53 protein-coding genes and 2 rRNA genes (2 of these 55 only partly in view) are annotated in these 57,671 nt (G+C 38.2%); 39 read left to right on the forward strand and 16 right to left on the reverse strand.

The genetic code is table 11. The annotated features are described in order from the left end of the window. Positions 1-1,620, forward strand: a 23S ribosomal RNA gene (locus tag MHI04_RS00620); it begins 1,308 nt to the left of the window's first position. A gap of 185 nt (positions 1,621-1,805) precedes the next feature. Then, positions 1,806-1,921: ribosomal RNA gene (rrf, locus tag MHI04_RS00625) — 5S ribosomal RNA — on the forward strand. A 238-nt stretch (positions 1,922-2,159) separates the two neighbouring features. On the opposite strand, the gene MHI04_RS00630 is transcribed toward rrf, so the two are convergent. Beyond that, a complete protein-coding gene (locus tag MHI04_RS00630; protein ID WP_342535245.1) occupies positions 2,160-2,831 on the reverse strand; it encodes a LytTR family DNA-binding domain-containing protein in 672 nt (223 codons plus the stop codon). Positions 2,832-3,045: 214 nt separating this feature from the next. On the opposite strand from MHI04_RS00630, the gene aceA reads away from it, so the two are divergent. Together aceA and aceB are read left to right on the forward strand one after the other, a co-directional pair. Next, positions 3,046-4,329, forward strand: a complete 1,284-nt coding sequence (gene aceA, locus MHI04_RS00635; RefSeq protein WP_036122155.1) for an isocitrate lyase — start codon at positions 3,046-3,048, stop codon at positions 4,327-4,329. Positions 4,330-4,441: 112 nt separating this feature from the next. Beyond that, the gene (gene aceB / locus MHI04_RS00640) at positions 4,442-6,040 is read left to right on the forward strand and encodes a malate synthase A (RefSeq protein ID WP_271912042.1); all 1,599 of its coding nucleotides are present in this window, start codon (positions 4,442-4,444) and stop codon (positions 6,038-6,040) included. A 240-nt stretch (positions 6,041-6,280) separates the two neighbouring features. Here the strand turns inward: aceB and MHI04_RS00645 are convergent, their stop codons facing one another. Next, positions 6,281-6,946, reverse strand: a complete 666-nt coding sequence (locus MHI04_RS00645) for an O-methyltransferase (protein WP_340812392.1) — start codon at positions 6,944-6,946, stop codon at positions 6,281-6,283. 129 nt (positions 6,947-7,075) lie between these two features. Between MHI04_RS00645 and MHI04_RS00650 the strand changes: the two genes are divergently transcribed. The 6 genes from MHI04_RS00650 to MHI04_RS00675 all read left to right on the forward strand — a co-directional run bounded on the left by MHI04_RS00650 (position 7,076) and on the right by MHI04_RS00675 (position 12,133). Beyond that, positions 7,076-7,969 (forward strand): LysR family transcriptional regulator, encoded by an 894-nt coding sequence (locus MHI04_RS00650; protein WP_036126611.1) that lies wholly within the window; start codon positions 7,076-7,078, stop codon positions 7,967-7,969. A 73-nt stretch (positions 7,970-8,042) separates the two neighbouring features. After that, positions 8,043-8,438, forward strand: a complete 396-nt coding sequence (locus MHI04_RS00655; RefSeq protein WP_036126599.1) for a GntR family transcriptional regulator — start codon at positions 8,043-8,045, stop codon at positions 8,436-8,438. A 4-nt stretch (positions 8,439-8,442) separates the two neighbouring features. After that, on the forward strand, positions 8,443-9,540 hold the full coding sequence (locus MHI04_RS00660) for a DUF5808 domain-containing protein (RefSeq protein ID WP_058843781.1): 1,098 nt from the start codon (positions 8,443-8,445) through the stop codon (positions 9,538-9,540). A gap of 73 nt (positions 9,541-9,613) precedes the next feature. Then, positions 9,614-10,285: a response regulator transcription factor gene (locus tag MHI04_RS00665; protein ID WP_089933926.1), complete on the forward strand. Its 672-nt coding sequence runs from the start codon at positions 9,614-9,616 to the stop codon at positions 10,283-10,285. Further along, positions 10,282-11,655, forward strand: a complete 1,374-nt coding sequence (locus MHI04_RS00670; protein WP_340812393.1) for a HAMP domain-containing sensor histidine kinase — start codon at positions 10,282-10,284, stop codon at positions 11,653-11,655. Before MHI04_RS00665 ends, MHI04_RS00670 begins: the two co-directional genes overlap by 4 nt. 73 nt (positions 11,656-11,728) lie before the next feature. Beyond that, positions 11,729-12,133, forward strand: a complete 405-nt coding sequence (locus tag MHI04_RS00675; protein ID WP_058843779.1) for a hypothetical protein — start codon at positions 11,729-11,731, stop codon at positions 12,131-12,133. A 176-nt stretch (positions 12,134-12,309) separates the two neighbouring features. Here the strand turns inward: MHI04_RS00675 and MHI04_RS00680 are convergent, their stop codons facing one another. Beyond that, on the reverse strand, positions 12,310-14,226 hold the full coding sequence (locus MHI04_RS00680) for a tetratricopeptide repeat protein (RefSeq protein ID WP_342535246.1): 1,917 nt from the start codon (positions 14,224-14,226) through the stop codon (positions 12,310-12,312). 239 nt (positions 14,227-14,465) lie between these two features. On the opposite strand from MHI04_RS00680, the gene MHI04_RS00685 reads away from it, so the two are divergent. The 4 genes from MHI04_RS00685 (at position 14,466) to MHI04_RS00700 (ending at position 18,306) form a co-directional block, all read left to right on the forward strand. Beyond that, positions 14,466-15,173 carry a glycosyltransferase family 2 protein gene (locus MHI04_RS00685; RefSeq protein ID WP_058843778.1) on the forward strand — a complete coding sequence of 236 codons (708 nt, stop codon included), beginning with the start codon at positions 14,466-14,468 and terminating at the stop codon, positions 15,171-15,173. 85 nt (positions 15,174-15,258) lie between these two features. Continuing rightward, positions 15,259-15,519: a metal-sensitive transcriptional regulator gene (locus MHI04_RS00690; protein WP_036125888.1), complete on the forward strand. Its 261-nt coding sequence runs from the start codon at positions 15,259-15,261 to the stop codon at positions 15,517-15,519. Positions 15,520-15,774: 255 nt separating this feature from the next. Then, positions 15,775-16,911: a transglutaminase domain-containing protein gene (locus tag MHI04_RS00695; RefSeq protein WP_342535248.1), complete on the forward strand. Its 1,137-nt coding sequence runs from the start codon at positions 15,775-15,777 to the stop codon at positions 16,909-16,911. A gap of 90 nt (positions 16,912-17,001) precedes the next feature. Beyond that, positions 17,002-18,306, forward strand: a complete 1,305-nt coding sequence (locus MHI04_RS00700; RefSeq protein ID WP_342535249.1) for a transglutaminase domain-containing protein — start codon at positions 17,002-17,004, stop codon at positions 18,304-18,306. A gap of 460 nt (positions 18,307-18,766) precedes the next feature. On the opposite strand, the gene MHI04_RS00705 is transcribed toward MHI04_RS00700, so the two are convergent. From MHI04_RS00705 to MHI04_RS00735, 7 genes are all read right to left on the reverse strand, one after another. Continuing rightward, on the reverse strand, positions 18,767-19,714 hold the full coding sequence (locus MHI04_RS00705; protein WP_058843775.1) for a BadF/BadG/BcrA/BcrD ATPase family protein: 948 nt from the start codon (positions 19,712-19,714) through the stop codon (positions 18,767-18,769). Next, positions 19,711-21,225, reverse strand: a complete 1,515-nt coding sequence (argH, locus tag MHI04_RS00710; protein WP_058843774.1) for an argininosuccinate lyase — start codon at positions 21,223-21,225, stop codon at positions 19,711-19,713. The genes MHI04_RS00705 and argH overlap by 4 nt, the downstream gene beginning before the upstream one ends. Positions 21,226-21,252: 27 nt before the next feature. Continuing rightward, positions 21,253-22,974, reverse strand: coding sequence for an iron ABC transporter permease (locus MHI04_RS00715; RefSeq protein ID WP_342535251.1), 1,722 nt, complete (start codon positions 22,972-22,974; stop codon positions 21,253-21,255). Positions 22,975-22,986: 12 nt separating this feature from the next. After that, positions 22,987-24,057 (reverse strand): ABC transporter ATP-binding protein, encoded by a 1,071-nt coding sequence (locus MHI04_RS00720; RefSeq protein ID WP_036124956.1) that lies wholly within the window; start codon positions 24,055-24,057, stop codon positions 22,987-22,989. 83 nt (positions 24,058-24,140) lie between these two features. Continuing rightward, positions 24,141-25,247: an extracellular solute-binding protein gene (locus MHI04_RS00725; RefSeq protein WP_036124955.1), complete on the reverse strand. Its 1,107-nt coding sequence runs from the start codon at positions 25,245-25,247 to the stop codon at positions 24,141-24,143. A 199-nt stretch (positions 25,248-25,446) separates the two neighbouring features. Next, the gene (locus MHI04_RS00730) at positions 25,447-26,361 is read right to left on the reverse strand and encodes a DMT family transporter (protein ID WP_036124953.1); all 915 of its coding nucleotides are present in this window, start codon (positions 26,359-26,361) and stop codon (positions 25,447-25,449) included. An 18-nt stretch (positions 26,362-26,379) separates the two neighbouring features. Next, the gene (locus tag MHI04_RS00735; RefSeq protein ID WP_036124951.1) at positions 26,380-26,943 is read right to left on the reverse strand and encodes a GNAT family N-acetyltransferase; all 564 of its coding nucleotides are present in this window, start codon (positions 26,941-26,943) and stop codon (positions 26,380-26,382) included. A gap of 338 nt (positions 26,944-27,281) precedes the next feature. Here MHI04_RS00735 and MHI04_RS00740 point away from each other — a divergent pair, with 338 nt between their 5' ends. The 6 genes from MHI04_RS00740 (at position 27,282) to MHI04_RS00765 (ending at position 32,195) form a co-directional block, all read left to right on the forward strand. Next, complete coding sequence (locus tag MHI04_RS00740) at positions 27,282-28,229, forward strand: carbohydrate kinase (protein WP_036124949.1); 948 nt, start codon at positions 27,282-27,284, stop codon at positions 28,227-28,229. Between the two features lie 20 nt (positions 28,230-28,249). Continuing rightward, on the forward strand, positions 28,250-28,681 hold the full coding sequence (locus MHI04_RS00745) for a dual specificity protein phosphatase family protein (protein WP_342535253.1): 432 nt from the start codon (positions 28,250-28,252) through the stop codon (positions 28,679-28,681). A 111-nt stretch (positions 28,682-28,792) separates the two neighbouring features. Continuing rightward, positions 28,793-28,996 carry a PLD nuclease N-terminal domain-containing protein gene (locus MHI04_RS00750; protein WP_004233126.1) on the forward strand — a complete coding sequence of 68 codons (204 nt, stop codon included), beginning with the start codon at positions 28,793-28,795 and terminating at the stop codon, positions 28,994-28,996. Beyond that, positions 28,993-29,877: an ABC transporter ATP-binding protein gene (locus MHI04_RS00755; RefSeq protein ID WP_036125076.1), complete on the forward strand. Its 885-nt coding sequence runs from the start codon at positions 28,993-28,995 to the stop codon at positions 29,875-29,877. The genes MHI04_RS00750 and MHI04_RS00755 overlap by 4 nt, the downstream gene beginning before the upstream one ends. Further along, complete coding sequence (locus MHI04_RS00760; RefSeq protein WP_330493871.1) at positions 29,874-30,656, forward strand: ABC transporter permease subunit; 783 nt, start codon at positions 29,874-29,876, stop codon at positions 30,654-30,656. The genes MHI04_RS00755 and MHI04_RS00760 overlap by 4 nt, the downstream gene beginning before the upstream one ends. Before the next feature lie 834 nt (positions 30,657-31,490). Beyond that, positions 31,491-32,195, forward strand: coding sequence for a CBS domain-containing protein (locus tag MHI04_RS00765; RefSeq protein WP_036125082.1), 705 nt, complete (start codon positions 31,491-31,493; stop codon positions 32,193-32,195). Between the two features lie 20 nt (positions 32,196-32,215). On the opposite strand, the gene MHI04_RS00770 is transcribed toward MHI04_RS00765, so the two are convergent. Continuing rightward, a complete protein-coding gene (locus tag MHI04_RS00770; RefSeq protein ID WP_080717103.1) occupies positions 32,216-32,935 on the reverse strand; it encodes a DUF421 domain-containing protein in 720 nt (239 codons plus the stop codon). Between the two features lie 102 nt (positions 32,936-33,037). Here MHI04_RS00770 and MHI04_RS00775 point away from each other — a divergent pair, with 102 nt between their 5' ends. Then, complete coding sequence (locus MHI04_RS00775; RefSeq protein ID WP_036125084.1) at positions 33,038-34,243, forward strand: MFS transporter; 1,206 nt, start codon at positions 33,038-33,040, stop codon at positions 34,241-34,243. Between the two features lie 33 nt (positions 34,244-34,276). On the opposite strand, the gene MHI04_RS00780 is transcribed toward MHI04_RS00775, so the two are convergent. Then, on the reverse strand, positions 34,277-34,963 hold the full coding sequence (locus MHI04_RS00780) for a histidine kinase (RefSeq protein ID WP_036125087.1): 687 nt from the start codon (positions 34,961-34,963) through the stop codon (positions 34,277-34,279). 567 nt (positions 34,964-35,530) lie between these two features. Between MHI04_RS00780 and MHI04_RS00785 the strand changes: the two genes are divergently transcribed. The 10 genes from MHI04_RS00785 to MHI04_RS00830 all read left to right on the forward strand — a co-directional run bounded on the left by MHI04_RS00785 (position 35,531) and on the right by MHI04_RS00830 (position 43,928). Beyond that, complete coding sequence (locus MHI04_RS00785; RefSeq protein ID WP_342535255.1) at positions 35,531-37,942, forward strand: Na+/H+ antiporter subunit A; 2,412 nt, start codon at positions 35,531-35,533, stop codon at positions 37,940-37,942. Then, the gene (locus MHI04_RS00790; RefSeq protein ID WP_036125091.1) at positions 37,932-38,354 is read left to right on the forward strand and encodes a Na(+)/H(+) antiporter subunit B; all 423 of its coding nucleotides are present in this window, start codon (positions 37,932-37,934) and stop codon (positions 38,352-38,354) included. The genes MHI04_RS00785 and MHI04_RS00790 overlap by 11 nt, the downstream gene beginning before the upstream one ends. Positions 38,355-38,357: 3 nt before the next feature. Continuing rightward, positions 38,358-38,696, forward strand: coding sequence for a Na(+)/H(+) antiporter subunit C (locus MHI04_RS00795; RefSeq protein WP_036125094.1), 339 nt, complete (start codon positions 38,358-38,360; stop codon positions 38,694-38,696). Beyond that, the gene (locus MHI04_RS00800; protein WP_342535257.1) at positions 38,689-40,194 is read left to right on the forward strand and encodes a Na+/H+ antiporter subunit D; all 1,506 of its coding nucleotides are present in this window, start codon (positions 38,689-38,691) and stop codon (positions 40,192-40,194) included. The genes MHI04_RS00795 and MHI04_RS00800 overlap by 8 nt, the downstream gene beginning before the upstream one ends. After that, the gene (locus MHI04_RS00805) at positions 40,194-40,676 is read left to right on the forward strand and encodes a Na+/H+ antiporter subunit E (protein ID WP_036125100.1); all 483 of its coding nucleotides are present in this window, start codon (positions 40,194-40,196) and stop codon (positions 40,674-40,676) included. The genes MHI04_RS00800 and MHI04_RS00805 overlap by 1 nt, the downstream gene beginning before the upstream one ends. Then, positions 40,676-40,960, forward strand: coding sequence for a Na(+)/H(+) antiporter subunit F1 (locus MHI04_RS00810; RefSeq protein ID WP_036125101.1), 285 nt, complete (start codon positions 40,676-40,678; stop codon positions 40,958-40,960). The genes MHI04_RS00805 and MHI04_RS00810 overlap by 1 nt, the downstream gene beginning before the upstream one ends. After that, positions 40,938-41,297 (forward strand): Na+/H+ antiporter subunit G, encoded by a 360-nt coding sequence (locus MHI04_RS00815; RefSeq protein ID WP_036125106.1) that lies wholly within the window; start codon positions 40,938-40,940, stop codon positions 41,295-41,297. Before MHI04_RS00810 ends, MHI04_RS00815 begins: the two co-directional genes overlap by 23 nt. A gap of 316 nt (positions 41,298-41,613) precedes the next feature. Further along, positions 41,614-42,408 (forward strand): transporter substrate-binding domain-containing protein, encoded by a 795-nt coding sequence (locus tag MHI04_RS00820; RefSeq protein ID WP_036125757.1) that lies wholly within the window; start codon positions 41,614-41,616, stop codon positions 42,406-42,408. Positions 42,409-42,553: 145 nt separating this feature from the next. Next, complete coding sequence (locus MHI04_RS00825) at positions 42,554-43,213, forward strand: amino acid ABC transporter permease (protein WP_036125759.1); 660 nt, start codon at positions 42,554-42,556, stop codon at positions 43,211-43,213. Further along, the gene (locus MHI04_RS00830) at positions 43,206-43,928 is read left to right on the forward strand and encodes an amino acid ABC transporter ATP-binding protein (RefSeq protein WP_036125761.1); all 723 of its coding nucleotides are present in this window, start codon (positions 43,206-43,208) and stop codon (positions 43,926-43,928) included. Before MHI04_RS00825 ends, MHI04_RS00830 begins: the two co-directional genes overlap by 8 nt. 50 nt (positions 43,929-43,978) lie before the next feature. Here the strand turns inward: MHI04_RS00830 and MHI04_RS00835 are convergent, their stop codons facing one another. Beyond that, positions 43,979-45,022: a saccharopine dehydrogenase NADP-binding domain-containing protein gene (locus tag MHI04_RS00835; RefSeq protein ID WP_342535259.1), complete on the reverse strand. Its 1,044-nt coding sequence runs from the start codon at positions 45,020-45,022 to the stop codon at positions 43,979-43,981. Then, the gene (locus tag MHI04_RS00840) at positions 45,019-45,723 is read right to left on the reverse strand and encodes a class I SAM-dependent methyltransferase (RefSeq protein WP_101966954.1); all 705 of its coding nucleotides are present in this window, start codon (positions 45,721-45,723) and stop codon (positions 45,019-45,021) included. Before MHI04_RS00840 ends, MHI04_RS00835 begins: the two co-directional genes overlap by 4 nt. Positions 45,724-45,822: 99 nt before the next feature. On the opposite strand from MHI04_RS00840, the gene MHI04_RS00845 reads away from it, so the two are divergent. From MHI04_RS00845 to MHI04_RS00880, 8 genes are all read left to right on the forward strand, one after another. After that, positions 45,823-46,875 carry a LuxR C-terminal-related transcriptional regulator gene (locus MHI04_RS00845; RefSeq protein ID WP_342535260.1) on the forward strand — a complete coding sequence of 351 codons (1,053 nt, stop codon included), beginning with the start codon at positions 45,823-45,825 and terminating at the stop codon, positions 46,873-46,875. 274 nt (positions 46,876-47,149) lie between these two features. Beyond that, a complete protein-coding gene (locus tag MHI04_RS00850) occupies positions 47,150-48,286 on the forward strand; it encodes a hypothetical protein (protein ID WP_342535261.1) in 1,137 nt (378 codons plus the stop codon). Between the two features lies 1 nt (position 48,287). Further along, positions 48,288-48,683 (forward strand): hypothetical protein, encoded by a 396-nt coding sequence (locus MHI04_RS00855; protein ID WP_058843763.1) that lies wholly within the window; start codon positions 48,288-48,290, stop codon positions 48,681-48,683. 20 nt (positions 48,684-48,703) lie between these two features. Beyond that, a complete protein-coding gene (locus MHI04_RS00860) occupies positions 48,704-49,165 on the forward strand; it encodes a GNAT family N-acetyltransferase (protein ID WP_342535262.1) in 462 nt (153 codons plus the stop codon). A gap of 133 nt (positions 49,166-49,298) precedes the next feature. After that, on the forward strand, positions 49,299-49,811 hold the full coding sequence (locus MHI04_RS00865; protein ID WP_089933955.1) for a tail fiber protein: 513 nt from the start codon (positions 49,299-49,301) through the stop codon (positions 49,809-49,811). Between the two features lie 15 nt (positions 49,812-49,826). After that, positions 49,827-50,327, forward strand: coding sequence for a tail fiber protein (locus MHI04_RS00870; RefSeq protein WP_089933958.1), 501 nt, complete (start codon positions 49,827-49,829; stop codon positions 50,325-50,327). Positions 50,328-50,341: 14 nt separating this feature from the next. Next, positions 50,342-50,866 (forward strand): tail fiber protein, encoded by a 525-nt coding sequence (locus MHI04_RS00875; protein WP_058843759.1) that lies wholly within the window; start codon positions 50,342-50,344, stop codon positions 50,864-50,866. Between the two features lie 15 nt (positions 50,867-50,881). Next, positions 50,882-55,468: a cadherin domain-containing protein gene (locus tag MHI04_RS00880; RefSeq protein WP_342535263.1), complete on the forward strand. Its 4,587-nt coding sequence runs from the start codon at positions 50,882-50,884 to the stop codon at positions 55,466-55,468. A 45-nt stretch (positions 55,469-55,513) separates the two neighbouring features. Here the strand turns inward: MHI04_RS00880 and MHI04_RS00885 are convergent, their stop codons facing one another. Then, positions 55,514-56,209 carry a response regulator transcription factor gene (locus tag MHI04_RS00885; RefSeq protein WP_058843758.1) on the reverse strand — a complete coding sequence of 232 codons (696 nt, stop codon included), beginning with the start codon at positions 56,207-56,209 and terminating at the stop codon, positions 55,514-55,516. A gap of 4 nt (positions 56,210-56,213) precedes the next feature. Continuing rightward, positions 56,214-57,671, reverse strand: the final stretch of a protein-coding gene (locus tag MHI04_RS00890; protein ID WP_342535264.1) for an ATP-binding protein. It continues 1,569 nt past the right edge of the window; only the last 1,458 of its 3,027 coding nucleotides appear in the window; the start codon falls outside the window, past its right edge — the gene reads right to left on this strand; its stop codon occupies positions 56,214-56,216.

Consider the following 57,671-nt stretch of genomic DNA (forward strand, 5'->3'; position numbering starts at 1 on the left):
AGTAGCGAAAGACGGGTGAGAATCCCGTCCACCGTATGACTAAGGTTTCCTGAGGAAGGCTCGTCCGCTCAGGGTTAGTCGGGACCTAAGCCGAGGCCGATAGGCGTAGGCGATGGACAACAGGTTGATATTCCTGTACCACCTCCTCACCGTTTGAGAAATGGGGGGACGCAGTAGGATAGGGTAAGCGCGCTGTTGGTTATGCGCGTCCAAGCAGTAAGGCGTGTGTGTAGGCAAATCCGCACACTGTAACGTTGAGCTGTGATGGCGAGTCCGTATGGACGAAGTTCCTGATTTCACACTGCCAAGAAAAGCCTCTATCGAGGTGAGAGGTGCCCGTACCGCAAACCGACACAGGTAGTCGAGGAGAGAATCCTAAGGTGTGCGAGAGAACTCTCGTTAAGGAACTCGGCAAAATGACCCCGTAACTTCGGGAGAAGGGGTGCTCTTGAGCGTGCAAGCGCATGAGAGCCGCAGTGAATAGGCCCAGGCGACTGTTTAGCAAAAACACAGGTCTCTGCAAAACCGTAAGGTGACGTATAGGGGCTGACGCCTGCCCGGTGCTGGAAGGTTAAGAGGAGTGGTTAGCGCAAGCGAAGCTGCGAATTGAAGCCCCAGTAAACGGCGGCCGTAACTATAACGGTCCTAAGGTAGCGAAATTCCTTGTCGGGTAAGTTCCGACCCGCACGAAAGGCGTAACGATCTGGGCACTGTCTCAACGAGAGACTCGGTGAAATTATAGTACCTGTGAAGATGCAGGTTACCCGCGACAGGACGGAAAGACCCCGTGGAGCTTTACTGTAGCCTGATATTGAATTTTGGTACAACTTGTACAGGATAGGTAGGAGCCAGAGATCTCGGAGCGCCAGCTTCGAAGGAGGCGTCGGTGGGATACTACCCTGGTTGTATTGAAATTCTAACCCATGCCCCTTAGCGGGGCAGGAGACAGTGTCAGGCGGACAGTTTGACTGGGGCGGTCGCCTCCTAAAAGGTAACGGAGGCGCCCAAAGGTTCCCTCAGAATGGTTGGAAATCATTCGTAGAGTGTAAAGGCACAAGGGAGCTTGACTGCGAGACCTACAAGTCGAGCAGGGTCGAAAGACGGGCTTAGTGATCCGGTGGTTCCGCATGGAAGGGCCATCGCTCAACGGATAAAAGCTACCCCGGGGATAACAGGCTTATCTCCCCCAAGAGTCCACATCGACGGGGAGGTTTGGCACCTCGATGTCGGCTCATCGCATCCTGGGGCTGTAGTCGGTCCCAAGGGTTGGGCTGTTCGCCCATTAAAGCGGTACGCGAGCTGGGTTCAGAACGTCGTGAGACAGTTCGGTCCCTATCCGTCGTGGGCGTAGGAAATTTGAGAGGAGCTGTCCTTAGTACGAGAGGACCGGGATGGACACACCGCTGGTGTACCAGTTGTCTTGCCAAAGGCATCGCTGGGTAGCTATGTGTGGACGGGATAAGTGCTGAAAGCATCTAAGCATGAAGCCCCCCTCAAGATGAGATTTCCCATTACGCAAGTAAGTAAGATCCCTCAAAGACGATGAGGTAGATAGGTTCGAGGTGGAAGTGTGGTGACACATGGAGCTGACGAATACTAATCGATCGAGGACTTAACCAAAACGTTTGAACCATTCAATGCACGTTTATCCAGTTTTGAAAGAATAATTTCTTTTATGAAGGGTTTCAAGATACGAGTAGTTCGAGGAAGCAATGGAGAGAGTAAAGGAGCGTACTCAAGTACGTGACTGACTGAACGACAGAAGCTGACGAAGAAATGCGATGTATATTGAAAGCCGACCATAGTCTAGTGATGATGGCAAAGAGGTCACACCCGTTCCCATACCGAACACGGAAGTTAAGCTCTTTAGCGCCGATGGTAGTTGGGGGCTTCCCCCTGTGAGAGTAGGACGTCGCTAGGCAATTGTGAAAGACCAGAGAATAATTTCTCTGGTCTTTTTTGGTTCTTCTAGTTAGATTTTTCAAGCTCATTAGAAAAATTCTTCTTCAAAATCTGTGACATCCGCTTGATGATTTAGCTTGATTCATCGCATGTGAACATCTGCTAAAAATAGCAACAAAATAAGCAATGATTATCCCCTATAGAGGAGTGATTCTTTGCTTTCGTTACAAAAATAATTGAAAAGACAGTCTTCGCACTTAAAATTCAAGAGCACTTCGAAGATTATTGATATAGGATTGACTTACTGGCAATTCACTTCCATCGGTTAATGTAATAATAAAATTTGATGTTAGATCTCGGGCCATTTTTTTTATGAAATGTATATTTACAATATAGGATCTATGAATACGAATAAAGTATGATGGCAACCTTAATTGCAGCTCTTTTAGTGTAATCCCCGTTTTAAACTGTTCTTTATCTACATAAAACCAAGTTTTTTTCTGCAGACTTTCTATATGAGATATTTTACTTATTGCTACTGGATTCCACTCCTCCTCTTGTTTCCCCGTTAAAAATTGGAATGGCTCTGCTTTTTTCATAGTGAATGTGGATGGTAAGATAACAACTAATGCAGCTGGCTTATCTTGAATGGATATGGGATAGCCAATGCCATAATAGGGCGTATTGAATAAAGAATTATCTAATATGGCATCTGTTTTTTTGTGAGTGCGTAACACTTGCTCTGCAATACTCCCAGGCATTACTTGTTGACCTATCTTTAACTGAATATCTTGATGACCTGGGTGAAAATAAATATAAGAATGTTCAACAGCAATTGCAATGGATGAATTCGCAGGAACCCAGTCCTGCAACATTAAAATATACTGTTGTGAAATATCATTTCCAAAAGATTTTAACTCATTGTTCATTGTGAATATCCCCCTTGTTTGTAAACAGTCTTCCAAATTTTATCGCTCAAAAAAGTAGTTTCATCCCAAAAAAATGGTCTTTTATCCAAAAATAATGAAAATTCAAACACTCTGTTATATATTAATTTACAACAAATAAACCTGTTATGGAACAGTTAATTAAAAGTTTTTTAACAGAGTATATTGTACACAAAGGGGAAGGTGGAATTTCAATATGTCAACTCGTCAAGAAAGAATCGAAGCTTTAGAAAAACAATGGGCTGAAAACCCACGCTGGGCTGGTATTGAACGCACATATTCAGCTGAAGAGGTTGTTAAATTACAGGGCACTGTGATAATTGAACAAACATTGGCGCAAAAAGGTGCTACTCGACTTTGGAATTCGTTACGTGAAGAACCATTTATTAATGCATTGGGGGCATTAACAGGTAATCAGGCGGTACAACAAGTAAAGGCTGGATTAAAGGCTATCTATCTATCAGGCTGGCAAGTGGCTGCGGATGCAAATCTTTCTGGTCAAATGTATCCTGACCAATCGTTATATCCTGCTAACTCTGTACCAGCAGTAGTAAAAAGAATCAACCAAGCACTTCAACGTGCCGATCAAATTGATCATGCTGAAGGACGTGTCGATCAATTTGACTGGTTTGCACCAATCGTAGCAGATGCTGAAGCAGGTTTTGGTGGTCCTCTAAACGTATTTGAGCTTGTAAAAGGCATGATTGAAGCTGGTGCAGCTGGTGTGCACTTAGAAGATCAATTAGCTTCAGAAAAGAAATGTGGACATCTAGGCGGTAAAGTTTTACTGCCAACGCAAAACGCTGTTCGTAACTTAGTGGCTGCTCGTTTAGCAACAGACGTTATGGGCGTAGATACAATTTTAATTGCGCGTACAGATGCCGATGCTGCGGATATGGTTACTTCAGATATTGATCCACGTGATGCGGAGTTCATAACTGGTGAACGTACACCTGAAGGTTTCTTCCGTACAAAAGCAGGTATTAAACAAGCAATTGCTCGTGGTTTAGCTTACGCACCATATGCAGACTTAATTTGGTGTGAAACTTCTAAACCATCACTAGAAGAAGCTCGTGAATTTGCTGAGGCCATTCATGCAGAGTTCCCTGGTAAAATGCTTGCATACAACTGTTCACCATCATTCAACTGGAAAGCAAACCTTTCAGAAGAGGAAATTGCAGAGTATCAACGTGAGCTTGGTAAGCTAGGTTATAAATTCCAGTTTGTAACATTAGCAGGTTTCCATGCACTAAACCACTCTATGTTTGAGCTTGCACACGATTATAAAGATAATGGTATGGCTGCATATTCTAAGCTGCAACAAGCTGAGTTTGCTTCAGAATCAAAAGGCTATACAGCTACACGCCACCAACGTGAGGTAGGTACTGGATACTTTGATGAAATTTCTCAAGTTATCTCTGGAGGTACTTCTTCTACAACGGCAATGGCAGGTTCAACTGAAACTGAACAGTTTGTATAAGTCTTGATTGAATTACGTGTTTTCCTAAATTCATAATCATAGAGTAGTCTCCTCCGCTCCTCCTAAGGCGGAGGATGACGAAACTAAAATAGCAAAGGTGGGTAAACAACTAATGGAACAGGCAACGACAGGTAAGCTTAAAATTGTTGGAGAACAAAACGAGCAAACGAAGGAAGTTTTAACACCTGAAGCTCTTGAGTTTGTTCTTGCCTTGCATAAAAATTTTGATGCTCGTCGTAAGGAGCTGTTGAACGCTCGCCAGGAAAGACAAAATCGTCTTGATACAGGAGAGAAACTGGATTTCTTACCAGAGACTAAAGGTATTCGTGAAGGTGATTGGACAATTGCACCACTTCCAAAGGACTTGCAAGATCGCCGTGTCGAGATTACAGGTCCTGTTGATCGAAAAATGGTGATTAATGCTTTAAACTCTGGTGCAAAAATGTTTATGGCTTGCTTTGAGGATGCATCCTCTCCAACGTGGGAAAATATGATTGGTGGTCAAATTAATATGCGTGATGCTATTAATAAGACGATTGAGTTTACGCAAGCCTCCAATGGTAAAACGTATACATTAAATACTGAAACAGCAGTGCTGTTAGTTCGACCGCGAGGCTTACATCTGCTTGAGAAGCATGTGCTTGTTGATGGAGAGCCGATCTCAGGGAGTTTCTTTGATTTTGGGTTATATCTATTCCATAATGCGAAAAATGCACTAGCACAAGGTACTGGGCCATACTTCTATTTACCGAAGCTTGAAAGTCATTTAGAGGCTCGTCTATGGAATGATATCTTTGTGTTTGCCCAAGATTATATTGGCATCCCACAAGGGACTATAAAAGCTACTGTTTTGATTGAAACGATTTTAGCAGCGTTTGAGATGGATGAAATTTTATATGAGCTACGTGAACATTCAGCTGGTCTGAATTGTGGCCGTTGGGATTATATTTTCAGTTATATTAAACGTCTTCGCAATCAAGCTGACGTTATTTTACCAGATCGTGGCCAAGTAACGATGACTGTACCTTTCATGAAGGCTTATACGTCTTTATGTATACAGACATGTCATAAGCGAAATGCACCAGCAATGGGCGGTATGGCTGCACAAATTCCTGTTAAAAATGATGATGAGGCGAATGCGGTGGCATTTGCAAAGGTTGCAGAAGATAAACGTCGTGAGGCAACAGAGGGACATGATGGTACTTGGGTAGCACATCCAGGTATGGTGGCAACTGCAATGGAGCAATTTGATGCTATTATGACAACTCCTAACCAAATTCATAAAAAACGCGAAGATGTACATGTAAAGGCAGAAGATTTAGTAGCTGTACCAGAAGGGACAATTACGCTTGAAGGTCTTCGTATTAACTGCAGTGTTGGTGTACAGTATATTGCTTCATGGCTTCGTGGTAACGGTGCTGCACCTATAAATAACTTGATGGAGGATGCTGCAACAGCAGAAATCTCTCGAACACAAGTATGGCAATGGATTCGTCATCCTAAAGGTATTTTAGATGATGGACGTGGCATTACGTTAGCGTTTGTCTTAGAGATATTGGAAGAAGAGCTTGTGAAAATTAAAGAGGCTGTTGGGGAACAAGCCTATAACAGTGGTCGCTATGAAGAAGCTGCTGAACTGTTTAAATCTTTAATTGAGCAAGATGAGTTCGCGGAATTCTTGACACTTCCAGGGTATGAAAAATTAGCATAAGATAAAATCTACTATTAACATATTCAACTTTCCTAATTCTACTAACATAACGTGACGGGGTCTGTTCCCCCGTTAAATGAAAGAGATAAGCATGATCGAATTAAAAGGGGTCTAAATAAAAGTTAAGAGGTTTTAAGGGGGAAAAGATGTCTTATTAGCTTAGATGGGGAGCTGTAGGGCATCTTTTTTGAAATAAATCCGCGTAGCTGCTGCAGCAGTTTACGCGGATTTTTTTCCGTCTTAGTTTACAATGGCTAGTACGAAGCCGTCATACCCCTTCACACCAACTGTTTGTATAGCTGTTGCTTCAATTCTAGGTTCCTCTTTTAGTAAATCTATAAATTGCTGTACGCCTCTGACACGTTCATCTTCACTAATTTCATCAGTTACCGCACCATTACGAACTACATTATCCGCGATGATGATGGCGCCTGGATGAGCTAGTTTTAACGCCCACCTCAAGTAAGCGGGGTTATTAGGCTTATCGGCATCAATAAAAATAAAGTCAAATAAATGGCCTGCTTTTTTCAAGTTTGGTAATGAATCTAAGGCGTTTCCTAAAATGATCTCAACCTGTTCCTTATAGCCAGACCTCTCTATATTTTGCTGAGCAACTAAGGCAAACTCTTCATTAATTTCTAAAGTCACTACTTTCCCTTCTTTAGGAAGAGCCTGCGCTAAGCAAATACTGCTATAGCCACCAAGTGTGCCAATTTCTAAAATAGTTGCTGCTCCTTTTATTTTAGCTAGTAAATATAATAGTTTCCCTTGAGTAGGGGATACATCTATCTCTGGAATACCTGCTTCTTTATTAGCCTGTAGTACAGCATCAAGGTGTTCGTTTTCTGGTAGAAGCTTATCCATAAAATAGTCATCTACATTTTTCCAAACATTTAACTCTGTCATGATACAGTCCTCATTTCCCTATATTTTAAAGTGCAAGCTTGCCAATAAAGTGTATGATAGAATAAATCATAATAAAAATATATTATTATTATTTATACATAACTTTATATTATGAATAGGGGTGAAATCATCAACAGTCATAGCTTAAAATTATTTTATCAGGTTGCTACTACAGGTAGCTTCACTAAAGCTGCAGAGATCTTGTGTATTAGCCAACCTGCCGTTTCAAGTCAAATGAAGCGATTTGAACATGAACTAGGAGTCCAATTATTTAAGCAACAAGGGCGTGGTGTAGTACTAACAGAAGTTGGTGAAGCTCTAGCAGAGAAAGCTCAAAATTTTATTGCTCTTGAACAGCATATTGAAACATTTATCGAAAATTACCGTTTGGCGAAAGCAGGGAATTTACATATTGTGGCTACCTATCTGCCTGCCAATTTTTTAATTCCAAAATGGGCAGCTACTTTCAAGGCTGCAAATGAACAGGTGGATTTAATGATTACAACAACCAATACGAAGGACGCTTTTGAACAACTAATAAACTATAAGGCGGATATTGCGATATATGGTGGAGGAATGTCTGAAAGGCCGAAAGAAATCGAGTGGGATGAATTATATGAGGATGAGTTATGGTTTGTTGTGTCTCCAAATCATCGCTTTGCACATCAATCCATTACATTGGTTGAAATGTTTCAGGAGCCTTTTATTATGAGGGAAGAAGGGAGCTCGATGAGAGAGCATCTGTTTTCGTTATGTCAAACATACCAAGTGAAACCACCGAAAATTGCCCTCCAATTTAATGGCATCAATGAAACAATTCGCTCGGTCATGGCAGGCTATGGTGCAAACTTTATTTCTTCCCTTGCAGTTCGAGAGTATGTAGAGAGTGGCCAATTGGCAAGGGTTTATGTAAAGGATATACATGCTATTAAACATAAAATCGCTATTTGTACGAGAAATAACGAGAAACAAAATATGCTTGTGCAAAAATTTATTGAAACAATTAGAAATTCCCCAATTTAATAAGCTTGTATCTCATGCATTATTGCAGTAAATTTGTTATACTAGTTATATAACAAATTTGGAGCTGATAAACATGTTTATTCAAATAGAGCCACAATCAGACGTACCGATCTATGAGCAGGTGACACGTCAAATTATTGAAGGTATTGCAAGAGGCGAAATGAAACCAGGCGATACCCTACCATCTGTGCGAGGGTTAGCTGCTGATTTAGGTGTGAATATGCATACTGTTAATAAGAGCTATCATGAATTAGAAGCGAAAGGAATTATTGTTATTCGACCGAAATCAGGAGCTATTATTAGTTCAACTGAGGAGAGAGCTTTGTCACCTGAGCAGCTACGACAAATCGAAAAGAATTTAAAGCCTGTTGTAGCAGAAGGAATGGTGCTCGGCGCAACAGTAGAACAAATTGAGCACATGATGAAAAAGGTATTCGCTGATTTGCAAATTCCAGCAGAGGGAGTGTAGCAAGATGCTACTGGGTGTTTTTACAACAATCTACATCATGACATTAGCTATGCAAATGGTGGTTCCTTATATTGTAAGAGAGACTATTGTTTTTGGGGTTACTGTACCTGATCAGCATATTAAGCATCTCGCATTAGCTAAGCTGAAAAAACAGTATGTTCAATTGGTAGGAGGCTCAGGCATAGTATTTCTAATCATTATGTTGATGTGCTACAATCGTCTAGCTTCTTCTGAATCCACTCAAAGTATCGTTTTACTAAGCTGTTTGTTTAGTATGCTTACCGTAAGTATGGTGCTGTACTGGATAAATCATCACAAGGTATCAACGTTGAAAAGGCAGGAGCAGTGGGGCGTAAATATTAAACAAGTACGAGCGGTTGATTTAACTGCTCGAAGCCGTGATGCAATGATTCCTTGGACATTTTTTGCTGTACCTATAGGGATAGCGGTGTTTTTAATCATTTACACATTGCTCCATTACGACCTAATGCCAAATGATATAGCCGTACATTGGGGACCAAGTGGAGAAGCAGATGCTTGGAGAAACAAGACTTATTTTACGGCTATTTCGCTGCCGCTTGTTATGCTAATGATGCAATGTATGATGTGGGGAATTACCGATTCTATTAAACGTTCTGCTATTAAATTAGCTGTAAACCGCAAAGCTGAATCGTTGGAAGATCAGCTAAAGACTCGAAAATACATGAGTTGGCAAATATTGCTGATGAGCTATGCCTTAACCATTCTATTAACGGTTTTACAACTAAGCAATATTTATCCTTCCATGATTGTTGGCTATAAGCTATTACCAGTATTTATTTTATTTCTAGCTGTTGTGTTAGGTTCACTATTTATTTATATTTTGAAAAAGCGTAAACATAGAGTGCGTTATGAAGATAATGTTGATTCACAGGTAATGGATGTAGATGAAGATCGTTATTGGAAAGGCGGCTTAATTTATATGAATCGACAGGACCCTTCCGTTTTTGTAGAGAAACGTTTTGGAGTAGGTTGGACCATGAACCTTGCAAATCCAAGAGGTTATATTGTTATTGGTTTGCCTTTTCTTTTATTACTGTTGATTTCCATATTCTCGTTATAAAATAATAGTAATTTGTGATGAAAAATTCGTTCCATATGAGCGAGTTTTTTTCTTATTGATTGGAGGTAGGCAGATGCAAATTCTTGTTGTCGATGACGATGCTCATATTTTACAGCTAGTTACTATTTATCTCACAAGGGAAGGCTATCAGGTACTATGTGCAGAAAATGCACAGCAGGCATTAGCCTTACTAGAAGGGAATCTGCCTGATTTAGCTGTTGTCGATGTGATGATGCCGGGGATGGATGGTTTTACATTAACCGAGACTTTAACGCAAGATTATGACATTCCTGTTTTATTATTAACAGCGAAAGGCGAGCTTGAGGATAAAGAGCGTGGCTTTTTAGCAGGATCAGATGATTATGTTGTAAAGCCTTTTGAGCCAAAGGAATTATTGTTTCGTATAGCAGCTATTTTACGGAGATTGGATAAGAAAAATCAAGTAACTTTCCAAGTAGGCAAATTAGTGATTGATCGTCGAAGCTTTGAAGTTGTCATAGGAGAGGATACACTTATATTACCTTTAAAGGAATTTGAACTACTTGCTTTATTGGCATCACGCCCTCACCAAGTATTTACGCGAAGCTATATTATGGAGCAAGTATGGGGCTATGACTATGAAGGAGACGAACAGACGTTGAATACTCATGTGAAGCGAATTCGTGAAAGATTAAATCGCTATGACACGGCTGTTGAAATCACAACCGTAAGAGGTGTTGGCTATAAGCTAGAGGAGACAACATGAAAACTTTATACAGTAAATTTGTTGTGACGACGATGCTAGTGATGATTGGTAGCCTATGTATTGGTTTTTTAGCAACGAATACGTATTATCATCAAGTGGTAAAAGAAAAGAATGATGCAAAAAACGTAAACATAGCAAAGGATATCGTTCATTATATTGAAACAGCGAAGCCAGAGGATTTAAATAATTATTTGAAGACACTGGGTGAAATTGGCTATCAAATATATGTAACATCAGGCGAGGAAGGGTATTTTTTTGGTGGAGACTATCGTGATAAAACATTGTCAGCATCTGTTGTTGACCGCGTTTTACAAGGAGAAACCTATCATGGTATGCGAGACTTCCCTAAAGAAACCTTTGTGACAGGATTTTTCGCTAATGAATTGATTAATACAGTTGGTGTGCCATTTACGTATGAAAACAAGCCATATGCATTATTTATAAGACCTGATATTCGCTTATTATTTTCGGAAGTGCATACGATACTTGCAGGGTTAATGTTGGTTATGACAGTACTGAGTTTACTAGCAATGCTATTGTTTGCTAAAGCATTAATTCGTCCGATTACAAAGCTAACGGCGGCAACTCAACAGCTTGCGCATGAAAAGTTTGATACGGTGTTAGATATTGATAGTGCAGATGAAATTGGTCAATTAGCTGTAAGCTTTAATAGGATGACCGAGAAATTACAAGAAAATGATCGTATACGAAAGGAATTTATTAGTAATGTATCGCATGATTTTCAGTCGCCTTTGTTAAATATTCAAGGCTATGTTGACCTCCTGAAAAATCCGCTGCTGACTGAGCAGGAAAGACAGGAGTATGCAGCGATCATCGAGTTGGAAACAAAGCGCTTATCTACATTAACCAAGCAATTATTATTACTAACATCTCTCGACCAATCGACAAGAATCGTAAAACGTGAGCCGTACCGATTAGACGAACAATTGAGGGAGACTGTGCGAAAATATCGCTGGCAAATAGAAGAGGCACAGCTTCAAATAGCCTACAAGCTAGAGCCAATTAGTTATGCTGGTGATGCAGGACTTTTACAAAATGTGTGGGATAATTTGCTGACGAATGCTATTAAATATAATGTAGAGGGTGGACAAATACATCTACAATTACAGAAAAAATCTACTTCACTTGAAATCCTTGTGGAGGACAATGGGATGGGGATGACGACAGATCAATTAGCCAAAGTATATGACCGCTTTTATCGCGCAGATGCTTCCAGGACAAAGCAAGGAACAGGTCTAGGACTAGCAATTGTCAAACAGATTGTAGAGCTACACGGAGGTACTATTCAGATGGAAAGTACGATGCATGTCAGTACAAAGGTTTATATTCATTTACCAGTCTTGTCATAAGGAGTTCATGTAAAGTTCATGTTCACACGTTAAACTGCTACTTAGTTGAAACAAGCTTAGGGGGAGTTTTCGTATGGAACAGAAGTGGAGTATACGTCTTATTCGATTAGCGGCTATTTTTGCTTTCATCGGTACGTATTTAGGTTCACATATGTCAGGATCAGGTAGTTATGAATATAGACCAATCCATGCACATATTTTACTTGTCGGCTGGCTAAGTATGTTTGCATGGGGCATTTTTTATCGAGCCTTCAAAGTGAAATCACAAAAATTAGTAGCCATTCACGGTTGGACAGCTATTCTTGGTGTTTTGGGTTTAACAGTTGGCATGTGGTTTTACAATATAAATCCATTTAATTTTGGTAGTACATTTACATTAATCTTCTTTATTGTAGGTGGAACTACGCTATTAATCAGCTTTGCCTTATTTATTATAGTAACATTCATGATTCATCAACAAGACTATATAAAAAGTTAATCCATTACGCATTTCTAGCGCGCAGATAAACAATGTATCCAAAATTTTTCGATTTTGCCTGTAAAAATCTGTTGAGAAAAAATATTCATCTCCCACTATAGAAAAAGGAGATGAATGCCGAAGCAAGAGAAAAACCTACCGTATCACAATTCATGATACGGTAGGTTTTAAACTGTCTATTTAATATTTTCAAGCGATTTTTTCAGCCATTTTTCAGCCTCTTGATAATCTTGTGCAACCCCATGCCCTTTTTTGTAGAGCATACCAAGCTGAAATTGAGCCTTTTGATGTCCTTGATTAGCAGCCAATCGATAAAGCTGGGCAGCCTTTGCAAAATCTTTCGGTACACCCTGTCCATGAATGTGCATTTGAGCTAGTTGATATTGTGCCTTTATATGCCCTTGTGACGTTGCTTGTTCAATCCATTTAGCTGCCTCCGTGTAATCCTGTTTAACACCTTTCCCTTTATCAAATAAATTACCAAGTTGATATTGAGCACCTGCATGGCCCTGAATAGCAGCTAGTCGATAACATCTGCGTGCTTCTTCAAGATCCATAGCAACTCCTAATCCCTGCTCATACAGTAAGCCTAATTGATACTCCGCTTGAATATGTGACTGATCCGTTGCGGCTCGCCACCATTTTACAGCCTCTGTATAGTTTATAGGTACATCAACTCCTGATGTCAGTAATAGACCAAGTTCATACTGAGCATCAGCATAGCCTTTGTTAGCAGCAACTTTAAAGTATGACATAGCTTTAGCAGGCTGTTTTTGCTGATAGACATAAAGCCGACCTAGCTCGAAGCCGGCACTAATATGCCCATTGTCAGCTGCTCGTAGAAGCCATTTTTCTGCTGAAACAAGATCCTGTTCTTTTTCATACAGTAAGCCGAGACAGTACTGTGCATTTAAATGTCCTTTATATGCTGCTAGCTTGAACCATTTTAAGGCTTCTAGATGATCCTTCGTCATTCCTTGTCCCGTATTGTAGAGCATAGCCAATTGAAACTCTGCGTTCACATGGTCTTGTAAAGCAGCCATATGAAACCATCTCGCCGCTTCTTCAAGGTTTTGAACAATACCACGACCTTTAAGGTACATATAGCCGAGATTATACTGTGCACTGGCATCGCCCGCTAAGGCAGCCATTTCGAAATAAGCGATGGCCTCTGCGTAGCTTTGCTCGACACCTGTGCCATTATGATAAAGGAAGCCTAAATTGTTTTGAGCACTTGTATTGCCTTGGTTGGCTGCTAAAGTATACCATTTAGCCGCTTCATGAAAGTTTTGCGAAAGGCCTAGACCTTGATTATAAAGGACACCTAAATTATATTGTGCATCTGCATTTCCGAGATCTGCCGCAATTTGATAATGGTGCGCGGCTTCCTTATAATCTTGTCCAACCCCATGCCCTAAATGAAAGAGTACGCCTAGACTATAGTGGGCATTTGCGTCATTTTGTGCGGCAGCTCGTTCATACCATACTTTCGCAAGTTTATAGTCCCTTTTCACCCCTCGCCCGTGATTGTAAAGAGTTCCTAAATTATATTGTGCACTGGCATCACCGTTTTGCGCTGCCCTTTCAAACCATTTGGCTGCATGTGTATAAGCCTCTGGCGATTGATTGTGCTGGAGTATGTTCTTATCCAATATGGTTGGAAGCTCTGTAGTGTGAGGAGTTAGACTTGCTGACTTGAAACTACGATCATAGCGTTTCATAAACCATTCCACAATATCGCTAAGATAATCCAAAACAATTTTTGCCGCTTTGGCTTCCACAATGTCGTTACTATTATGACTTGTCATTTTATGAACTAAATTCATTAATAAATAAATCCGACGAGGGTGAATTTGCGCTACAAAACTTCGATTATTTAATAGTGTACGGATATTTTTCGTTTTAGGTTCAGTATGCATTTCCAGCCGATAAATCTCATAAAGAATTTCTTCCAATACAAAAAGAGATTTTTGTAAAGATGTAGCTGGGTTTGAAATAGCGAGCAAACTTGCATCCTGTAGGTTTTTTGCTAATTTTGTGAAGGACAGCTGCTTTAATTTCTGACATTGTTCTTCAAGAATTTCGTAATGCATAACAATCACCCTCACCTCTTTCATCAATGATGCCTCGGCATCATTGCGTCTAATTTTCTTCGAGCCAGTTGAAAGCCCCTCTTCTAAATCTCTTTGTACATATATCGGAGAAAAATCTATATTATTGATAAGTTTTAATGGGATTCATCAGTTGAATTGTTGCTGTGACATGATACTATTTGATATAAGGGAAATTCGTAGCTACGGAGAGCCCGTCAGCCTATAGGTGGGGGATCGAAATGAAAAATATTGCAGCTATTATTCCAGCATATAATCCACAACAATCACTCATTACCTATGTACATCAATTATTAGCAACGACCATTACACAAATTGTCATTGTCAATGATGGGAGTGATCAAAGATATAAAGATATTTTTGAAGATCTAAATAAAATTGATCGTTGTCAAGTATTGCAGCATGATCGCAATATTGGAAAAGGTGGTGCATTGAAGACAGCCTTTGCATTTATCCGAGAGCAAAAAGGAAAGTGTCATGGTGTCCTTACAGTGGGGGCACATGGGCAGCATGCACTGCAAGATGTTAAGCTTGTCTTAACGATGACAAAGGTGTTTTCAGAAGGTATTGTGCTAGGGGTACGTAATTTCCATTCTGCCGATAGTTCATTTCTTTCTTATTGGGGAAATCGTGCAACAAGCCTATTTTTTGAGTTACTGTATCATCGAAAATTAATGGATACACAAACGGGTTTGCGATATATATCGATAAATGAGTTGCCTTGGCTGATGAAGGTGAAAGGCGAACGCTATGATTATGATACAAATATGCTAGTTGCGGCACTGAAAAGAAAGTGTCCAATTTTTGAGGTAGAGATTGGGCAATTACGTTTAAAGAAAAATACAATTATCCAGTACGATGAAATAACCAATGCAAGCACTATAATCACAAGAATGCTGATGAATTATTTAAAACCAAGGAATGGCTAGGTTTAAATTTGAAATAATGAGCTAGGATAAAGAATAACGATTACTCATGAGGACGTAGCGAGTATAGAAAGAAGGAGCAATGTTTATGGAATATTCAGATCAAGTGAAAAATCGTGTGAAACGGATGGAAGGCCAGCTACGTGGTATTTTGAAGATGATGGAGGAAGGTAAGGACTGTAAGGCAGTCATTACACAGCTATCGGCTGTACGCTCTGCTGTAGATCGTACAGTTGGTGTTATTGTCAGTACAAACTTATTAGAATGTGTCCAAAATGCTGAAGGTGATGACGAAAAAATGAATGAAGCCATTCAGGAAGCCGTTAATTTGGTTGTGAAAAGTAGATAATTACCTCGATTTTCGGAACAAAAAATAGTAGCTGAATCTAAATAAAACTCACTATGAATGGGGTGAGTTTTATTTTTTTGCAAAAAAATAGTTATATTCGAGAATTATATTTAGTTCTTAGGTATTTTATATCATGTAAGTGTTGATATATTTTTAGATGAAAGTCTTAGTTAGTGAACTTGTATGATAGCTTAGTAGGTACTTTCTTTGTTATGCTAAATAGTAACAAAAGATTCAAAGGGAAGGTGATTAGTGATGAAAAAATGGTTGTTATGTGGAGCAACTTTATTGATGTTAAGCCCAACTGCTGCCTATGCAAAACAAACAGAAATTACTTCCCAAATTTATCCTGTGGTAGCTAACTCAACAGTAGTTACTTGGGATCAATTGACAAAAGAGCTTGCTAAGCAAATGCGAAATTTCGAGACGGAAATAAAATTTACGTATACAGGCCCGATGGGTGATTTCAAAAAAGAAATGATGGATGCATTTGAAAAGGCTAAACAACAAGCTGTTTATGCAAGTGGACATTTCGAAAGTATGACGGTTTCTGCAGATTCTCTCGGAAATGTAACGTATAAAGTGAAGTATCTGACGAATCAAACACAAGAAGTAGCTGTACAAAAAAAGATTAATCAAATACTGAAAAATATTATCAAACCTTCTATGACAGAGTTCCAAAAAGTAAAGGCTATTAACGATTATATTGTATCGAATACGATGTATGGAACAAAAACAAAGGCAAGCCCACATAGTGCCTATGCTTTATTTTTTGAAGGACAAGCTGTGTGTCAAGGTTATGCATTAGCTGCACAAGCCTTGTTAGAGCAATCTGGGATAGAGACAAAATATGTTATAGGCTTTGTGAATGGGAACGAGGCACATGCTTGGAATTTAGTAAAGGTAGATGGAAAATGGTATCATTTAGATACAACATGGAATGATCCTTTGCCAAATCGTGTTGGTGCTGCTTCATATGACTATTTTTTAGTGACGGACAGTCAGCTTAACAAAGATCACACTTGGGTTAAAGCCGATTATCCTACTGCTACAAGCACAAAATACAGTTATATGCACAATGTTCATTTTGCGTATCAGTTAAATAATGCTGTTTATTTTAGCAATACGGCAGATAACGATAAACTGTATAAGCTGGATATGACTAGTGGGAAAAAGACAAAAGTATTAGATAAACGTGCATTGTATATTACTGGAACTAATGATTATCTATACTATAGTGATTACAGTAACGGTGGGTATTTGACAAAGCTGAATTTGAAAACATTAAAAGCTGAAGTGCTAGTTAAGCAGCCAGTAACGAATTTAAAGATCAATGACAATGATTTGCTGTATACTATGAATACTAAAGAATATAAACTTAAAATTAATTAAGTCAACAAACAAATATTAACAAGCACAATTGGACCCTTAAGTGAGTTCTTTGTGCTTTTTTTGTATATAATGAAAAGAAGACGGTTGGAGGTGAGGAATTTGTGGAAGAAATTAGCTATTATTGCCATTATTATTATTTTTATTGATCCCATTTATATGGCTGGTAAGGCAGTCGTTCAGCAGGTGCTGGATTGGACAAATAATGACGAAATAGAAACAATGCTTCTTTCAACAAAGGAGAAAATCGTAGATGTTACTGCTAGACTTTCAGACGACGCCTCCATAGAAACAGCCATACCTATAGAAGATATACATGAAGCGGAGGTAGCACCTAAAGCGCCGCCAATTCAGAAACCAGAAACGAAGCTAGTCGTGACAAATGCCAAAGAGATGGCTGATGCCATGTATGCATATTATAGTAGTTTTTCACCGAAGTTTGAAATTCAATATAAAGGTAATACACAACGAATTGAACAAATTGTGGAAGAGGCCTACAACAATGCTATTGAACGAGATGATTATGTTTATGGTCATGTTAGTAAGCATTCAATTCGTTATGAATATGGGCGAAATAAGGCAACTATTTTTGGAGAGCAGAGCTATTTAATGACGCCAGAACAGGCTGCCTTTGTCGAGATGAATGTCCAAGAAATCATCAACAAAATCAGTAAAGACTCTATGACAGAAGTAGAAAAGGTACGAGCAGTCAATGACTATATTGTCGCTAATACTGCCTATACAGATCAAACAAATTCTAGTCCACATAGTGCCTATACCGTACTTGCCGAGCATGGGGGAGTATGTCAGGGCTATGCTTTACTAGCTCACTCGATGCTTCAAAAACTGGGAATTGAAACAAAATATATCGTGGGCTATGTCGGCCAAGAGGGACATGCGTGGAATTTGGTCAAGCTGGATGGACAGTGGTATCACCTTGATACGACATGGAATGATCCAGTACCAGATCGCAAAGGTGCCATTCGTTACCAATACTTTTTAGTAGACGATCGTACAATGGCGAAAGATCACACGTGGATTGCTGAGGATTATCCAAAGGCAACAAGCACAATGTATAGTTATTATCATGATATAGACTTCCCAGCACAGGCTGGCGATCAATTATATTTTAGTAATATCTCTGATGACAATAAGTTGTATGTGCTTGATATAAAGACAGGTAAAATAAAGCGTGTCACAAATACTCGTGCACAATACATCGTTTACTCGGATGGGTGGCTATACTTTAGTAATTACTCTCGGGGGGCGTATTTAACAAAAATTCGTCCAGACGGTAGTGGAGAACAGGTACTAAATAGGGAAGATACAAAGGATATATTTGTGAAGGATGGCTTCCTCTATTTCACAACGAATGAATTGAAGAGAATGGCTCTCTAATTTAACATAAAAAAGGTGATGTCAACGGCACAAACAGCCATGTTGAAAGGCGAGGGGGTAATTTCCGTTCTGCCAGCGTCCTTCCCGGGGGGCAGTTCACTAAATCCATGTGGCAAAGGTGTCTTTTCCTTCTCTTTTATACTAGCCGTAGCGAACAAAATATTTGTATAATTAGAGAAAGGATAGGCTCTTATTTTCAATGTGGAGAAGTGATTAGTTCACACCTCTCAATAAATAAGTAGTGAACGCCTTCACTTTACTTAGGAATTTTTTCTAAAAAGATAATCTTTTGTGAGGTGGAGCGGAAGGCTACTCGATTCCCGCGAGACTGGCGAGCCTCTAAACACGAAGCGGCTCGGCGCTAGCCCACGGGAAAGCAAGTAGCCTGCAACGGAAATCCATCTTCATCTTTCACAAAATAGATGGTTTTGTTTTTTTACACTATGAAAAGGGCAATGACTTATAAATAGTCATATGCCCTTTTTGTACGTTCAATCAAATAAGTAATAGGCTGATGCTGACAAAGTTTAATATCAATTTGTGGATATAGTAAGGTGATTTCCTCCGTAAAAGTCTTTAAAATGAGTGGATTATGCTTGATGGCACCACCATTACAATAAAGTGTAAATGGTCCATTCTGATAGCCCATTTTTTTCAATACAGCGCTTGCTAGAAGAACTAATTCGTAGGCAGCCTGTAGTGATATTTGCATGGCGCAAGCATCTTCTTGCTCGACTGCCTTTGCTACAAATGAGCTCATCTTGGCCAGCTGTGCATTCGTATAGGATGGATGGAATAACCATTCCGCAAGCTCTGTTACATCCTGTATATTTAAAAAATGATAGACGGCTTCTTTTAAGATTGTTGGTTCACCACGACCATCCTCCATTTTAAATACAGCTCTTACTACTTCCTGCCCTAGCCAATATCCACTTCCCTCATCACCAGCTCGATGTCCCCAACCTCCTGCACGTACAATTCGTTGCCCGTCATAGGCATAGGCGATGGCTCCTGTTCCGGCAATGAGTAATGCACCAGCCTGTCCAGCAGTCACACCAAGTAGTGTAGCTTCCGCATCATTTTCAATAATTAGCGTCTTGATTTGTAGTTGTGTGGCCTTTAGGGCATTTTGAACAATGGCCGTTACTGTGGCATGATCCTTAGGAGAATCAATGCCAGCTAACGCAAAGGTAGCTACAGCAATTTGAGAATGGGGGTACTTTTGCAAAAATGTTTGTACATTTGCTAAAAGTCCTTGTAATCTTGCTGTAGCTGATTCGACACCAATGGCTTGATAATTAGAGCCTTGCATTGTTGTAGAATAGTGAATGTCACCAGATTCAGCATGAACGACCGCACATGCTGTTTTTGTTGCTCCACCGTCAATAATCAATAACCAATCCTTCATTGATTCCATTCCTCAAGAAAGGCTGTTAATTCCTTTTCCGCTTGTATAATAGAATTTTCCTTTAAGCGGACCCATTCATAAAGGTTTTGAGCATTCATTTTTGAACGTTCGAGCGCTGCTTTCATTGTGGCTGGAGCTGGGCCACCTAGCAATGTTCGCACACCAACAAAAGATTCTGGCTTTAATGTTTTATAAAAGTCTTCTTCTGAAATAGCTAATTCCTTTCCCGTAATCAATTTAGATTGTGTATTGGCAAGGCCCCATGTAAGGCTTGCTAGTGATTCTTCGCCATGGGCAAGTAGAACTTTAATACATTTGCTAACAATACTATGTGCTTGGCGGAATGAAATCCCCTCTGAACGCACTAATGTATCTGCAAGCTCTGTAACATTGGCAAAGCTATTCTCTGCACGGTTTCTTAATTTCTTTTTATTAACATCCATTGTGACAACAAGAGAACCAAATAACTTGTAAATACCATTTAAACGGTCAATGGCACGCCATAAATAGGGCTGCATATCATCTTCAGTGTCGACGATATCTCCGAACGGTGTATTATGTACCATTTGTAATACTGTACTTGCATCTCCAACAACCGCAGATAGTAATGAACGTGTATGCTCTACGGAAACAGGGTTACGTTTTTGAGGCATTATGGAACTTATCTGGACATATGGACTTGCGAGTGTGAATGCATTAAATTCCTGGGTAGCCCATAATAAAAAATCCTGAGATGTACGGCCGAGATTGAGTGCAGCCAGCTGTACAATACTTGCCGCTTCAGCAATATAATCTGCGCCTGCAACAGCATCCCACGCATTTTCGATAATATCATCAAATGCCAGTAGATCACGCATCCGTTCTCTACTAATATTAAAGCCTGTCGTTGTTAAGGCAGCCGCCCCCATACTACTGCGATTGACAGTTTTATAGACATGCTGCATCCGCTCAAAATCACGCTCAAGCTGGTCAATAACAGCTTTTAAATAATGGGCAAAGGTTGTGGGCTGAGCCTGCTGTGTATGCGTGTAGCCAATCATGATGGTATCTATATGTTCCTCGGCAGCCGCGATTAAGTCATCACGTAATGTTAGTAACTCGTTCATTAATAATAATAGTTTTTTCCTTAAGGTCATACGATAGATGGCGATCCCCATATCATTCCTACTTCTGCCAATGTGAAGATTTCCTGCAACATCACCAGCAAGCTCGATTAGTTTATTTTCAATGCGGAAAAATAAATCCTCATATTGGGGACTGTAATCCTCTAAACGATAATAATTTAAATCTATTTTTTTTAGAGCTATCCCAATTTGTTTCGCTTCATCTTTTTTTACGAGTCCTTGTTCTTCTAACATTTTTAAATGAGCAATATTAATTTGTAGCATGATTGTTAAAAAATTTTTCTTCGCCTCATCATAAGCTGGCTGTAAGACAATTTTCCGATAGATGTTAGAAGGGAATATCATCCCATCTTCCCGCTGCGTTTTGTTGCGAAAATCTTCAAACATTGTAATGGCCCCCTAATAGATTGGCAGCTAGATGGCTGTACCAGCACTGCCTTTTGATAGTTTTTCAGAAATAATAAGAACAACTAAAATTAAGCAAATTTGTAAGACACCATAAGCACAGGCGGTCCCAAATTTAAATGCATATAATTTTTGGAATATCGCTACAGACAATGGAATAGTGGATGTACTGTATATTAGAATGGATGCAACAAACTCACCAAAGCTTTGCACGAGAGCTAAGAGTGTCCCTGCTAAAATTCCGGTGAATGTTAACGGTACGACAATCCGCCTAAATGTATACCACCAATTGGCGCCTAAGCCACGTGAAGCCTCTTCAATCGATTGATCTAGTTGTACAAGAGAGGCGGAAGTAGATCGAAAAACAAGTGGTAAATGTCGAATAAAATACGCTAATGGCAAAATCCAAAATGTACCGATCAATACTTGATTGAAACTAAAAATACTTTCTGTACTAAAGGCAGCGATTAAATTGACCGCTACAACAGTACCAGGTAAAGCCCAAGGTACCATAATCAAAATATCGAGCAATGTTTTCCCTTTAAAGTTTAACCGAACCATAGCATAAGCAGCAGCGACACCAAAAATGATATTGCCGATTGTTGCTATGACACCCATTTGAATGGAATTCCAAATAGGTCGCCATGTACGCTCATCAGTAAAAAGAGCAATATAATGATCGATCGTATAGTCGGTCGGGAGAATTTGCGTTTTCCAAGCACCATCAACAGAAAAAGATATCAATATCAAAACTAATATCGGCAATATTAATATGAATGTCCCAACAAAGGATGCGATTGTTGCCATAACTTTAATTTTTTTAGAGGATACCTCAGAACGATGAACACTGATACCCTTACTGAGATTTTGATAATTTCGCTGATTCTGATACCAACGCATGATGATTAAAAAGGTAATAGATACAAAGGATAAAATCATCGACTGTGTTGCAGCCATCTCAAGATTGCCATTTGTACGTGATAAATATATTTGCATCGTCATGGTGCGCTCTACACCAAACATTAAAGGTGCTGTATAGGAAGCCATTGAGATCATAAACACTAATAAGGACGAAGCGACAATGGAAGGTGTCAGCATTGGTAGAATAACCTTTGTCCATACGCGAATACGCCCTGCACCTAGACTGGTTGCAGCCTCTTCTAAAGCAGGATCGAGCCCCTTAATAGCAGCTGAAGCTGTTAAGTAGAAGTACGTATACATCGTGAAGGTATGAACGACGACAACTCCCCAAATGCCTTTCAATGCAAACGGTACATGGTCTAATCCGAATAGATGCTGAAAGATTCGAGGGAAAATACCGCTATCGCCATATAAAAATGAAAAAGAAAGTACACCCACTAGAGGAGGAAGTGCCATAGGAACTAATACTAAAATAGACAGTGTACGCCTTCCTGGGAAATTATAGCGCTCCAGTAAAAAGGCCATCGTAACCCCAACGAATGCACAGCAAATAACACTGATGATCGAAATATAAATACTGGTCCATAAAGCTTCTAAGTTTGCTGGGCTCGCCAGATCAAAAAATTTTTTATAGTGAAAGAAAGCCTCATCACCAGCAAAGCTTTGGATAAATGTTTGATAGAAGGGGTAAACCACATAGGCGAACAACACTAAAAATAATGGCGATATTAAAATATAAACAAACCAATTGGATTGAAAAATTCGTGTCCACGCGCTTTCCTGAGAGGCATTGACAGACTGTTTTCCCATATTGGCTTCCTCCTATTCCCCTAATAAGTACAGTGAATCATGAGCCATATTGATTGTAATGTCTTCACCGATTTTCTTTATTTGGTCATAAGAATTAATAATCATTACTTTAAGTGAAAATGCCGTAAAATCTACAATGTAATTGACGCTAATACCTGTAAATTCAACAAATGTAATTTTTCCTGTTAACGTATTATCACCAGTACCTAGTTGAATAGACTCCGGTCGAATAGAAATAAACACTTTGTCTCCAATCATATGCGTTAAAGAGGGGGAGCTTTGTTGCTTTCGCCCAGTCAAAAGATGTCCATTTAAGGTTCTCACTTGTACATTTTCACCATTAATGGCTTGTATAGTGCCTTCGATTAAATTGGTTTCACCAATAAAGTTAGCTACAAAACGATCTTCAGGCTGATGATAAATTTCTTGAGGAGTCCCAATTTGCTTGATCAAACCATTCTCCATGACCATGATTCGATCCGACATAGCCATTGCCTCCATCTGATCATGGGTAACGTAAATTGTTGTAACGCCAAGCTCAGATTGAATTCGTTTGATTTCAATACGTGTTTCCTCACGCAATTTAGCATCTAGATTGGATAGAGGTTCATCCAGTAATAAAATATCTGGCTCAATTACAAGCGCTCTAGCTAAAGCAACCCGTTGTTGTTGTCCACCAGATAGTTCATTTATTTTTCTGTTACCATAAGCTGCTAGATGTACTTGTCCTCTAATGCGGTCAACCTTGTATTGAATTTCGGTCTTTGAAAATTTCCGCACTTGTAAACCAAAGGCAATATTTTCATCAACCGTCATATGAGGAAAAAGAGCATAATTTTGAAATACCATACCGATATTGCGTTTATTGGGCTGAAGTCGAGTGACATCTCGATCGTCAAAAAGAATTTTACCTTTAGAAGGGTAATAAAAGCCTGCAATCATCCTTAAAGTGGTTGTTTTGCCACAGCCGCTAGGACCGAGAAAAGTAAAAAATTCCCCTGCTTTTATTTCAAGATTTATATCATTCACGCCATACACTTGACCAAATTGCTTTGAGACATTTTCAATTTTGACACTTCTCAATCATAAACTCCTCTCTAACAAAGAATGCAGATGATACAGGAAGGTAAAAATTCGCAGCACAAGTCGAATTTTTACCTATTTTATTATTTGCCGCGCCCTTTTACATTGTTATCCCAATATTCCATCCATTCAGCTTCTTTGTCAGACATTAGCTGCCAATCAATATCGAACGTTTTTAAATCTAATTCCTGATACCATTCTGGCATGGAAGCCTTATCGATATCAGAACGTGTAGGAATTTGATAATAATCGTTCGCCAATTGTGTCACCATTTCTTTTTCAAATAAGAACTCTACAAATAGTTTTGCATTGTCTAAGTTTTTCGCATTGTTTACAACGGCTACACCATCTACTAAAATAGGTGCACCACTTTTTGGATAAATATAATCAAAAGGATAATCAGTCGTATATTTCTTTAATAAAATATCTTGCAAATTCCATAAAGAAACACTACCTTCTTGTCGTGTTAGCTTTAAATATAAGGCATTAGGATCTTGTGTATACTCCTTTGTATTAGCATCTAATTGTAATAACCATTCATAGCCTTTATCAGGTGAATCGTCTCCCTGTCGTACAATCATAGAGGAATAAATTGTGCGCATTGTACCTGACGCAAGCACACCTCTAATTAGAATTTGATCCTTCCATTTAGGATCTAATAGGTCATCCCAGTCCTGAGGCCCTGTTTCTTTTGTCAGTAAATCACTATTAATCATAATGACCTCTGGTAGCAACATCTCACCAAACCAACGTCCATCTGCATCTTTGTGTGAGGCATCAATGGCACCGATAAAGCTAGGCTGCCAAGCATGCAATAAGTCTTCATTTGCTCCAACAATGAGAGCGGATTGCGTTCCACCCCACCAAAAATCTGCTTGAGGATTGGCCTTTTCACCGCGGAGGCGCTCTAAAATTTGCTGTGCCCCCATCGTTAAAAACTCGACCTCAATGTCTGGGTATTTTTCATTAAACTGATCGATCACATTTTGCACCATTTCTTCATCACGACCTGTGTAAATGACAAGCTTTCCTGAAGGTGTCGTTGCTGCCACTTCTGTTTTATCACCATCAGATGTTTTGTCTTTATTTGCTGCACCATCTGTAGAATTTTGCTGATTATTGCCGTTACAAGCAGCTAAAGCTAAAAACATCAACACAAGGAAAAAACCAAGAATGCGGGTTTTTTTCATCATCTTCTCCTTTCATAAAGTAAGGTACTTGCATATTGCAGTATAATACGAAAGGATAAGATTAATGTTAGAATTATTAAAAAATTACATTTGTCTTCATCATAGCTAAGTACTTAACAGTAAGCAATGCGATTTCAGCAAAATTCAAAAAAACTCCTTAAAAAGGAATCATTCCATTTTTAAGGAGTTTTTTGTCGATTTATGAATGGGCTTCTAATAAGCTGTCTTTTTGTTGCCGTTGTGCAATAATGGTTGGCAGCATCATACCAGCAATAACGAGAATAATCCCTACGATTTGTACAGCGGTTAAAGGTTCATGCAGAACAATAACCGAAACTGTAACGGCAACTGGTAATTCGATGGCACTTAAAATGGAAGCTAGCGCGCCACCGACTTTAGGAATAGCGATTGAAAATAAGTAAATTGGTAAAATGATACCGAAAAGACCTAGTGCTAGTCCAAATTTCCATAAGCCTTGCATGAATAATTGGCCATTCCAAATAACCTCAGGGCTAAGGAAAATACTAATCATAATAAGGGCTACGAAGGAAACGATTAATACCCGAGAAGTCGTAGTAACTCCCTCGACAGGCCGCGAATTGAATTGAATGAAGCAAGCAAAGGTAAAGGCTGCTGCAAAGCCAAATAGCCACCCTTGGATAGGGATGCCACTTAAATCTACATTTAATACACCAGCAGCTAAAATAGTTCCTGCAAATAAGATAATGATCGAAATTACTTCAGGTCGACTGGGTAATCTTTTGTGTAGGGCACAATCAATTAGCAGACCAATCCATGTAAATTGGAATAGCATGACTACCGCAAGAGAAGCGGGTAGATATTTTAAAGATTCTCCATACACTATTCCTGTCGTCCCAGTAAAAATTCCAGCACAAATTAAAATAAGTAAGCCCTTTTTGGATGGACTCGGTAATTTTCTGTCTGTAAAAATAAAAATGGCTACAACGAGTAAAAAGCCAATTATATACTGACTTGATACTGCCTCTGATGTTGTAAAGCCATGCTGCATAGCTACTTTGACAATCGTTGACAATATACCGTAGCTACTAGAAGCAATGACAATCAAAAGAGGGTAAATAAAATTTGTTTTCATATATAAATATTTCACTTCCTAAAACTGTTTCACCATGTGATGGAATGGCTCATCGATTATGGACCATGGCTCTGTAATAACAAAGCCCAAACGCTCATAAAGTCGGCGAGCATCTTCTTTTTGGGTTTCAACATTTAATGATAATTTTGTATAGCCGCGCTGCTTTGTTAGCTCTTCGGCAAATTGTAATAGCAATGTTCCAATTCCTTTACCTCGTGCTTCTGGTGCTACGCAAACAGTATCGATATATGCCTCATCTTCATGTGCTTCTTGATCAATGACAATGGATGTAGCGTTTTTTGCTTCTAGCCATTTAACAAGGTTAGCATCCATGTGAACGGCTTGTGCACCGTGATAATAAACGAGAATCCCTAATATTTGCTCTCCTTCAGTAGCGACAAAGGTATTTAAATAAGAATGTCGATTGTCGTCACGTTGAAAAAGAATTGTCAGTTCTTGTATAACAGCTTCAGCTGATTTCTCGCCAGTTAAGCGATTAGCAATTTCACCAATTGCATCGATAATAAGAGGCACAACGGCATGGGCATCATGTGGTTGCGCTTGTCGAATTGTAATACTCATCTTGATAATCCCTACCTTTCTATAGGCAAGTATAACAAAGATAGAGATTGACTCAAATTTTATAGCCCACTAACAAAAGTAAAACCCATTAGCTTAATCCAGCAGGTGTTCAACAAAACACTAAATTAAAACAATGGCTCTAGCTGATATCAAAGATTTTGAAAAGAGGCTTGTATGATGCAGATCAGTCAACCGTTGTCACAGGATAGACAGACAGTTATAGATTCACTTCTACTCGTCAGCTCGAAAATATTTGGACGCAATGACGCCCCGGCGTCATTGATAGAATGACAATTTTCGTGTTAATCTATAATGACTAGACATTTTGGAGGACAATCATGACAAAGCAAGAGAAGGATTTTATATTAGTCTATGGAGATGCTTTTATTGACTATATTGCTGATGATGTAACAAACACATCATTTACTAAATATATGGGTGGTGCAACGGTAAATGTTGCAGCTGGTATTAGCCGAATTGGGGCACCGTCGGCATTAATTACTATTACAGGGGATGACGAAGGCTCTCAATTTGTGCGAGATGGGCTTGCCCAAGAGGGTGTACAACTGGATTATGCCGTATTTAATCCAGCAAAGCGAGTAAGTGGCGTATATGTGCATCTTACAGAAGCGTGTGAGCGGATTTTTAAAGATTATGTTGATGAAACACCCGATTTACAAGTGGAACCATCACAGCTAAATGAAGCAGCTTTTAAACATGCTTCGGCTTTAACAGTATGTTCAGGTACTATGTTCCATCCAACAGCACTTGCCACAACGCGAGCTGCTGTAGAAATGGCAAAGGATAAGGGTGCAATTATTGCAATGGATGCCAATATTCGACCGCTACGTTGGAGCAGTGAGGAAATTTGTCGAGAGACGATTACATCATTTTTTGAGGATGTTGATATTTTAAAGGTTACGGATGATGAATTATTCTTCCTGACAGAGACAACTACCTTAGAAGAGGGCATTGCACATCTCAATAGCTATTTAGTGCCTATTATCTTAATCACAGTAGGAGAAAATGGTACTTATGCTGTACTTAATGGTGAGGTTCTCCATGTGCCGACGGAGAAGGTAGTACCTGTAGATACGACAGGTGCGGGCGATGCATTTATGGCAGGCGTACTACGTGATGTCCATTATAATGGCTTACCTACAACGCAAGAAGAACTCGTACGCTGTACAAGCTTCGGCAATAAATTAGGAGCTTTTGCTGCCACAAAAGCAGGTGCATTAACTGCCCTACCATATTATGAGGACATTAAGCATTTACTAAAATAAACATGTGGGATGTGGAGAATATGGAAAAGAACTACGATGCTTTAGTAGAAGATCGACTATTCTTTGGTGGCGCAAAAGACGCTGAGACTGCATTTGCACAAGAATCCGTAAATATTGTGATAGATGTTCGTGTTCAAGGGCTTTCCACACAAGAGCAGCAAACAGTTCCTTATTCTTATAAACATTTGCCAATTGCAGATGAAGAGATTGAGGTAGCACCATCTATTCAACAAGTAGCGAAAGAAATTGCATCAGCCTTCGAGGACGGGCAAAAAGTATATATTCACTGTGGAAGTGGTGGCGGACGTGCAGGTGTTGCCGCCGCAGCCGCATTAATGGAGCTGGGAATGGTTAATTCATTAGAGGAAGCAGAAGCAGCAGTTAAAAAAGCTCGTCCACAAGTATCCATTCGCCCAAAAATGGAAGATGCATTGCAACAACTATATAAATAAAAAAAGATGTACCTATTAGGGTGCATCTTTTTTATTAAATTTTATTTTGTTCTATACATATTAGAACAAAGTTGTTATAGTTAATATATAACAAATGATGAGGTGATCTGTATGATGGAGGAATTAGCAAAGGTTCCATGGGCGGTTATCGCACCGCTCATCATCGTTCAAATTATATTAATGATCGTAGCGCTTATTGATCTGCGTAAAATCCATGCCACAAATGGTCCTAAAATTTTATGGGTATTTATCATTCTATTTGCCAATCTATTAGGGTCCATTGCGTACTTTATAGTAGGGAGAAAGCAGTCATGACAACATTACTTCAAGTTACAGGCTTGACCAAGCAATTTGCAGAGCACACAGTTGTAGATAATATTCATTTCGTGTTAGAAGAAAAGACTTCAACGGCTTTAATTGGACCAAATGGAGCTGGCAAGACAACAACTTTATCTATGTTAACAGGGCTCTTAAAACCGACTGCTGGAAGTGTAAGGATGTTAAATGGAGATTTACGTGCGAATATAGGGTTTTTACCTCAATATCCGCAGTTTCATCCTTGGCTAAGTGCATTAGAGTTTACAGAAATGGCTGCTAGGTTGAATGGTGTAGCAGCCAAAAAAGCTAAATTAGAAGCACAAAAAACATTAGAGTTCGTAGGGTTGGGGGATGCGCTACATAAAAAAATAGCCACTTTTTCTGGGGGAATGAAGCAACGTCTTGGTATTTCCCAGGCAATTGTGCATAAGCCTAAATTACTGCTATTAGATGAACCAGTTTCAGCGTTAGATCCCGTTGGACGCAGAGAAGTGCTCGATTTATTAAAAGGTTTACAACAAGAGACAACCATTTTATATTCAACGCATATTTTAAATGATGCGGAAGAAATGACAGACCAGCTATTATTTTTGCAAAATGGAAAACTAGTGGAGCAGGGTACATTACGTGAGGTACGGCAACGTTTTGATGAGCAAAACTATGTAATTGAATTTGGCAGTGAAGAAGAGGCGAAGCTTTTTGCGGATCCATCCTATACTATAATCGGTTGTTATGTGTATATTGAGGTTGTGAATGAGGAGCCAACGATGAAGGAGCTGCTACAACGTTTAAGTGCATGTCCTTATACCATCCGAAAAGTGGAGCGACAAACAGCATCTCTGGAAGAAATTTTCATGAAGGTGGCGAAAAAAGCATGAGTGGATTCAAAGTACTTCTGCAAAAGGAATATAGAGAAGCATGGCGGAGCTGGAAATTTTTATGGATACCTCTCGTGTTTGCTTTGCTTGGAATGAGTGATCCACTAACAAACTATTATATGATGGATATATTAAATGCTGTTGGGAATGTACCTGAGGGCTTTGAAATGCTAATGCCAGAATTAGTGCCAGTTGATTTACTCCAAGCTTCTATTGGACAGTTTCAAACAATAGGCTTACTGGTGATGATGGCTTCATTTGTAGGGGCTATTAGTAAAGAACGAGCAAGTGGCATGGCTACCCTCTTATATGCACGGCCCATTTCATATGGCGCCTACTTTATGAGTAAGTTTATTGTTATAGGCACAGTTTGTTTTGTAAGTATTTTAGCTGGCTTTGCTGCAAGTGTATATTACACAAGCATATTATATGGAACTTTGGACATTGGAGCACTACTAATTAGTTTTTGTACGTACTATATTTGGCTGTTATTTGTAATAGCTGTCTCATTACTGATGAGTGCTAGTTTTAAAACGGTTATAGCTACTACATGTGCATTTACGGTGATCTTTGTAGGGCAAATCGTAGATATGATAGTGGGAATCTTTTGGACAATATCTCCTTGGAAACTAGCGAGCTATGGAATTTTGCTAGTACGAGGAGCAATGGACATGTCAGACTATTGGTGGAGCCTAATAATGACTGTGGCATTAACAATTATCTGTATTAGCATTGGGATCGCGATGATGAAAAGAAATGCGTCTATGGCAAAAATCTAAAAAAGATAAAACGGTAAAAACCAGTTTACGATGAGTTTTTACCGTTTTTTATTTTTAAATCATCCCACCATTTATAAGCAGTATCAGCCCGACAAAGAACATAATCCAAGAAAGAGCAGAACTTATACTTTGATCAAAAAGTGTTTGAATTTTTCTTAACGGTTGATTCATAAATCCACAGAATAAAAGATGTAAAACAAGTAGAATGATTCCTGGTGTAATCATCCCAAGTTAATGCGATCTATTTCGGCAGCTACAAAAATTTGCTGTCGGAAAGCTTGCTTTTTATCTCGTTATTGATTCGAAAGCTGGATGAATTTCTGGATAAGGGACTCTGTTAGCCCTCCCTCAATAGCCGCAGCGTTCTTTAATCCAAGTATGGCACTCTCCATCTGTTGTCATTTCTTTTGTTCCTCCGCTATAAAAGTTAACTTGTTTGCCACGCCCATGAATTATTTAGTAGAGTTTGAATTTCTTTTAATTTGAATCCTGATGCCTTTAAAAATACGATTTGTTGGGGCATTTTCACCGTAAATCCTCTGTCCATCCTCCGTCTTTGCTGTTGGAAGTAACAGTCCAATCTCCTCACAGTAAGCCAGTTTGCTTGGAAACATGGTGAATCGTCAGCAGAATAACTAATACCCCTCTCTGTTACAGCCAGTATATAAAATAACATTACGTCACTTTCAAGGGGGAATTGTTAATTCATTTCTATATTTAAAAACTACATTCTTGGAATCTCTATAACTTAGGAATATAATGGGTGTGTAACTCGAAATTTGTCAAATAACTCGGAAAATATATAGATGAATAGAGAAAGAAGGTACAAGAAAAGTGGGGACTGAAAACTCCGATCGTTTCCTGACAGCGTTTAATCGAATAGATCATAGATTACGAGATATTGTAGGAGCCAAGGATTTTATGGCTTTTTATAGACTGATTGATCAAGCAAAGAAAAAGGATGTCTTGGTGAAGAAATATGAGGATGATTTACGCTCATATGCCGACTTACGTAATGCTATTGTGCATCACCGTACTTCCTTACATTATGTCATTGCAGAACCACATACCGATGTTGTAGAAAGAATTGAATACATAGATGCTACCCTTGCTAAGCCAACGCTTGTGGGACAAATGTTCCGTAAAAGAGTACTGGTTTTTCAGGAAAACGATTCATTGAAACATGTACTAAAAGTGATACGCCAACGCAAATTTACGCAGTTCCCAGTTTATTATAATAAGCAATTTAAAGGGCTTATCACGACAGTAGGAATTACGAATTGGCTTGCTTCAAAAATGGGTGGTGACCATCTACCAAAAAGGATTCCTACGTTGCATGATATTTTAATGCATGAGAAAAATAGAGTAAATTACAAATTTGTCAGCAGATCTTTAACGATCTATGAGGCTGAGGAGATTTTTAAACAAGGGGTCGAAAGGGGAAGGCGCTTCGAGGCCTTACTAATAACAGAGCATGGCGAACCACATCAAAAATTACTAGGTATCATTACACCATTAGATATAGTAAAGATCGACTAACAAAGAGACGAGACAAACAATTACGGGCTTGAATGTCTCGATTTGTCTTTTAGGCTAATGTATAAGGATCCATTTGTTTGGACTTGAGCAAAATAAACTTCTTCTACTGATTGCACATTTTGTTTTTTCAATTTTTTCAATACCCAATCTTCTGTTAGCTCAAGCTCAACTATATTTTCTGTAATAAGTTGACCATCCGAAATGACTTCCGTAGGCAGATAAGTAGGTGGTGATACATCCGCTTTCACATCTTGCTTCGTAGCCACTTGCTCAGAAGTTTTTTGTAAAACACTGAGTTTACCATTTGTTTCTAACATAGCATATTCAACATCCTGTACAGAAAAAATGGCTTGTTCACGTAGCATCATTGTTAGCTCATCTAAATGAAGACGATTTTTTTGTAGAGCTGATTCTAATATAAGCCCCTTTTGAATAACGATGGTAGGTTTATCATCGATGAGAACACGAGCCTTTTTAGATTTAATGGTAATGACGGTCATCAAATAGGTTAAAGCACTCCACCAAACGAGGGATATCATACCATCTAAAAAAGGTGTTTCTTCCTGTGAGGCTATTTCTGAAGCAATCGAACCAAATGTAATACCTGTAATATAGTGGAAGAATGTTAACTGGCCCAATTGTTTTTTCCCAAGTATACGTGCCAGAATGAGTAATGCAAAAAACGAAAGTGTTGTTCGAAGAATCATTTCCCAAAAGTGAGCATGAATAAAGCTTTCCATGCATATATCAACTCCTTTTACAGCTGTCGAACTATAGCTTGTGCAAAATGGTCGATAGTATGCGACAATCCTGTATAAACAAAATATGAGCGAGGTGGCAACATGAATAAACAATTAAATTTAACAAATCCAATCTATCCAATTATGGTTGCAATCGGTGTTGCTCACCTTATCAATGATACGATGCAAGCTGTTATCCCAGCGATGTTTCCGATATTTAAGAGTGAATTAGGTTTGACCTTTACACAAATTGGTATGATTTCTTTTGTTTTAAACATATTTGCTTCTGCATTACAGCCTGCTGTAGGCTTTATCAGTGATAAAAAACCAATGCCCTATGCTTTACCAATAGGTATGATTAGTTCTTTTATAGGTATCGCCATTATCGCGTTTACAACACAGTATTGGATTATTATTATTGCGGTATTATTTATCGGCTTTGGTTCAGCTATATTTCACCCTGAGGGATCGCGAGTTTCATTTATGGCAGCTGGTTCTAAAAGAGGACTTGCTCAGTCTATCTATCAAGTAGGAGGAAATTCAGGACAAGCTCTTGCACCGTTAATTAGTGCGTACATCTTTGATATTTTCGGGCAGCGTGGTGCTGCAATCGTATTAGTCGTTGCAACGTTCGGTATCATTTTATTGAGTAAAATAGCTACATGGTATAAAAAACAATTGGAGCAAGAGCGTATAGCGAAGAAAAAACGTGTACTAATCTCAACATTGCCTCCTTTAACAAAGAAACAAGTAGGAATTGCGTTAACATTATTATTTACAATTATTTTTGCACGATCATTTTATACAACAAATATAACAAGCTTTTATGTGTTTTATTTGATGGATCACTATGATGTCAGCCTACGACTAGGACAAATATTAATATTCACCTTCATGGCATTCGGGGTAGTAGGTACATTTTTCGGAGGCTCTTTATCTGATCGTATTGGTAGAAAGAATGTCATTATTCTTTCTGTGGTAGTGCCAATGCCATTTTGTTTAGCATTGCCCTATGTACCATTATGGGCCGCTATGATATTTTTAGTCATTATCGGTACATTGATTATGATTAGCTTCTCCGTAACGGTAGTCTATGCTCAAGAGCTAGTACCAACAAAAATTGGTACAATGGCTGGCTTAACAACGGGCTTTGCCTTTGGTATGGGAGCAATAGGTGCGATGGTTATCGGCATTTTAATGGATCATAAAGGGATTGATTTTACTATGATGGTCGTTTCCTTATTACCGTTATTATTGTTGATTGCCTTCTTTTTACCGAAGGATAAACCAGCATCCACTGCAGTTTAAAAAACGCGTCCTCTTTAAGAGGTACGCGTCTTTTTATTGTCTTAATGGAGCTAAAAATTCTGCTGGCAACTTCTCTTGATCGATCACGTAGCCCTCTGAAATATGAACTTCATGCATTTTATCATTGTAAGTAAATTTAAAGATGCCATTGTCAAAGTCCGTGCCAATTTCCTTGAAAAATATACCTTCGATGGATACATATTTAGGGCAAGTAAATGCTACTTTAAAGTGATCCTGCTCTTTAATTAAGTAAGCACGTACTCCTTTTTCATATGTTTCATTTGCATCATCGTCTGTTGGACGTTGAACAGCCACAATATGAAAGTCTACAAAAGGAACTTCTTTTAACAGTACGTTTAGGAAAGAACCTTTAGTGATTTCCTCCCAACGACTTTGTGCGCTTTGCCCTACGATAATTTGTGAAATACCATAACTCTTTGCGACTTCTGCAATAACTTTTTGAATGGGGCGTTTTTCATTATCTTGCAAAATGAATTTTTCAACCTCAAGTTCATCTGATAGCTTCTTCCATTGCTCTATATAACTAGATTTTTCTGCGTCAAATGCATCAAGGGGTTGCGAATCGACTGAAAGAATATAGAGTGGACAATCTAGCATTGTGGCCATCTTATGACCACGACGTATTAAACGTTCGCCATTTAAGCCGTAGTAAACACAAACTAATATACTTTCATCCAAACGCCCTTTTACATGCTTCATAAAAAATGTACACCTCTTATCTGTTGGTATTTTGTTAATTTCACTGTTGTATCGAAAAAATTATCCTAAAACAGCTAAAATTGATGCTGTTACAGTGCATTATGCTCATTTATATTGTATACTTAAAAACGTATAAAAGTTAACGGAAATATATTGGAAAACCCTTGAAGGATTAAGCTTAAATCAATAATTTAAAATTATTTAATTTATGCATTATGTGCATCTGAGCAAAATTGCTTTCATATGCCACACTATTATGCAGTGTGTTAAATAGATAGTCAAGTGTCTTCATTGTACTGATATAACCTAAGTTACAACTGTATAAATTATCTGATTTTCCACAAGTTATTTAGGCTTGCATCGGGTTAGAAGTGACTAAATAACTAACATAACCATTTTTGATAAACGACAAGGCACTTTTTCACACCCCACCACATTCCATTTAAAAAATTTCAAGAATAGATCTGATATGTTACTTAGCTTGAACAAATTTCTAGAGTCTTAGCACTTACCATTCCAATCACCACAAAAATTTGCTAGATGATTTTGATAGTAGGAGGTTTTCATTTGGTTACTGTTCTCATCGCAATACTTTTGCCAATTGTTTGTGCTGCACTAATCCCATTGCTTTATAGGCGACTAAGGCGTGTCACACATCTTGGCTGGTTTGTTTTATCTGTTCCACTTATCTTGTTTCTTTTACTCGCGCGCTATATTCCTCAACTTGCCGAGGGTAAAACATTTATCCATACATATGAGTGGATTCCCTCTTTTAATATAAATTTCACAACTTACCTTGATGGACTCAGTATGATTTTTGGTTTACTGATTACAGGAGTAGGTAGTTTAGTCATTTTATATTCTATTTTTTATTTATCAACGAAAGAATCTCTTCATCATTTTTACTGCTATTTATTACTATTCATGGGCGCTATGCTTGGCGTTGTTTTTTCAGATAACCTAATGGTATTATACACATTTTGGGAACTAACAAGTGTGTCATCATTCCTATTAATTGCTTTTTGGCACCATAGAAAAGCATCTCGCGCAGGAGCTAAAAAGGCGATGATGATTACAGTCTTTGGTGGTCTATCGATGCTTGCAGGCTTCTTAATGCTTTACGTGGCCTCTCAAACATTTAGTATTCGTGAAATTGTAGCTAATGTAGAAGTAATACGTGATCATTCTCTGTTTACGCCAGCGCTAATTTTAATTTTACTAGGAGCTTTTACAAAGTCTGCTCAATTTCCATTCCATATTTGGTTACCGGATGCTATGGAAGCACCAACACCTGTTAGTGCTTACTTACACTCAGCGACAATGGTTAAGGCAGGAATTTATTTAGTTGCCCGTTTTTCACCAGTCTTTGGAGGAGAAGCCATTTGGTTCTGGCTAGTCAGTGTCGTTGGTCTAATTACACTATTCTGGGGTTCCTTTAATGCTGTTCGTCAAACGGATTTAAAAGCTTTATTAGCTTTTTCAACAGTGAGTCAGCTGGGCTTAATTATGAGCCTATTTGGTCTTGGATCTGTTGGTCATTATTATGGCTATGCAGAGAATTCTATTCTCTATACACAAGCAAGCTTTGCGGCGTTATTTCACCTTGTGAATCACTCGACATTTAAGGGAGCCTTATTCATGATGGTTGGAATTGTCGATCATGAAGTAGGTACTCGTGATATTCGCCGTTTAGGTGGCCTAATGTCTTTAATGCCTATAACATTTACAATCGCAGTTATCGGTAGCTTCTCGATGGCAGGATTACCGCCATTTAATGGTTTCTTAAGTAAGGAAATGTTTTTTGCTGCGGTATTGGCTATTCGAGATGTAGAGGCATTCTCAATTGCTGATGTAGGGCTGTTTTTCCCATTAGTAGCATGGGTGGCAAGTGTCTTTACATTTGTTTACAGTTTGATATTAATTAGCCGTACATTTTTGGGTAAACTACAGCCAGAGAAGATGGATAGAAAACCACATGAAGCTCCGTTTGGCATGTTAATTTCACCAATAATCTTATGCTTGTTGGTAATAGGTATCTTTTTCTTCCCAAATGTGCTAGGTCACTATATTTTAGAGCCTGCTATGGCAAGTATTTATCCTACATTCCCAACAACAAGTGAATTAACACCACATGTCCATGCGTGGCATGGCATCAATGCGGAATTAATAATGACGCTAGGTGTCATTATTATTGGGATAATCTTATTCAAAACATTAAAAAGCTGGAAGCCACTTTATCGCCTATTTTCACAAAAGTATACGTTTAATACGTATTACAATCGAATAATTGAGATGAGTGAAAGCGGCTCTAAGAAGCTCACTAGTAAATATATGACAGGTAATTTAACACATTATTTTGTCTATATATATGTATTTTTCGTTGCACTTATTGCTGGTTATTTTATTTGGTCAGACGCAATGACCTTTCATTTTGACATGGACTCTGCTGTTGAATACTATGAGCTAATTCTTGTATTTGTCATGATTTTTGCAGCTGTTTGGATGATTTTTGCAAAAGGTCGTGTGACAGCTATGTTGTTAAATGGTGTATTAGGTTATTCCATTGCCTTCTTCTTTGTCATTTTCCGTGCACCAGATCTAGCTTTAACACAATTGGTTGTTGAATCGGTAACAACGGCTTTATTCCTGTTGTGCTTTAAATATTTACCAGATCTAATGCCGGAAGCTCCTCGCAAAAGGGTTCAATGGTCAAAAGCGATGATCTCCATTTTTGTTGGGGCAACCGTAACAATGGTTGGATTGGCAGTCGTACACTACGATCGCTTTGAACCAGTGTCCACTTACTTCAATGATTCCTATGAATTAGCTGGGGGTTCCAATATTGTCAATACAATTCTAGGGGATTTCCGTGCCTTTGATACGATGTTAGAGGTTGTTGTTCTTCTGATTGCTGGCTTAGGGGTCTATATGTTGACAAAGCTTAAGCCACGAAAGGAGGAAGCAGATCGTGAAAATTAATGATGTGATATTAAGGACGGTCACAAAGACAGTCGTGTTCATTATTTTAACACTTGGCGTGTATTTGTTCTTTGCTGGACATCACGCGCCAGGTGGTGGCTTTATAGGTGGCCTCGTGTTAGCTTCTGGCATTGTTTTATTATACCTAGCCTATGATATTGAGACTGTGCATAAAGGAATGCCATTTGACTTTAAAAAGGTTGCAGCATTAGGCGTATTGCTTGCAACTGGAACTGCAATAGGTTCGTTGTTTTTCGATGTGCCATTTTTAACACAGGCCTATACGTATATTGATGTGCCGATATTTGGGAAAATGGGTTTTTCAACCGTAACCATTTTTGAAGCGGGTGTAGCTTTAACAGTGGTGGGTGTTGTCGTGACAATTATTTTAAGTATAAGTGAGGATGAGTAGCCAATGGAGTCTTTAATACTTGTTTTAGTAGGTATATTAGTAGCTGTTGCAACGTACTTAATCCTCTCGAAACAGTTATTGCGTGTTATATTAGGCACTGCTGTTTTATCACATGCTGCCCACTTACTGATTCTGACAATGGGAGGTCTTAAAAAAGGAGCTGTACCATTATTAGGGGAATCAGAGGGCCCTTATACAGATGCGTTACCACAAGCGTTAATTTTAACAGCTATTGTGATTAGCTTTGCTGTTACTGCATTTGTTTTAGTTTTAGGCTATCGTGCGTACAAGACAAATGGTTCAGGGAATTTTGATGAATTGAGAGGTACGCCGGATGAGTAATATAATTGTCTTACCATTAATTGTACCGGTAATTACAGCTATTTTACTGGTTTTTTTAAAAGAGCATGTGATGTTACAACGTATCATCAGCTTATTGACATTAAGCTTTATTGTTATTATTAGCATTATTTTATTGTTAGAGATTCAACATCAAGGTATATTGCGAATTGATTTTAGTGGCTGGGCTCCGCCATTTGGTATTTCATTTGTGGCAGATTCATTTGCAACATTATTAGTGCTAGTTGCTAATCTTGTGGCCGTTATTTGTATACTATATGCAATTTTTACGATGGAGTTAAGGTATGAAAAAATGTATTTTTATCCATTTACCTTACTCATGGTAGCGGGCGTTAACGGCTCATTTTTGACGGGCGATATTTTTAACTTATTTGTATGTTTTGAAGTAATGCTGCTTGCTTCCTATGCACTTATTAGCTTAGGTGGCGAGAAAATTCAACTGCGTGAAGCATTGAAATACGTGCTCATCAATATTGTGGCCTCTTGGATTTTCTTAGTGGCGTTAGCTTTCCTATATGGCACAGTTGGTACATTAAACATGGCCCATATATCTGTTCGTGTGATGGAGGCAGGGACTAATCCCCTTATTACAACAGTGGCGCTTATTTTCTTAATTGTCTTCAGCTTGAAGGCTGGACTTTTATTATTCTTCTGGTTGCCAGGCTCCTATAGTGTACCACCAACTGCTATTGCTGCTTTATTCGCTGCTTTATTAACAAAGGTAGGGATTTATGCACTTGTACGTACTTTTACATTGCTTTTCCCTAACAATACGGAAGTCACACACATGGCACTCGGCATAATGGCTGGAGTCACGATTATAGCAGGCTGTATCGGCGCTCTTTCAGGACGAGATGTCAGAACGATTGCCTCCTACAATGTGCTGATTGGTGTTGGCTTTATAGTAGCTGGTCTAGCGATTGGTACAGAATCAGCCTTGCAAGGCGTTGTCTACTATTTAATGCATGATATGGTAGCCAAGGCTATGCTGTTTTTAGCAATTGGTATGATGATTTATGTCACTGGGGAAACGCTAATAGATAAAATGAGTGGACTTATACGAAATTATCCTTTTTTTGGATGGTTATTCTTTGTAGCTATGTGTTCTTTAGCTGGTATACCGCCATTAAGCGGTTTTCTAGGAAAAGTTTTAATTGGACAAGGTGCGATAGAAGGTGGCAATTTTGTTCTATTAGGTCTAGGATTTTTCTCTAGTTTAATTGTTTTGTATTCACTGCTACGAATATTTCTTTCTTCCTTTTTTGGAGAAACCATCATTAGTATAGAGGATGAAAAACCTTTACCAAAACGTATTCTGCTACCATTAACACTATTGGCTGCATGTACACTCGGTTTAGGTATTGGGGCTGAAAAATTGGCACCTTTTGTAACAGATGCAGCGGAAACACTTTATACACCATCTATTTATATTGATGCTGTTTTAGATGGTGATTTATGGCAAGGTGAGGTGAATAAATAATGGCGATGCAGTTTATCTTAAATTTATTTATCGCAACACTTTGGTTACTTTTACAGGATGAAGTGACACCACATTTTTCGACATTTTTAATGGGCTTTATTGTAGGTATGGGTATTTTATATGCGATGCATCGCTTTTATGGCACCCAATTTTATTTGCGACGTGTCTTTTCAATCTTAAAATTATTATGGCTGTTTAATTGGGAGCTATTTTTATCAAGTTATAGCGTTATAAGACAAATAACTACTCCAAGGCTTAACATTACACCTGGTATTTTCACGTATAAAACGGTACTTAAGGGCGATTGGGAGATTACAGCTCTTGCCTTACTGCTAACGTTAACACCTGGCTCTGTAGTGATGGAAGTATCAGAAGAGGGCGATGTCTTTTATATCCATGCCATGGACATTGAGCAGTCTAAGGATGCTGTCATACGCTCAATTGGGAAATTTGAACAAGCAATAATGGAGGTGACACGCTAATGATTACCAATATTCTACTGCTAGCGCTTGCTTTTTTTAGTATTTCCATTGCGCTGTCGCTGTATAGAGTCATCCGTGGTCCATCAATGCCTGATCGAGCCATAGCTCTCGATACAATTGGTGTAAATCTATTATCGGCCATTGCGATTGTTTCGATTATTTTAAAGACGAAGGCATATTTGGAGGCCATTCTTATTTTAGGTATTTTAGCGTTTATTGGTACAATTGCCTTTACCAAATATATTGAAAGAGGTGTGATTGTTGAACGTAAATCAAATGATTGAATGGGCGGCCGTCATCCTTATTTTGATAGGTTCAATTGTGAGCGTTATTAGCGCATTTGGCATGATTCGCTTACCAGATGTGTATACACGATCACATGCTGCTACGAAAAGCTCTACATTATCAGTGTTAACTTGTTTACTAGGTACGTTTATCTATTTTTGGGTGCATGATGGTTTTGTCAGTGTACGCCTCATTTTAGGTATTCTTTTCGTCTTTGTAACAGCACCAGTTGCTGGACATTTAATCTGCCGCGCAGCTTATCGTTCGCATGTTCCATTAGCAGAAGGCTCTGGAGAGGACGAGCTAAAGACAAAGTTGTTTCCTGAGGAAAAATAAATTGGAGGACCTCCATTACATTGGGGGTCTTTTTTTATTTATTTTTAATTCAATATTTATGGGATAATTGTTGTGCTTTCGGAAAATAGTATAGTAAAGAGCAATTGAAATATAAATAAATTGACTTATCTGAAAATTATGTATATAATAATTCGCTAAAATATTTTTAGTTTATCTTGATTATTATTTCAAAAGAGTATATCTTAATTAGCAGATAGATTTTTTATTCTTAAGTATGAATAAATATCCAATCAACTATTTTCGAGAAATGAATTCTCATACACAATAAATTATAAATAAAAGGAGATCAATGATTATGAAGAACAAGTTATTCATGGTAATGCTTGTACTTGTTATAGGTGTACTTGCAGCATGCGGCACTAAAGATAATAATGCAAGCGATACAGGATCTAATACTGATACAGGGAACAAGCAAGTATTAAAGGTTGGTACTTCAGCTGACTATGCTCCATTTGAATATGTTGATGCAGCTAAAGGTGAAGAAATTATTGGATTTGATATTGATTTAATCAAATTAGTTGGAGAAAAAATAGGCGTTGACATGCAAGTGCAAGATATGGACTTCAACAGTTTAGTACCAGCATTACAAGCAGGGAAAATTGATGTAGTTATTTCGGGTATGACACCAAACCCAGATCGTGAAAAAGTGGTTGATTTCTCTGATCAATACAATGAAACAGAGCAAGTAATCATTGTTAAAAAGGATAGCGGCATTAAAAAAGAAGCTGACTTGGCTGGAAAAAAGATTGGTGTACAAACAGCATCTATTCAAGAAAATTTAGGTAATGATATTGCAAAAAAAGTAGATGTAGCAGTAGAAGGACGTACACGTATCCCTGAGATTATTCAAGATATGATGTCTAAACGCTTAGACGCAGGTATTTTAGAGGGTGGCGTTGCGAAAGGTTATTTAAAAACAAATGACCAATTAGAAGCCTTTCCTGTAGAAGAACAACCGGAAGATTTCAAAGCGATCGCAGTTCCAAAGGGCAGCGATTTGAAAGATAAAATTAACAAAGCACTAAAAGAATTAGCAGAAGAAGGAAAAATTCAAGAGTTAGAAGAAAAATGGTTAGAAAAAGTTGAATAATTAAAGCGTGCGATAGCTCTTATTTGGGCTATCGCTTGTGCTTTTCTTCTCCCCTATAGAGAGGAGAGTTTTCTATGCTCGACGTTTCACCTTCTGTATAAAAAACAATAGCTGTATCAAGATGAAAAAGAAAGGAGGGAGCGCTGTGAATTTAGATTTTACGGCGATTGTTCCCTCTATTCCTTATATTTTAAAAGGGATAGGTGTTACACTTCAAATTGCAATCGGTGCATCCATCATCGGTTTTATCGTAGGTATACTACTGGCATTATGTAAAATTGGTAAGGTCAATGTTTTACGTTGGTTTGCTGATTTCTATACGTCGATTTTCCGTGGTACACCACTTGTATTACAATTATTGATTATTTATTATGCAGTACCACAATTACTGGATATTCAAATTGAACCAATTCCTACAGCGATTATTGCATTTGGTTTAAACTCTGGTGCTTATATTTCAGAAATTATCCGTGCTGGTATTAATGCAGTGGATAAAGGGCAAATGGAAGCTGCACAAGCACTTGGAATTCCATATGCAAAAATGATGAAGGATATTATTATTCCACAAGCAGTAAAAAATATTTTACCATCTTTAGTTAATGAATTTATTACATTAAATAAAGAAACAGCCGTTGTGACGGTAATCAGTGCATTAGATATTATGCGTCGTGCCTATATTGTAGGAGGTTCAACATACCGTTATCTTGAGCCATTACTTTTTGCGGGAGTAATTTATTACCTTATGACGCTTGTTTTAACGTTCCTTGGTAAACGAATCGAGAAAGGAATGAGAAAAAGTGATTAAAATTGAAGATTTACACAAATCATATGGGCAAAATGAAGTACTAAAGGGTATTTCTACAGAAATCAAAGAACAAGAAGTAATCGCCATTATTGGACCATCAGGATCTGGTAAATCGACATTCCTTCGTTGCTTAAACTTATTAGAAATCCCCACGAGTGGAAAGGTAACAATTGCAGGGGATGTCCTTACGGATAAAGGGACAAATATTATGAAAATACGTGCAGAAGTAGGAATGGTATTTCAGCATTTCCATCTCTTCCCTCATAAAACAGTACTGGAAAATTTAACATATGCCCCAATCAATGTGAAGGGGTTAGATAAAACAGCTGCTATCAACAAAGCAGAAGAACTACTGAAGAAAGTAGGACTGTTTGAGAAGCGCCAGGAATATCCAAACCGATTATCTGGGGGACAAAAGCAACGTGTTGCCATTGCGCGAGCACTTGCGATGGACCCTAAAGTTATATTATTCGATGAGCCTACATCAGCACTTGATCCTGAAATGGTAAAAGAGGTATTAGCAGTTATGAAAAGCCTCGCAGATTCAGGTATGACCATGTTGATTGTGACACATGAGATGGGCTTTGCTCGTGAGGTTGCTGATCGTATTCTTTTCCTTGATGGTGGTAAGCTCATTGAGGATGCTCCACCAGAATTGTTTTTTACAGCACCGTCAACACAGCGTGCAAAGGATTTTTTGGAAAAAGTTTTATAAATAATCAGAGGCATTTAGCTCTCCCGTATAGGCGAGTGCTAAATGCTTTTTTATTGGGAAGAAAATGTGAATTGAGCTTGTAATGTTTCTAGTGTAAACAGTTCCTCAATATGATAAGTTCCAAAGGGATGCTTGTTGTTCAGGAGTTCTTTAGCAATCGCCGTTGCAACTTTTGCTGTCACGAGAGATTCATCACGGTCAAGAAAGTCTAATGTAAAGACTGCTTCTTTATGATGTTTTTTCCCAATGGCTTCTACGTGAATGCCACATACCTCTGAGCCAATTTTTATTTTTTGAATGAGAGAAGCGAGTGTTGTTTGTATTTTGTTGAATTTTAACAATTTTGCAATTCGGCTTTTTTGCAAAAAGGATACGAACCAATTGAGTGACTCTACATCAAAGCCCAATCTTGTCATGATTGGAATAGTAGGGAAATGCTTTGCTAATGTATGTTGGTCTGAGAAGTTGAATTGGTACACACTACGTTTGCCAAGCTCTTTAAACGGAACTTTTCTCCTATTAGTAAAATTAGTGGTTTTTTTATTTTTATAACTATAAAACGGAATGTTTAGTTGGTGTAATATCCAGAGAATAGCCGCGTTTCCATGTGTATCGCCTGCTCCTAGTAGGATAGAAATATGGAGTTTCTCGATGGAGGCTAATTGCTGTGCAGCATGCATAGCCATTAAATTAGTCAATCCAGGTGCCATACCAACACTAAAAACGGCTGTTGCATTATTCTGTTTAGCTATTGGATGGAGTTCCTCTAATTTTTTTAGGAAGGCATAGCTTGCCGTAATATCGATATACATAATCCCTTCCTTCAAGCAGAGATTTGCAAATGCAGTATCTTTTTGCTCTAGACACATAATGACAAGTGCTACATTGGCTAATTGCTGAGCGTTTACGGTCTTGGACACATCCATTTGGATAGGCTTAGCAAGATGATGGTGTTGTGCGCAAAATTGTTTTGCCTTTTCAAAGCTTCGACCTGCAATCCATATTTTGTTTGGATAGCTTGTGAGTAGCATAGTTGCCATTTTACTACCGACTTCACCATAGCCTCCGACAATTAAAATATTTTCTCTGCTCATTTATTTACCTCTTCCTTCGTGGCTACTAATGCATCGACTAAATATGATTTAAAATAGGGAACAATCTTTGTGAAGCCAACCTCATGTAGTAAGTCAATCAATAATTCAAGTTTAATTGGATAAATAGTTGAGCCAAAGGACTGCTCAAAACGTAACCAATCTTCTTCGGAAATATCATTTTGGTACATGGAATTTCGCCAATACTTGAGCTGCTGTTGGCATATTGTGTCTGTCATATCAGCATTAATAGAAGAAATGAATAAGACGCCCCCATTCTGTAGGCTTGTTGCCAATTTTTGCAGTAGTGCCCTTTTTTGTTCGAGATCCTTTATAAAATGTAAAACCAAATGGCAGGTAGTAACATCATATGGATGGTGGAATCTGAGGGAAAGTACATCATCCTCATACCAATCAATATGAAGGTCTTGATCAAGCTGCTGTATGCGCTGATCAGCAGCCTGTCGCATGATTGTTGAAGTATCAACGGCTGTAAAATGTGAGGAAGGGAAGGCTTCTCCTAGAGTAAGAAGTTCCTGACCTCCGCCAGCACCTACTACTAAAGTGTTATCAATGACAGGGTGACCACGAAGTATATCTGTCATCATGTTATAGATGAGGTCATAGCCTATAATTTTTTGTCGAATGGTATTTTGATAAGTAGATACAATGGGACTGTGCCAATCATGTAGTGGATTTTTCATTTTTATACCTCCGTGTTGTACAATATAATTAATAATTATTCTCAATTATAAATACTTATGGAGAATGTGCTATCCCATAATTCTGGGGGGAGGAGTTTTATGAGAAATTGTCTTGATTGGCAAAGGATATCAGAGAGATGTATAAAAAATAGTCAAAATTCATTTCAATATCGACAAATGATGGTAGAAGAATTACGGAAATTCATTGATTTTGATGCCTATTGCTGTTCAGTGACAGATACGCAAACCCTTTTTTCGATCGGTGCTGTAACAGAGCAATCGATTGAGGATGTTCATCAAAAAATAATGACTTTTGAATATGCATTTGAAGATGTGAATAACTATAGAAAGCTAGTGGAAAGTGGCCAATGTATAGGACGATTAAGTGATGCAAGTAGTCAGAGCTTGCGTTATAGGGAGATATTAGTGCCCAATGGCTTTAGCGACGAAATTCGAGCTGCATTAATGTTTCAGGGGCAATGTTATGGCTTTTTAACCCTTTTTAAAAAGATGAAAAATGCACAGTCCATCTTTCAAGATGATGAGCTAGAACAAATAAAAATACTCATGCCAGTGATGGGAGAGGCATTAAAGGCGTTCTACCATTCGATTATTGAAGAGCAGCTGTCAACAGAAGCAGGAGAGAGTGGCATCGTTATTTTAGATAAGGATTATCATATTTTATCTATGAGTACGAAGGCTTCTCAAATACTAGCACTTTTAAGAAGTAATGAGGGCTTGTCGGATGGGCAATTACCCAAGCCCATACAGGCATCCTGCGCTAAGTTACAGGCTGAAGACAATACACCTATTTCCTTACTAGTGCCTATCCATGACAAAGGATATATTACAATCCAAGCGTCTTTTCTTATGACAACCGATTTACAGCAGCAAATAGCCATTTTATTAAATGAGGCGTCTCCTAAAGAGATGTTGGCTTTTTTACTAACTGCTTATCAACTCACACCTAGAGAAAAAGAGGTAGTAGTGGAAATGATGAGGGGCATACCAACAAAGGTGATTGCATATAATCTTGGCATTTCTAGCTACACTGTACAAGATCATTTAAAGCTAATCTTTCAAAAAGTAGGTGTGGGAGACCGTAATGAATTAGTCTGGAAGATATTCTCTCGCTTTCAAATAAATGAATAGGAAACAATAAAAATCTGCACCTTTTGCAGATTTTTGTTGTTTTGATAAGGTGGAAAGTTTCAATCTGATTGAATTGAACTAAATAATGAAGTGAAGGTTAAGAAAAATTAACCTAAAAAATGGAATTATTTTATAGAGAATAGATGGAACCTATACTATAATTAAAGCTGTAAGAAAGTCTCATAAAAATACAATAATCGACATCATGGGATACAGATAGTAAAAAATTACATGTAAATTATTCTGAAAATTCAATTAACGGGAGGATCAAACAATGACATGGACTTTCTATCTAAATGTCACGAATGACACAGATCGAGATTTAGAGCTGGTAGAATCACAGTTGCATTGGGGTTATTGGAATACAGGTGGTGAAGAGGATAAAGAACCTCAATCTATTAAAGCGGGAGAAACGATTCAAGCTGTTGGCGCCAAATCAGCTTTTGGACCAAATGGTTATGAATTTTCTTGTTCCTGGAAAGATAAAAATAATGAATATCAAGCACCGTATGGGGTAATAAGCCTTTATGTAAATGTTCCCTATAATGATCCTAATGAAGCTAGATGTCGAGCAAATGGGTATTTTGAAGTAGCGGAGTGGAAAGATATTACACATGATGGTCATAACTTTGTTCGAAATATACGAATTTCTAACAAATTGGATAAATGGAGACAAAAAGAAATAAGTAACAATTTGTTTACGGACTGGTCCAAAATCAAAACATTGAAAGAAATTGAGGATGTTAGAGATATAGATCTGAATCAATATATTCCGAGTGGTGTTCATTTTGAAAAAATGTCATTATTCCGAACGTCTCTCTTCAATATTTCTAAAATATTATGGGACGGAGTAAATGATTTAGAATTTGATAGTCTTTATTTAAAGCAGCGTGAAGCGCAACAGTATTTTTCTGTAGAGGTGACTTGTTTAAGAGCGGATGCTACTAAGATTGAAACTGTTACTAAAAAGGGGAAAATTACAGTTAAAGATGAGTATGGATTATCTACTGCTAGTAAGGTGGTAGAGGAGAAGGTTAGCACTATTGAAACAGCCTTTAAATTTACTGAAAAGATCTCCGTATCTGAAGAAAAAGTAGTGAAGGCGAGCGTAGCGCAGGAACTACAGGCGGAATTAAAGGCAAAATTTAATATATTAAACGCTGTTACAAAAGAGCAACAGCAAACTGAAAAAAAATCAAAGGAAAGAGTTTTTGAAGCCCCAAGCGATAAGGATATGGACGTTGTGCCATGGATTTTTAGTAAAATGATTCTTCTTTATCGAACGGACAATAATAATGTCACAACGCTCATTGGCGCATCTGAATGGGATTATGCAGTATTACATCGTACACATGTATATGATGTGATGGATAACGCGAAGAAAAAAGTGACGACAGGAGGAGAGTACTAAAATGGCGACTTGGACATTTTCATTAATGATTACAAATGCAACAGACCGTGAGCTTGAAGTTTTTCAATCACAGTTGGAATGGGGAATCTGGAATACCAATGATGAGGAGGACAAGCAGCCAGTTAGTATTCCACCAAATACAACATTGCAGGCATTAGGAGTAAAAGCTTCAACGGGTCCGAATGGTTATGAATGCTCTTGTTCATGGCGAGATAAAGTCCCATCAGGCGAAAAATCCTATGGCACAATCTCGCTAGTCCTAGACGTACCTCAAAAAAGTAAAAATCGAGCTGAATGCTTAACTGAACATCAATTGCATGTAGATAGCTGGGAAGACTTACCTGAAAAAGGACATAACTTTGTAAGATCTATCATTGTGACTAATAAGTATGTTTAAAAGAAAGTGGAACAAATGTGATGAAAATAGAGCTTAAATCTATCACAAAGGAAGATGAAGCATTTCTTTTCGAAATCTATGCATCTACAAGAAATCAAGAAATAGATTCATGGGGATGGTCAGCTGAACAAAAGAAGCTTTTTTTAGAAATGCAATGGCGCGCACAGCAAGCTTCCTATCATCAGCAATTTCCAGGGGCAAGTCATTCTATCATTGCTGTAGGTGAACAATACGTAGGGAGATTACTAACGGAAGAATTATCAGATTATCATCATCTTATTGATATTTCAATTTTACCAAGTTACCAAGGTAAAGGGATAGGTACATTTTTAATTACTCAACTTCTACAGAAGGCAAGAGAAGGGAATAAGCCAGTTATATTGCAAGTTTTTCATACAAATCCTGCGAGAAATCTTTATGAGAGATTAGGATTTCAAGTATCGTCAGCAGATGAAATATATTTGAAAATGACATGGCAGTGAGAAAGAATATTTCGCATCAAAGTAGATATGAAAGTCGAGTTTATTCAAGAAGCACATTAAGATGTGTTAGCGGGTGTTGTTTAATGTGTTTTTATAACATTCATTGAAATTACAATAAGGGAGGGTTTGCATAATGTCAGATCAATATATAGGAGAAATTCGCATGTTTAGCGGTAAATATGCCCCAGTAGGATGGGAACTATGCAATGGTCAATTATTAACTATTACAGGTAATGAGGCACTTTTTTCATTAATAGGTGTCAAATACGGGGGAGACGGTGCAACGAATTTTGCTTTACCTGATTTACGTGGAAGATTACCGATTCATAATTGTTCTCAGTATCCATGGGCAAGTAAAGGTGGAGTGGAGACAGTTATGTTAACCGAGGAACATCTACCTGCACATACTCATGGCGTTTATGCCAATAATATAGCAAATGAAGCAACAGAAAATTCACCAGCTAATAATACATGGGGTGTATCAAACCTCACCAACTATCAAACAAATGTTTCCAGTAATATTGTACAAATGAATAACAAGTTAGTTTCTAATGTAGGTGGAACTCAATCTCATAGTAACATTATGCCATCATTTGTTATTAATTTTATTATTGCAACGAATGGTCTTTATCCCGATTTTCAATAAAAAGGAGTGAGTATAATGGCAGAGCCATTTTTAGGAGAAATACGTCTTTTTAGTTTCAATAAAATACCGAATGGGTGGCTTCCTTGTAATGGTCAACTTTTACCGGTAGCTACAAATACTGCACTTTTTTCATTGTTAGGATTTACATATGGAGGGGATGGTAAGACAATTTTTGCGATTCCCAATTTACAGGGGAAGGTACCATTACATTCAGGTAATCAGATTGCCTATGGATCAATAGGAGGAGAAGCAACACATACATTGACAGTTAACGAGATACCTGCTCATACACATCAAATAACAGCAGATTCATCAACAACAGATAAGCCCTCCCCCAAAGATAATACATGGGGTGCAGTTAATGGAAAGAATATTTATGCTAAAAAAGATAATACAGCCATGAATGAAGCTGCTTTGTCAATGACAGGGCAGAATAAAGGACATAATAATATGCAACCCTATTTAAGCGTATCTTTTTGTATCGCAACAATGGGCATCTTTCCAAGTAGAGTATAAGGAGGAATTAGAGAATGGATCCGTATTTAGGTGAAATTAGAATTTTCGCAGGAAACTATGCTCCGAGGGACTGGGCATTATGTGATGGCAGTCTATTATCTATTGCTCAATATAATGCTCTATATTCCATTATCGGCATAACTTATGGTGGAGATGGCAAGACAACATTTAAATTACCTGATTTAAGGGGACATGCCCCTATGCATTATGGCGATGGTCCTAATTTAACGCCAAGGACATTTGCACAATCAATAGGATCGAGCACAGTAACACTTAATGAAATGCAAATGCCTATTCATACACATAGCGCACAGGGTTCCTCTGTAGTAGCAGGTGGAATTGACAACCCCACTAATGCCATTTGGGGAAGTGAGTCAGCACTTTCGGCAAAGCCATATGTTAATGTGAAAAATCCAGTTGCAATGAAAGTGGACATAGTAAAGCCACAAGGAGGAAATCAGCCACATAATAATATGCAGCCTTTTGTAGCAATGAATTTTATTATTTGTTTAGAAGGAATATATCCTCAGAAGCCCTAACAAGGAGGAGTGAGAATGGATTTAGTATCTTTTATAAAAACAGCAGTATATAAAATATTAATAATTTTAACCATTTTGGCAATGGTTTTCTCAACCTTACGAATACAACCTGCAAGTGCTAGTTCTACAGTACCGCCGTTACTTCCAGTAGCACAGTTGAATGCACTAAACGATAGTAATGGCAACTTCGAAAAATATATTAACGAAGAGATTTATTTAGATGTTTCAAAGACTACTGATAATAAAACACGTGTAGCTGCTGTGAAATTTAATAATATTAATACAACTAAAAGCATCATTTCGGCAAACCTTATTTTAAATGTTACAAATGATAATGATAATATTAATGATATGCCAGTTTCCGATTTAGTAATAAGAGTTGGATCAAGTAACTGGAACGATGGTAGTTTTCCAAATAATTTAGATATACCTTCTGAAAAAGTATCGGTTTTGAAGGATACGTCAGGCGAGCCAATTAATGTATCAATTGATGTAAAAGAGTTACTGAAAAATCCCTCTGCAATTGATACACAACAGATTACATTTTTACTGAGCAGCGACGCTAAAAATATGGTAATTGTAAAATCAGAAAATCCAATTGCACCCGAATTGGGCCCATACTTAGAGATTACGTATGGTGATGTGCAAAATAGTGCACCTACCGACATAACATTAAGTTCGACTTCAGTAATAGAAAGTCAACCATCAGGAACCAAAGTAGGGACATTAAGTGCCGCTGACCCTGATGCAGTTTCCTCTTTTACGTATAGTCTAGTAGGAGGATCCGGGTCAACAGATAATAGTAGTTTTAGCATAGTAGGAAATGAACTACGAACGAATAGTTCATTTGATTATCAAGCAAAGAACAGCTATAGTGTTCGAATTCAGGTAACGGATAATGGAGGATTAACCTTTGAAAAAATATTCACCATTTCGGTGACAAAATTAAATGAGCGTCCAACTGATATTGTGCTGAGCTCGCTGACAGTAGCAGAAAATCAGCCAGTAGGAACGGTTGTTGGTACATTTAGCGCAACTGATCCAAATGTTGGAGAAATGTTTACTTACAGTTTAGTGGCTGGCACAGGAGCTACAGATAACAGTAGCTTTACCGTCGATGGGAATCAGCTAAAAACAGCAGGAATATTTAATTATGAAGCAAAGAATAATTACAGTGTGCGGATTCAAGTATCCGATAGTGCCAATAATATATATGAAAAAGCATTCACTATAAATATTTCAGATGTCAATGAAGCTCCAACAGATATTTCATTAAGCCCAACATCAGTAGAAGAAAATCAACCATCAGGAACCAAAGTGGGTACATTAAGTGCCACTGATCCTGATGCAGGTTCCTCTTTTACGTATAGTTTAGTAGGTGGTGCTGGGTCAACAGATAATAGTGGCTTTAGTATAGCTGGGGATAAACTACAAACGAATAGTCCATTTGATTATGAAACAAAAAATAGCTACAGTGTACGGATTAGGGTGACAGATCAAGGCGACTTATCTTTTGAAAAAGTGTTTACTATTTCGGTGACAGATGTCAATGAAGTTCCGATTCCCACACTGGTATCAACCGTACCAGTTAACAATATGACAAATGCTTCTATTAATCCTACGCTAACGCTAAATTTTAGCAAGAGTGTGAGTGGTATTGCAGGAAAACATCTTCGTATCTATGATCAAGATAATAATTTAATAGAAACAATAGAAGCCACTGCAACAAATGTGACAGTGAATGGCAGTAACGTGTCAATTCAATTAACAAATAATTTAATAAAAGCAACAACTTATTATGTATTGATGGATGATGGAACTTTCGTTGATACATCCAATCAAGGTGTAGCTGGCATAACAGCAAAAAATATATGGAGTTTTACCACTTTACCTCCTAGTAATAATGCCTATTTAAGTAATTTAGTTATTTCACCAGGCAGTTTAAGTCCAAATTTTACAGATAGTATATTGGATTATCAGATCAACGTGGCTCATAATGTTGAAAATATTGGTATAATGCCAACAACTGCAAATAGTAGTGCAACTCTTACAGTAAATGGTTCCTCCATTGCAAGTGGGCTATTGATCACAATACCTCTAAATGTAGGCAGTAACACAATTACCATTGTTGTGACTGCTGAAAACGGAGTAGCAACCAAAACATATACCCTTACGGTGATAAGAGCATTACCTACTCTCGAACAAGTAGACAATGTTGCTTTAAGCCCTAATGGTATTGCAACATGGACAGATATAACAGGCGAATCTTGCTATGCTGTGCAGCTCTTAAAAGATGGCTCTCCGATTGGTAGTATCGTTGACATATCAGCAGATACAACAACGCATAATTTCTTACCAGCAATGCGTGCAGCTGGAGTGGGGACATATACAGTAACCGTAACTGCCAAGGGAGACGGGCTAGTATATTTAGATGGAGTTCCGTCAAGCCATTCCAATACACAAACGGTTATTAAGCTAGCAAGCATTACAAATGGCTTGAGCTGGGATGGAAATATTGCAAAATGGCAGACTATTCCTAATGCGTTGAGCTATGATGTGCTTCTGTATAAGGAAGGAACGGCAGTTGGAACAGCAGCGAATGTATTAGCTGGAAATATCAATGAAGGTGTTGATTTTACTACCGCGTTCCAAACAAATAGCATAGGAAGCTATACTTTTACTGTTCAGCCAAAAGGTGATGAATTACTAATTTTAGATGGGGATCAAGGGGTATCATCATCAGCAAAAATTATAACACCTTTAACTTATACGGTTTTATACAATGGTAATGGTAGTACGGGTGGAACTGCACCCCAAGATAATGCAACATATAGTCAAAATGACAATATTATTGTAGCTGCAAATGGTGGGTACCTCGTTAAAATAGGGCACTCTTTTATAGGCTGGAATACAAAGGCGGATGGGACAGGGACTTCTTATTTGCCGAATGAGACGTTTAAAATGGCTAAAGAGAATGTCACACTTTTTGCACAATGGACAATTAATCATTATACTGTGAGCTTTGATGTAGCGGGAGGAAGTGTCGTTTCAAATCAGGTGGTGGCACATAGAGGAAAAGCCAGTCAGCCGACGCAAGTGCCAACGAAAGCTGGCTATACATTTGGTGGCTGGTATACGAGTAGTGCCTACACAACACCATATACTTTTGATAATGTAATTACAGCGAACACAGTGATCTATGCTAAATGGATTAGTAATAATACAGGTGGTGGCAATACTGATCCATCACCAAATCTTGAGCCAGGTTCAGCAATACCTTCAACCAAAGTAGAGGAAATTGTAATAGATGTTGAGTCTGGTGATGGAAACCTAGTTTCTAAAACAACAATAAAACGAACAAAAAATGTAGACAACACTATGAAGGATGAAGTGACATTAACAGCAGAGAGCGCAACAGAGACGATTAAAAAATTAAAGGAACAAGGAAATGATACAGCAAGGGTCATCATTCCAGACCAGAAGGATCAAGTAAATCAAGTTCATGTTTCCATACCAAATAATGTAGTGACACTTCTAAAAACTGGTGCAGTTCATCTTGAAATTGTCACAGATAACGTTAGAATTGAAGTGCCTAAAACTTCATTGGAAATATTTAATGATGACCTCTATTTCCGACTTGTTCCTATAAAAGAGCTAGATAAACAACTAGAGATCAAAGAACGAGCCAAAAGGGAAATCGTTGTTCAGCAATTGGTCGAAAGTGCAGTTGTTGAGTTGCTTGGTCGCCCGATGACAATTGAAACAAATATGCAAAACCGTCCTGTTATTTTAACATTGCCGTTGCCTACAGATTTAACAGATGAACAACTAGCTCATTTGGCAATCTTTATCGAGCATAGTGATGGCTCAAAAGAGGTTGTACGTGGGAAGGTTGTAGAATATCAAAAAGGAATAGCAGGCTTACAGTTTGAGGTAAATAAGTTCTCTACTTTCTCTATTCTCTATGTACCAGAAAAGGAAGATGTAAAGGAACCAACTACTGACGCTGTTACACATACACCTTATATTCAAGGCTATCCAGATGGTACCTTCCGTCCGAATGCCCCTGTTACAAGAGCACAAATGGCAAGTATGTTTGCTCGTCAATTAACAGGTAATGCAATTCCCCAAGCGAGGGCGACATATACAGATACAATACAACATGATGCAAAAGATGCAATAGAATTTGCGAAGGATGCAGGTTTATTTAAAGGCATTACTGAGACAAACTTCCATCCAGACGGCTTTATTACACGAGCACAAATGGCGACAGTAGCAGTTCGGTGGGTGGAAAGGCATTGCGCAGACAGTCCAAATGTAGAATTTTGTAAATCTACCTCACAAGGTATGATTTTCAAAGATGTGAGCGTCAATCATTGGGCTGTTAAAGCAATTAATGCTGTCAATGGATTGGGCATTATGAACGGTATGACGGTGGATATATTTAATCCAGATGGTTATTTATCACGTGCTGAAGCGGTCAAAGTATTAAATGACTTGTTTGAGCGTCAAGTAACAACAGAGCTTCAAACGCCAATATTTAAAGATGTTCTGAGTAATCATTGGGCATTTAATGAGATTCAAGAAGCGGCAAAAAAATGAATGAAAAACACGACGAGTTTATTCCAATCGTCGTGTTTTTTGACTTTATTCAAAAAGGAACTGATAACCAGATCCTCTCACAGTAACAATTTTTGCTCGATGACCCGAGGCGAACTCCAGCTTTTTTCGTAAATTACTAATATGCACTTTCAATGCCTGTGTTTGTCCAATACTTTCCTCAGCCCAAATCAGCTTGTACAATTCAGTTGGATGGAAAATTTGCGCGGGGCGTTGTGCTAGAAAAAATAAAATTTGAAATTCCTTTGTTGATAATGTTAATGCTATATCTTCAATATAGACTCTTCTTGAATGAACATGAAAGTGAAAATTATCGATGATGCTAATATCCTCATCTTTCCTATCTAGTAATTGTATTTGCTTCCTTCGTAAAGCGATTCTTTCAATGGTTTTCAGTAAACGCATTTTTTCAATCGGTTTTAAAATATAGTCTACTGCTTGAACTGCAAACGCCTCAATAGCATAATGCTCGTAGGCAGTTATAAAGATAATATCCATTGATTGCGCTAGTTCTTCTACTTTACTGGCAACCTCAATGCCATTCATATCAGCCATTTCAATATCTAAAAAAAGAATATCTGGCTTCAGCCTAGGAATATGGTCTATAGCCTCTAGAGGACTTGTAAACTTGCCAATAATCTCAACTGTCTCATTGTCCTTTAACATAGCCTCTAATAAGTGGATTGCTAAGATTTCATCGTCTACAATAATCGATTTTAACATTCTTTCATCTCTTTTCATCCGGGATTAGTGGGAAATTTATTTGTACAGTTGTTCCTTCATCGACAACACTATCGATACGGAAGGTGGCATTCTCATATTTTTTTATACGTTTGGCAATATTTCGAATCCCAACGCTCTGATGAACTGAAGGTTCTTCTGATAAAATTTTGTCTAACATTTCTTGTGTCATGCCAATACCATTATCTCTAATCTGGATATTTATCATTTGCTGTTCTTTTGCTATTTTCATTGTCACTCGACCATTGTTTCGTTTGTTTTTTAAACCGTGAAAAAGAGCATTTTCAACTAAAGGCTGTAGTAGTAGAGGAGGAATCAATATATTGAATGGTTCCTCCATCTGAATTTCCCAATCGAGCTGCTCTGGATATCTCATTCGATGAATATTGACATAGGCCTGTATAAGCTGGAGTTCCTGATCTAAGGCAATTAAGCTATTAGTATTTTCGAATGAGAAGCTGCTTCTTAAAAATGCTGCAAAATCGGTAATCATTGTCCGTGCTTTATCTAAATCTAAATAACTGAGCGATAAAATCGAATTTAACACATTGTAAATAAAGTGAGGTTTAATCTGTGCTTGTAAAAAAGCTGTCTCCATTTTAATAGCTGTTTCAGCAGATTCTTTTAACAAAATAAGATTTCGAACTCTTGTCTTTAGTTCAGCCGTATCTAGTGGTTTATGTAGAAAATCATTCGCTCCGGATTGGAAAGCAGCAATCAAATCCTCGGGACGAATGGCGGCTGTAAGCATTAGTATTGGTAGCTCCGCAGAAGAATAGCTTTTTCTAATTTGCTGGCAAACCTCATAGCCAGACAACTTAGGCATCATAATATCTAAAATTAATAAATCGATAGCTGGATGCAGTGTTAATTGTTCAAAGACTTGCTGGCTATCGTCTACAGCAATGATAGAGTAATTTTCCTTTTCTAGAATATCGATTAATACTTTTAGGTTAATATGGTCATCATCAGCAATTAGAATTTTTTTCCCTACTTTATTTCCCGCAAAATGAGGAAAGGTTACTTGAGAATATTCTTTAGTTAGTATAATTTTATTCCTATGTTCCTTGTCTTGCTGCTCTTTCTTTATTGCTTCAATAGGTAGCTTAACGTAGAAAGTTGTTCCTTGACCTACAACTGAATGAACAGTAATTTCTCCACCATGCAACTGCACAAGTTCTTTTGTCACATTTAGGCCTAGACCTGCACCTCTACTTGCATCCTCTAACTGCCGAAATGGTTCAAAGATTGACTCTAAATGTTCTGGCGCAATACCCCGCCCGGTGTCACTTACTTCAATAACAAGGAATCTATGTTCTTCGTAGCATGAAATTTCAACTTTTCCTTGCTTGGTGTATTTAACAGCATTTTCAATTAGATTATAAAGAATTTGACGTAGCCTATCTTCGTCAGCTAATAGAAACTTACCTCGTTCAATATAATT

Origin of the sequence: Lysinibacillus sp. FSL K6-1151, assembly GCF_038630755.1 — a bacterium.
GTDB classification, from domain to species: Bacteria; Bacillota; Bacilli; order Bacillales_A; family Planococcaceae; genus Lysinibacillus; species Lysinibacillus fusiformis_D.

Bases quoted from the DNA above. Each gene is read 5' to 3' on its own strand.
- MHI04_RS00850 (WP_342535261.1), top strand. From the start codon at position 47,150: ATGACATGGACTTTCTATCTAAATGTCACGAATGACACAGATCGAGAT.
- MHI04_RS00655 (WP_036126599.1), top strand. From the start codon at position 8,043: ATGTTTATTCAAATAGAGCCACAATCAGACGTACCGATCTATGAGCAG.
- MHI04_RS00750 (WP_004233126.1), top strand. From the start codon at position 28,793: ATGATGGAGGAATTAGCAAAGGTTCCATGGGCGGTTATCGCACCGCTC.
- MHI04_RS00680 (WP_342535246.1), bottom strand. From the start codon at position 14,226: ATGCATTACGAAATTCTTGAAGAACAATGTCAGAAATTAAAGCAGCTG.
- MHI04_RS00670 (WP_340812393.1), top strand. From the start codon at position 10,282: ATGAAAACTTTATACAGTAAATTTGTTGTGACGACGATGCTAGTGATG.
- MHI04_RS00735 (WP_036124951.1), bottom strand. From the start codon at position 26,943: ATGAGTATTACAATTCGACAAGCGCAACCACATGATGCCCATGCCGTT.
- MHI04_RS00780 (WP_036125087.1), bottom strand. From the start codon at position 34,963: ATGAAGCATGTAAAAGGGCGTTTGGATGAAAGTATATTAGTTTGTGTT.
- MHI04_RS00860 (WP_342535262.1), top strand. From the start codon at position 48,704: ATGAAAATAGAGCTTAAATCTATCACAAAGGAAGATGAAGCATTTCTT.
- MHI04_RS00870 (WP_089933958.1), top strand. From the start codon at position 49,827: ATGGCAGAGCCATTTTTAGGAGAAATACGTCTTTTTAGTTTCAATAAA.
- MHI04_RS00880 (WP_342535263.1), top strand. From the start codon at position 50,882: ATGGATTTAGTATCTTTTATAAAAACAGCAGTATATAAAATATTAATA.
- aceB (WP_271912042.1), top strand. From the start codon at position 4,442: ATGGAACAGGCAACGACAGGTAAGCTTAAAATTGTTGGAGAACAAAAC.
- MHI04_RS00695 (WP_342535248.1), top strand. From the start codon at position 15,775: ATGAAAAAATGGTTGTTATGTGGAGCAACTTTATTGATGTTAAGCCCA.
- MHI04_RS00800 (WP_342535257.1), top strand. From the start codon at position 38,689: ATGAGTAATATAATTGTCTTACCATTAATTGTACCGGTAATTACAGCT.
- MHI04_RS00690 (WP_036125888.1), top strand. From the start codon at position 15,259: ATGGAATATTCAGATCAAGTGAAAAATCGTGTGAAACGGATGGAAGGC.
- aceA (WP_036122155.1), top strand. From the start codon at position 3,046: ATGTCAACTCGTCAAGAAAGAATCGAAGCTTTAGAAAAACAATGGGCT.
- MHI04_RS00630 (WP_342535245.1), bottom strand. From the start codon at position 2,831: ATGAACAATGAGTTAAAATCTTTTGGAAATGATATTTCACAACAGTAT.
- MHI04_RS00865 (WP_089933955.1), top strand. From the start codon at position 49,299: ATGTCAGATCAATATATAGGAGAAATTCGCATGTTTAGCGGTAAATAT.
- MHI04_RS00810 (WP_036125101.1), top strand. From the start codon at position 40,676: ATGATTACCAATATTCTACTGCTAGCGCTTGCTTTTTTTAGTATTTCC.
- MHI04_RS00665 (WP_089933926.1), top strand. From the start codon at position 9,614: ATGCAAATTCTTGTTGTCGATGACGATGCTCATATTTTACAGCTAGTT.
- MHI04_RS00885 (WP_058843758.1), bottom strand. From the start codon at position 56,209: ATGTTAAAATCGATTATTGTAGACGATGAAATCTTAGCAATCCACTTA.
- MHI04_RS00725 (WP_036124955.1), bottom strand. From the start codon at position 25,247: ATGAAAAAAACCCGCATTCTTGGTTTTTTCCTTGTGTTGATGTTTTTA.
- MHI04_RS00770 (WP_080717103.1), bottom strand. From the start codon at position 32,935: ATGGAAAGCTTTATTCATGCTCACTTTTGGGAAATGATTCTTCGAACA.
- MHI04_RS00715 (WP_342535251.1), bottom strand. From the start codon at position 22,974: ATGGGAAAACAGTCTGTCAATGCCTCTCAGGAAAGCGCGTGGACACGA.
- MHI04_RS00675 (WP_058843779.1), top strand. From the start codon at position 11,729: ATGGAACAGAAGTGGAGTATACGTCTTATTCGATTAGCGGCTATTTTT.
- MHI04_RS00805 (WP_036125100.1), top strand. From the start codon at position 40,194: ATGGCGATGCAGTTTATCTTAAATTTATTTATCGCAACACTTTGGTTA.
- MHI04_RS00875 (WP_058843759.1), top strand. From the start codon at position 50,342: ATGGATCCGTATTTAGGTGAAATTAGAATTTTCGCAGGAAACTATGCT.
- MHI04_RS00740 (WP_036124949.1), top strand. From the start codon at position 27,282: ATGACAAAGCAAGAGAAGGATTTTATATTAGTCTATGGAGATGCTTTT.
- MHI04_RS00685 (WP_058843778.1), top strand. From the start codon at position 14,466: ATGAAAAATATTGCAGCTATTATTCCAGCATATAATCCACAACAATCA.
- MHI04_RS00835 (WP_342535259.1), bottom strand. From the start codon at position 45,022: ATGAGCAGAGAAAATATTTTAATTGTCGGAGGCTATGGTGAAGTCGGT.
- MHI04_RS00645 (WP_340812392.1), bottom strand. From the start codon at position 6,946: ATGACAGAGTTAAATGTTTGGAAAAATGTAGATGACTATTTTATGGAT.
- MHI04_RS00755 (WP_036125076.1), top strand. From the start codon at position 28,993: ATGACAACATTACTTCAAGTTACAGGCTTGACCAAGCAATTTGCAGAG.
- MHI04_RS00760 (WP_330493871.1), top strand. From the start codon at position 29,874: ATGAGTGGATTCAAAGTACTTCTGCAAAAGGAATATAGAGAAGCATGG.
- MHI04_RS00775 (WP_036125084.1), top strand. From the start codon at position 33,038: ATGAATAAACAATTAAATTTAACAAATCCAATCTATCCAATTATGGTT.
- MHI04_RS00660 (WP_058843781.1), top strand. From the start codon at position 8,443: ATGCTACTGGGTGTTTTTACAACAATCTACATCATGACATTAGCTATG.
- MHI04_RS00730 (WP_036124953.1), bottom strand. From the start codon at position 26,361: ATGAAAACAAATTTTATTTACCCTCTTTTGATTGTCATTGCTTCTAGT.
- MHI04_RS00795 (WP_036125094.1), top strand. From the start codon at position 38,358: ATGGAGTCTTTAATACTTGTTTTAGTAGGTATATTAGTAGCTGTTGCA.
- MHI04_RS00745 (WP_342535253.1), top strand. From the start codon at position 28,250: ATGGAAAAGAACTACGATGCTTTAGTAGAAGATCGACTATTCTTTGGT.
- MHI04_RS00855 (WP_058843763.1), top strand. From the start codon at position 48,288: ATGGCGACTTGGACATTTTCATTAATGATTACAAATGCAACAGACCGT.
- MHI04_RS00840 (WP_101966954.1), bottom strand. From the start codon at position 45,723: ATGAAAAATCCACTACATGATTGGCACAGTCCCATTGTATCTACTTAT.
- MHI04_RS00820 (WP_036125757.1), top strand. From the start codon at position 41,614: ATGAAGAACAAGTTATTCATGGTAATGCTTGTACTTGTTATAGGTGTA.
- MHI04_RS00845 (WP_342535260.1), top strand. From the start codon at position 45,823: ATGAGAAATTGTCTTGATTGGCAAAGGATATCAGAGAGATGTATAAAA.
- argH (WP_058843774.1), bottom strand. From the start codon at position 21,225: ATGTTTGAAGATTTTCGCAACAAAACGCAGCGGGAAGATGGGATGATA.
- MHI04_RS00705 (WP_058843775.1), bottom strand. From the start codon at position 19,714: ATGAAGGATTGGTTATTGATTATTGACGGTGGAGCAACAAAAACAGCA.